This is a genomic window from Arthrobacter sp. KUASC02 (assembly GCF_059739395.1).
In genome coordinates this window covers 2,386,248-2,442,261 of the sequence record NZ_AP046053.1, presented here as the reverse complement: position 1 = coordinate 2,442,261, position 56,014 = coordinate 2,386,248, and the positions used below count along the sequence as shown (strand labels likewise).

Annotated in this window: 59 protein-coding genes (2 of these 59 only partly in view); 35 read left to right on the top strand and 24 right to left on the bottom strand. The window is 64.7% G+C overall.

Annotated features, from left to right (window positions below):
- From dop to AC6JAC_RS11205, 14 genes are all read left to right on the top strand, one after another.
- Positions 1-541, top strand: partial view of a depupylase/deamidase Dop gene (gene dop, locus AC6JAC_RS11270; RefSeq protein WP_028269215.1) — the final stretch only. The gene continues 1,133 nt to the left of window position 1, outside the view; 541 of the gene's 1,674 nt are visible here — the last part of the coding sequence; its start codon lies beyond the left edge, outside the window; the stop codon is at positions 539-541.
- An 84-nt stretch (positions 542-625) separates the two neighbouring features.
- Complete coding sequence (locus AC6JAC_RS11265; RefSeq protein ID WP_028269214.1) at positions 626-829, top strand: ubiquitin-like protein Pup; 204 nt, start codon at positions 626-628, stop codon at positions 827-829.
- Between the two features lie 87 nt (positions 830-916).
- Positions 917-1,744 carry a proteasome subunit beta gene (prcB, locus tag AC6JAC_RS11260; protein WP_347894449.1) on the top strand — a complete coding sequence of 276 codons (828 nt, stop codon included), beginning with the start codon at positions 917-919 and terminating at the stop codon, positions 1,742-1,744.
- 1 nt (position 1,745) lies between these two features.
- Positions 1,746-2,453, top strand: coding sequence for a proteasome subunit alpha (gene prcA / locus AC6JAC_RS11255; RefSeq protein WP_028269212.1), 708 nt, complete (start codon positions 1,746-1,748; stop codon positions 2,451-2,453).
- 1 nt (position 2,454) lies between these two features.
- Positions 2,455-3,819 carry a Pup--protein ligase gene (gene pafA / locus AC6JAC_RS11250; RefSeq protein WP_028269211.1) on the top strand — a complete coding sequence of 455 codons (1,365 nt, stop codon included), beginning with the start codon at positions 2,455-2,457 and terminating at the stop codon, positions 3,817-3,819.
- 111 nt (positions 3,820-3,930) lie between these two features.
- Positions 3,931-4,860, top strand: a complete 930-nt coding sequence (locus tag AC6JAC_RS11245; protein ID WP_028269210.1) for an FKBP-type peptidyl-prolyl cis-trans isomerase — start codon at positions 3,931-3,933, stop codon at positions 4,858-4,860.
- 43 nt (positions 4,861-4,903) lie between these two features.
- Positions 4,904-5,299, top strand: a complete 396-nt coding sequence (locus AC6JAC_RS11240; protein WP_028269209.1) for an FKBP-type peptidyl-prolyl cis-trans isomerase — start codon at positions 4,904-4,906, stop codon at positions 5,297-5,299.
- 122 nt (positions 5,300-5,421) lie between these two features.
- Positions 5,422-7,422, top strand: coding sequence for a helix-turn-helix transcriptional regulator (locus tag AC6JAC_RS11235; protein ID WP_497964712.1), 2,001 nt, complete (start codon positions 5,422-5,424; stop codon positions 7,420-7,422).
- A gap of 10 nt (positions 7,423-7,432) precedes the next feature.
- Positions 7,433-7,810, top strand: a complete 378-nt coding sequence (locus AC6JAC_RS11230) for a hypothetical protein (protein ID WP_454698658.1) — start codon at positions 7,433-7,435, stop codon at positions 7,808-7,810.
- Positions 7,811-7,842: 32 nt separating this feature from the next.
- The gene (gene tatA, locus AC6JAC_RS11225; RefSeq protein ID WP_497964710.1) at positions 7,843-8,127 is read left to right on the top strand and encodes a Sec-independent protein translocase subunit TatA; all 285 of its coding nucleotides are present in this window, start codon (positions 7,843-7,845) and stop codon (positions 8,125-8,127) included.
- Between the two features lie 48 nt (positions 8,128-8,175).
- Positions 8,176-8,970 (top strand): twin-arginine translocase subunit TatC, encoded by a 795-nt coding sequence (gene tatC / locus AC6JAC_RS11220; protein WP_028269205.1) that lies wholly within the window; start codon positions 8,176-8,178, stop codon positions 8,968-8,970.
- A 24-nt stretch (positions 8,971-8,994) separates the two neighbouring features.
- Entirely contained in the window at positions 8,995-11,883 is a 2,889-nt protein-coding gene (locus tag AC6JAC_RS11215; protein WP_497964708.1) for a DEAD/DEAH box helicase, read from the top strand.
- A 63-nt stretch (positions 11,884-11,946) separates the two neighbouring features.
- Positions 11,947-13,623, top strand: coding sequence for an amidohydrolase (locus tag AC6JAC_RS11210; protein WP_497964706.1), 1,677 nt, complete (start codon positions 11,947-11,949; stop codon positions 13,621-13,623).
- Between the two features lie 421 nt (positions 13,624-14,044).
- Complete coding sequence (locus AC6JAC_RS11205; protein WP_454698661.1) at positions 14,045-14,785, top strand: polyprenol monophosphomannose synthase; 741 nt, start codon at positions 14,045-14,047, stop codon at positions 14,783-14,785.
- 116 nt (positions 14,786-14,901) lie between these two features.
- Here the strand turns inward: AC6JAC_RS11205 and AC6JAC_RS11200 are convergent, their stop codons facing one another.
- The 4 genes from AC6JAC_RS11200 to AC6JAC_RS11185 form a co-directional block, all read right to left on the bottom strand.
- On the bottom strand, positions 14,902-15,249 hold the full coding sequence (locus AC6JAC_RS11200; RefSeq protein WP_026266329.1) for an RNA polymerase-binding protein RbpA: 348 nt from the start codon (positions 15,247-15,249) through the stop codon (positions 14,902-14,904).
- Between the two features lie 265 nt (positions 15,250-15,514).
- Entirely contained in the window at positions 15,515-16,513 is a 999-nt protein-coding gene (locus AC6JAC_RS11195) for an SPFH domain-containing protein (RefSeq protein ID WP_347894466.1), read from the bottom strand.
- Positions 16,514-16,628: 115 nt separating this feature from the next.
- On the bottom strand, positions 16,629-17,090 hold the full coding sequence (locus AC6JAC_RS11190) for an NfeD family protein (RefSeq protein WP_028269200.1): 462 nt from the start codon (positions 17,088-17,090) through the stop codon (positions 16,629-16,631).
- A gap of 134 nt (positions 17,091-17,224) precedes the next feature.
- Positions 17,225-18,064, bottom strand: coding sequence for a putative RNA methyltransferase (locus AC6JAC_RS11185; RefSeq protein WP_497964703.1), 840 nt, complete (start codon positions 18,062-18,064; stop codon positions 17,225-17,227).
- 160 nt (positions 18,065-18,224) lie between these two features.
- Here AC6JAC_RS11185 and AC6JAC_RS11180 point away from each other — a divergent pair, with 160 nt between their 5' ends.
- The gene (locus tag AC6JAC_RS11180) at positions 18,225-20,303 is read left to right on the top strand and encodes a S9 family peptidase (RefSeq protein ID WP_497964702.1); all 2,079 of its coding nucleotides are present in this window, start codon (positions 18,225-18,227) and stop codon (positions 20,301-20,303) included.
- Here the strand turns inward: AC6JAC_RS11180 and AC6JAC_RS11175 are convergent.
- Both AC6JAC_RS11175 and AC6JAC_RS11170 read right to left on the bottom strand, forming a co-directional pair.
- Positions 20,300-20,971, bottom strand: coding sequence for a peptide deformylase (locus AC6JAC_RS11175; RefSeq protein ID WP_497964700.1), 672 nt, complete (start codon positions 20,969-20,971; stop codon positions 20,300-20,302). The genes AC6JAC_RS11180 and AC6JAC_RS11175 overlap by 4 nt on opposite strands.
- Before the next feature lie 9 nt (positions 20,972-20,980).
- Positions 20,981-21,892: a hypothetical protein gene (locus AC6JAC_RS11170; RefSeq protein ID WP_497964698.1), complete on the bottom strand. Its 912-nt coding sequence runs from the start codon at positions 21,890-21,892 to the stop codon at positions 20,981-20,983.
- A 59-nt stretch (positions 21,893-21,951) separates the two neighbouring features.
- Between AC6JAC_RS11170 and AC6JAC_RS11165 the strand changes: the two genes are divergently transcribed.
- Positions 21,952-22,362, top strand: a complete 411-nt coding sequence (locus AC6JAC_RS11165; protein WP_454698667.1) for a nuclear transport factor 2 family protein — start codon at positions 21,952-21,954, stop codon at positions 22,360-22,362.
- Here AC6JAC_RS11165 and AC6JAC_RS11160 read toward each other — a convergent pair.
- Genes AC6JAC_RS11160 through AC6JAC_RS11150 form a run of 3 tightly spaced genes read right to left on the bottom strand, consistent with a single transcriptional unit; the run spans position 22,359 to position 25,445 of the window.
- Entirely contained in the window at positions 22,359-23,513 is a 1,155-nt protein-coding gene (locus tag AC6JAC_RS11160) for an FAD-dependent oxidoreductase (protein ID WP_497964696.1), read from the bottom strand. The genes AC6JAC_RS11165 and AC6JAC_RS11160 overlap by 4 nt on opposite strands.
- Positions 23,506-24,216, bottom strand: coding sequence for a class I SAM-dependent methyltransferase (locus AC6JAC_RS11155; RefSeq protein ID WP_028269193.1), 711 nt, complete (start codon positions 24,214-24,216; stop codon positions 23,506-23,508). The genes AC6JAC_RS11160 and AC6JAC_RS11155 overlap by 8 nt, the downstream gene beginning before the upstream one ends.
- 14 nt (positions 24,217-24,230) lie before the next feature.
- Positions 24,231-25,445, bottom strand: a complete 1,215-nt coding sequence (locus AC6JAC_RS11150; protein ID WP_028269192.1) for a type III polyketide synthase — start codon at positions 25,443-25,445, stop codon at positions 24,231-24,233.
- A 149-nt stretch (positions 25,446-25,594) separates the two neighbouring features.
- Here AC6JAC_RS11150 and AC6JAC_RS11145 point away from each other — a divergent pair, with 149 nt between their 5' ends.
- From AC6JAC_RS11145 to AC6JAC_RS11115, 7 genes are all read left to right on the top strand, one after another.
- Positions 25,595-27,985, top strand: coding sequence for an ATP-binding cassette domain-containing protein (locus AC6JAC_RS11145; RefSeq protein WP_028269191.1), 2,391 nt, complete (start codon positions 25,595-25,597; stop codon positions 27,983-27,985).
- A 44-nt stretch (positions 27,986-28,029) separates the two neighbouring features.
- Positions 28,030-28,536, top strand: coding sequence for an HIT family protein (locus AC6JAC_RS11140; protein WP_028269190.1), 507 nt, complete (start codon positions 28,030-28,032; stop codon positions 28,534-28,536).
- Positions 28,537-28,783: 247 nt separating this feature from the next.
- Positions 28,784-29,338, top strand: a complete 555-nt coding sequence (locus AC6JAC_RS11135) for a site-specific integrase (protein ID WP_231510982.1) — start codon at positions 28,784-28,786, stop codon at positions 29,336-29,338.
- Positions 29,281-29,697: a DUF2750 domain-containing protein gene (locus AC6JAC_RS11130; RefSeq protein ID WP_231510981.1), complete on the top strand. Its 417-nt coding sequence runs from the start codon at positions 29,281-29,283 to the stop codon at positions 29,695-29,697. Before AC6JAC_RS11135 ends, AC6JAC_RS11130 begins: the two co-directional genes overlap by 58 nt.
- Before the next feature lie 385 nt (positions 29,698-30,082).
- Positions 30,083-30,544 (top strand): hypothetical protein, encoded by a 462-nt coding sequence (locus tag AC6JAC_RS11125; RefSeq protein ID WP_156037035.1) that lies wholly within the window; start codon positions 30,083-30,085, stop codon positions 30,542-30,544.
- A 138-nt stretch (positions 30,545-30,682) separates the two neighbouring features.
- Complete coding sequence (locus AC6JAC_RS11120) at positions 30,683-31,240, top strand: cutinase family protein (RefSeq protein ID WP_197024870.1); 558 nt, start codon at positions 30,683-30,685, stop codon at positions 31,238-31,240.
- 49 nt (positions 31,241-31,289) lie between these two features.
- Entirely contained in the window at positions 31,290-31,847 is a 558-nt protein-coding gene (locus AC6JAC_RS11115; RefSeq protein WP_028269187.1) for a PxKF domain-containing protein, read from the top strand.
- 179 nt (positions 31,848-32,026) lie between these two features.
- Here AC6JAC_RS11115 and AC6JAC_RS11110 read toward each other — a convergent pair whose 3' ends face one another.
- From AC6JAC_RS11110 to AC6JAC_RS11100, 3 genes are all read right to left on the bottom strand, one after another.
- Complete coding sequence (locus AC6JAC_RS11110) at positions 32,027-32,365, bottom strand: hypothetical protein (RefSeq protein ID WP_028269186.1); 339 nt, start codon at positions 32,363-32,365, stop codon at positions 32,027-32,029.
- Positions 32,366-32,409: 44 nt separating this feature from the next.
- Positions 32,410-32,721, bottom strand: coding sequence for an antibiotic biosynthesis monooxygenase family protein (locus AC6JAC_RS11105; RefSeq protein WP_231510980.1), 312 nt, complete (start codon positions 32,719-32,721; stop codon positions 32,410-32,412).
- Positions 32,722-32,827: 106 nt separating this feature from the next.
- Positions 32,828-33,304, bottom strand: a complete 477-nt coding sequence (locus tag AC6JAC_RS11100) for a VOC family protein (protein WP_028269184.1) — start codon at positions 33,302-33,304, stop codon at positions 32,828-32,830.
- 136 nt (positions 33,305-33,440) lie between these two features.
- Here AC6JAC_RS11100 and AC6JAC_RS11095 point away from each other — a divergent pair, with 136 nt between their 5' ends.
- Complete coding sequence (locus AC6JAC_RS11095) at positions 33,441-34,073, top strand: LysE family translocator (protein ID WP_028269183.1); 633 nt, start codon at positions 33,441-33,443, stop codon at positions 34,071-34,073.
- Positions 34,074-34,094: 21 nt separating this feature from the next.
- Here AC6JAC_RS11095 and AC6JAC_RS11090 read toward each other — a convergent pair whose 3' ends face one another.
- Positions 34,095-34,463 carry a VOC family protein gene (locus AC6JAC_RS11090; protein ID WP_028269182.1) on the bottom strand — a complete coding sequence of 123 codons (369 nt, stop codon included), beginning with the start codon at positions 34,461-34,463 and terminating at the stop codon, positions 34,095-34,097.
- Between the two features lie 128 nt (positions 34,464-34,591).
- Here AC6JAC_RS11090 and AC6JAC_RS11085 point away from each other — a divergent pair, with 128 nt between their 5' ends.
- Positions 34,592-35,008 (top strand): DUF3054 domain-containing protein, encoded by a 417-nt coding sequence (locus tag AC6JAC_RS11085; RefSeq protein ID WP_028269181.1) that lies wholly within the window; start codon positions 34,592-34,594, stop codon positions 35,006-35,008.
- 80 nt (positions 35,009-35,088) lie between these two features.
- Entirely contained in the window at positions 35,089-35,370 is a 282-nt protein-coding gene (locus tag AC6JAC_RS11080) for an Lrp/AsnC family transcriptional regulator (RefSeq protein ID WP_028269180.1), read from the top strand.
- Between the two features lie 13 nt (positions 35,371-35,383).
- Here AC6JAC_RS11080 and trpD read toward each other — a convergent pair whose 3' ends face one another.
- Positions 35,384-36,442: an anthranilate phosphoribosyltransferase gene (gene trpD, locus AC6JAC_RS11075; protein WP_028269179.1), complete on the bottom strand. Its 1,059-nt coding sequence runs from the start codon at positions 36,440-36,442 to the stop codon at positions 35,384-35,386.
- A gap of 148 nt (positions 36,443-36,590) precedes the next feature.
- Between trpD and ctaE the strand changes: the two genes are divergently transcribed.
- The 4 genes from ctaE (at position 36,591) to qcrB (ending at position 40,929) form a co-directional block, all read left to right on the top strand.
- Entirely contained in the window at positions 36,591-37,229 is a 639-nt protein-coding gene (gene ctaE / locus AC6JAC_RS11070; RefSeq protein ID WP_011692053.1) for an aa3-type cytochrome oxidase subunit III, read from the top strand.
- 87 nt (positions 37,230-37,316) lie between these two features.
- A complete protein-coding gene (gene qcrC, locus AC6JAC_RS11065) occupies positions 37,317-38,105 on the top strand; it encodes a cytochrome bc1 complex diheme cytochrome c subunit (protein ID WP_028269177.1) in 789 nt (262 codons plus the stop codon).
- A gap of 99 nt (positions 38,106-38,204) precedes the next feature.
- A complete protein-coding gene (gene qcrA, locus AC6JAC_RS11060) occupies positions 38,205-39,275 on the top strand; it encodes a cytochrome bc1 complex Rieske iron-sulfur subunit (protein ID WP_028269176.1) in 1,071 nt (356 codons plus the stop codon).
- Positions 39,253-40,929, top strand: a complete 1,677-nt coding sequence (gene qcrB, locus AC6JAC_RS11055) for a cytochrome bc1 complex cytochrome b subunit (protein ID WP_028269175.1) — start codon at positions 39,253-39,255, stop codon at positions 40,927-40,929. Before qcrA ends, qcrB begins: the two co-directional genes overlap by 23 nt.
- 122 nt (positions 40,930-41,051) lie before the next feature.
- On the opposite strand, the gene AC6JAC_RS11050 is transcribed toward qcrB, so the two are convergent.
- Positions 41,052-41,846 carry a GntR family transcriptional regulator gene (locus AC6JAC_RS11050; protein WP_028269174.1) on the bottom strand — a complete coding sequence of 265 codons (795 nt, stop codon included), beginning with the start codon at positions 41,844-41,846 and terminating at the stop codon, positions 41,052-41,054.
- 124 nt (positions 41,847-41,970) lie between these two features.
- Here AC6JAC_RS11050 and AC6JAC_RS11045 point away from each other — a divergent pair, with 124 nt between their 5' ends.
- The gene (locus AC6JAC_RS11045) at positions 41,971-42,300 is read left to right on the top strand and encodes an HPr family phosphocarrier protein (RefSeq protein ID WP_231510978.1); all 330 of its coding nucleotides are present in this window, start codon (positions 41,971-41,973) and stop codon (positions 42,298-42,300) included.
- A gap of 133 nt (positions 42,301-42,433) precedes the next feature.
- Here the strand turns inward: AC6JAC_RS11045 and AC6JAC_RS11040 are convergent, their stop codons facing one another.
- The 5 genes from AC6JAC_RS11040 to AC6JAC_RS11020 form a co-directional block, all read right to left on the bottom strand.
- Positions 42,434-42,835 carry a cytochrome c oxidase subunit 4 gene (locus AC6JAC_RS11040; RefSeq protein ID WP_028269172.1) on the bottom strand — a complete coding sequence of 134 codons (402 nt, stop codon included), beginning with the start codon at positions 42,833-42,835 and terminating at the stop codon, positions 42,434-42,436.
- Positions 42,832-44,559 carry an aa3-type cytochrome oxidase subunit I gene (gene ctaD, locus AC6JAC_RS11035; protein ID WP_028269171.1) on the bottom strand — a complete coding sequence of 576 codons (1,728 nt, stop codon included), beginning with the start codon at positions 44,557-44,559 and terminating at the stop codon, positions 42,832-42,834. The genes AC6JAC_RS11040 and ctaD overlap by 4 nt, the downstream gene beginning before the upstream one ends.
- Positions 44,560-44,569: 10 nt before the next feature.
- On the bottom strand, positions 44,570-45,442 hold the full coding sequence (gene ctaC, locus AC6JAC_RS11030) for an aa3-type cytochrome oxidase subunit II (RefSeq protein ID WP_028269170.1): 873 nt from the start codon (positions 45,440-45,442) through the stop codon (positions 44,570-44,572).
- A 186-nt stretch (positions 45,443-45,628) separates the two neighbouring features.
- A complete protein-coding gene (locus AC6JAC_RS11025; protein WP_011692062.1) occupies positions 45,629-46,018 on the bottom strand; it encodes a HesB/IscA family protein in 390 nt (129 codons plus the stop codon).
- A 198-nt stretch (positions 46,019-46,216) separates the two neighbouring features.
- The gene (locus AC6JAC_RS11020; protein ID WP_028269169.1) at positions 46,217-47,647 is read right to left on the bottom strand and encodes a dipeptidase; all 1,431 of its coding nucleotides are present in this window, start codon (positions 47,645-47,647) and stop codon (positions 46,217-46,219) included.
- A gap of 132 nt (positions 47,648-47,779) precedes the next feature.
- Here AC6JAC_RS11020 and AC6JAC_RS11015 point away from each other — a divergent pair, with 132 nt between their 5' ends.
- The gene (locus AC6JAC_RS11015; RefSeq protein WP_028269168.1) at positions 47,780-48,379 is read left to right on the top strand and encodes a DUF3043 domain-containing protein; all 600 of its coding nucleotides are present in this window, start codon (positions 47,780-47,782) and stop codon (positions 48,377-48,379) included.
- 81 nt (positions 48,380-48,460) lie between these two features.
- Here the strand turns inward: AC6JAC_RS11015 and AC6JAC_RS11010 are convergent, their stop codons facing one another.
- Complete coding sequence (locus AC6JAC_RS11010) at positions 48,461-49,546, bottom strand: quinone-dependent dihydroorotate dehydrogenase (RefSeq protein WP_028269167.1); 1,086 nt, start codon at positions 49,544-49,546, stop codon at positions 48,461-48,463.
- A gap of 126 nt (positions 49,547-49,672) precedes the next feature.
- Between AC6JAC_RS11010 and AC6JAC_RS11005 the strand changes: the two genes are divergently transcribed.
- Together AC6JAC_RS11005 and AC6JAC_RS11000 are read left to right on the top strand one after the other, a co-directional pair.
- The gene (locus tag AC6JAC_RS11005; RefSeq protein WP_028269166.1) at positions 49,673-50,683 is read left to right on the top strand and encodes an alpha/beta hydrolase; all 1,011 of its coding nucleotides are present in this window, start codon (positions 49,673-49,675) and stop codon (positions 50,681-50,683) included.
- Positions 50,680-51,765, top strand: a complete 1,086-nt coding sequence (locus tag AC6JAC_RS11000; protein ID WP_028269165.1) for an alpha/beta hydrolase — start codon at positions 50,680-50,682, stop codon at positions 51,763-51,765. Before AC6JAC_RS11005 ends, AC6JAC_RS11000 begins: the two co-directional genes overlap by 4 nt.
- On the opposite strand, the gene AC6JAC_RS10995 is transcribed toward AC6JAC_RS11000, so the two are convergent.
- From AC6JAC_RS10995 to leuA, 3 genes are all read right to left on the bottom strand, one after another.
- Entirely contained in the window at positions 51,762-52,586 is an 825-nt protein-coding gene (locus tag AC6JAC_RS10995; RefSeq protein WP_028269164.1) for an isoprenyl transferase, read from the bottom strand. The two genes, AC6JAC_RS11000 and AC6JAC_RS10995, sit on opposite strands and share 4 nt — an antisense overlap.
- 2 nt (positions 52,587-52,588) lie before the next feature.
- Positions 52,589-53,344 (bottom strand): DNA repair protein RecO, encoded by a 756-nt coding sequence (recO, locus tag AC6JAC_RS10990; RefSeq protein ID WP_043437341.1) that lies wholly within the window; start codon positions 53,342-53,344, stop codon positions 52,589-52,591.
- A gap of 92 nt (positions 53,345-53,436) precedes the next feature.
- Positions 53,437-55,176, bottom strand: coding sequence for a 2-isopropylmalate synthase (gene leuA / locus AC6JAC_RS10985; RefSeq protein ID WP_028269162.1), 1,740 nt, complete (start codon positions 55,174-55,176; stop codon positions 53,437-53,439).
- Positions 55,177-55,430: 254 nt separating this feature from the next.
- Between leuA and AC6JAC_RS10980 the strand changes: the two genes are divergently transcribed.
- Positions 55,431-56,014, top strand: partial view of a M13 family metallopeptidase gene (locus tag AC6JAC_RS10980; RefSeq protein WP_347894526.1) — the beginning only. Its footprint extends 1,369 nt past the window's final position; only the first 584 of its 1,953 coding nucleotides appear in the window; it begins with the start codon at positions 55,431-55,433; the stop codon falls past the right edge of the window.

The following is a 56,014-nucleotide window of genomic DNA, read 5'->3' as shown; positions in this document are numbered from 1 at the left end:
GGACGGAGACGGACATACCCACGCCCTCCTGGAACGCTGGGCGGCTACACTGACTGATCTCGACAGCAACCGGCCGGCCGCCGCCTCCTCCGTGGAGTGGCTGGCCAAGCTTTCCCTGCTGGACGGATACCGGCAGCGGGACGGACTGGAGTGGAACGACGCCCGGCTGGGGCTGGTGGACCTGCAGTGGGCAGACGTCCGGCCGGAAAAGGGGCTCTACCACCGGATGCTTGCCAGGGGCCGCATGGACAGGATCGTCGACGACGAAACGATCGCGCGTGCGGTGACGGAACCGCCGTCGGACACGCGCGCGTTCTTCCGGGGGCGCTGCGTCAGCAGCTTCAGCAAAGACGTTGTGGGCGCCAGCTGGGACTCGGTGATCTTCGATGTCCCCGGCCACGGACGCCTCCAGCGCGTGCCCACCCGCGAGCCGCTGAGGGGAACGGAGGCCCTCACCGGAGGCCTGTTCGCGAGGCACAGGGACGCCGGATCGTTCCTGGCCGAATTGCTCGGACAAACTCCGCCTCCGCCACCGGCATAAAGCACCCCACCACGGCAAAAGGCGTGGCAATATGGGGCTTACAGGATGTCCCCTCTCATCGGGGACGGATAGAAGGAGAAGGAAATGGCAGGCCAGGAGCAGCAGCAGCCGCAGTCACGCGATGACGAATTCGAAGACGACGCCCCCGCCACGCCGCCCGCATCCGGGGATGCCCAGGCATCGGCAGCCACCCAGGGTGTGGACGATCTTCTGGATGAAATCGACGGCGTACTCGAATCCAATGCCGAAGAATTCGTCCGGGCCTTCGTCCAAAAAGGCGGCCAGTAGGGCCCAGGCTGCCCTCGCCTGAACCGGAGGGACGGCAGCCCGGACGGCCGAAGAGACGTTGACCCACCACGTTGAAGGAGTGCATCAGTGCAGGACACCACAGCCAACCAGGTAGCTGCCAACGCGACGTCATCATTCACTGAACACCTCCAACGCAACAGGCCCGGCTTACTTCCCTTCAATCAGCCGTTGCCTGCCGTTTCGGCCGGCGCCGGTTCACAGCCGCTGCAGGTGCCGCACGCCACCACCATCGTCTCGCTGACATACGGCGGCGGCGTCCTGATGGCCGGCGACCGCCGCGCCACGATGGGGAACATCATCGCGAGCAGGCACATTGAAAAGGTCTTCCCGGCCGACCGGTACTCGGTGCTGGGAATTGCCGGCACCGCAGGCATCGCCATCGACCTGACGCGGTTGTTCCAGGTGGAGCTGGAACACTACGAAAAGATCGAAGGAACGTTGCTGAGCCTGGAGGGCAAAGCCAACCGGCTCGGCGCGATGATCCGCGGAAACCTGCCCATGGCCATGCAGGGCCTGGCCGTGGTGCCGCTCTTCGCCGGCTTCGACCTGCCGGCGGGCACCGGCCGCCTGTTTTCCTACGACGTCACCGGCGGACGATATGAGGAGCAGGAACACCACGCCGTGGGTTCCGGTTCCATGTTTGCCCGCGGAGCCCTGAAGAAACTCTGGCGGCCTGGACTTACCGAAGCCGAAGCGGTCGCTGTGGCCGTTGAAGCCCTGTACGACGCGGCCGATGACGACTCGGCAACCGGCGGGCCGGACCCCGTCCGGCAATTGTGGCCGGTTGTCTACACCGTGGGCCGGACAGGCGCCAGGCGCATCCCCGAACATGATCTGGCGGCCGTGGCCGGCACCATCATCGAGGCCAGAACTGCTGCACGGCGGGAGGCCTGATATGACTCAACAGTTTTATGTGTCGCCCGAACAGCTGATGAAGGACCGTGCGGATTTCGCACGGAAGGGAATTGCCCGGGGCCGCTCCGTCGTGGTGATCAGCTGCGAAGAGGGGATTGCACTCGTTGCGGAGAATCCGTCGCCGTCGCTGCACAAAATCGGGGAGATCTACGACAAAATCGCTTTCGCCGCCGTCGGGAAGTACAACGAGTTCGAGAGCCTGCGCCAGGCGGGTGTCCGGTACGCGGACGTCCGCGGCTACTCCTATGACCGGGAAGACGTCACCGCCAGGGGACTGGCCAGCGTCTACGCGCAAAGCCTCGGCGCCGTGTTTACGGCCGAGCAGAAGCCGTTCGAAGTTGAGCTCGCTGTGGTGGAAGTCGGCGGCAACTCGGCGGACGACCACCTGTACCGGCTGACGTTCGACGGGTCGATCGCCGACGAAAAGCGCTTTATTGTGATGGGCGGCCAGGCCGACAAAGTCGCCGAAACCGTCGAGGGCGGGTGGCAGCGGGAATTGAACTTCGCCGGTGCCATCAGGCTCGCTATGAAGGGGCTCGTCACCGACAAGGAGGCCGGCGAATTGCCGGCGTCAGCCTTGGAAGTGGCGGTACTGGACCGCGCCTCAGAGAGCACCCGGGGATCCCGGCGGGCTTTCCGGCGCCTCGACGACGACGAAATCGCCGCCCTGTTGTCTGAGGAGAACTGAAATGGACAAGCGAATTTTCGGCATTGAAACCGAGTTCGGGATCTCATACTCGAGCCCCGACTCGCGTCCGCTCGCACCTGAGGAGGTGGCACGCTACCTCTTCCGCAAGGTGGTCAGCTGGGGACGATCATCCAATGTCTTCTTGACCAACGGTTCCCGGCTGTACCTCGATGTGGGGTCCCACCCCGAGTACGCAACCGCCGAATGTGATGACCTGGCGCAGTTGATCGCCCATGACCGCGCAGGCGAACTGATCCTGGACGACCTCGTGGACGAGGCACAGGAACGACTTGCCGCCGAAGGGTTCAATGGCACGGTCTACCTCTTCAAGAACAACACCGACTCCGCAGGCAATTCCTACGGCAGCCATGAGAACTACCTCATACCCCGCCGCGGAGAATTCTCGAGGCTGGCGGAGATCCTGATTCCCTTCCTGGTGACACGCCAGCTGATCGCCGGTGCCGGAAAGATCCTCAAGACCCCGCACGGTGCCACCTTCGCTTTTTCACAGCGCGCGGACCACATCTGGGAAGGCGTTTCGTCGGCCACCACCCGGTCGCGTCCCATCATCAACACCCGGGACGAGCCTCACGCAGACGCGGAATTCTACCGCCGCCTCCACGTGATCGTGGGTGACTCCAATATGTCCGAAACCACGGCCCTGATGAAAGTCGGCACCGTGGACCTGATCCTTCGGATGATCGAGGCGGGCGTGATCATGCGGGACATGCGGATGGAGAATCCGATCCGCAGCATCCGCGAGATCTCCCACGACCTCAGCGGCAGGGCGCTCATCCGGCTTGCCAACGGACGGCAGTTGACGGCGCTGGAGATCCAGCGCGAGTACCTGAACAAAGTGACGTCGTTCGTCGCCGAAAACGGCGCACACAACCAGCACGTGCCCCTCATCCTGGACCTGTGGGAACGGACGCTCACTGCCATCGAGAGCGGGGACACCAGCACGATCGACACCGAGATCGACTGGGCCATCAAGAAGAAGCTGATGGACAGCTACCGCAACCGGCACGGACTCGGCCTGGACGCGCCGAGGATCGCCCAGCTGGACCTCACCTACCACGACATTTCGCGCACGCGCGGGCTCTACTACCTGCTGCAGTCCAGGGGAGCCGTCCGCCGGGTGGTGGACGACACAGCCGTCAAAGACGCCGTCGATGCGCCGCCGCAGACCACCCGCGCCAAGCTCCGGGGCGACTTTGTCCGCCGCGCCCAGGAACTGGGCCGCGACTACACCGTTGACTGGGTGCATCTGAAGCTGAACGACCGGGCCCACCAGACCATCCTGTGCAAGGATCCGTTCCGCAACGTGGACGAGCGGGTGGACGCCCTGCTGGACTCTATGGGCTGATACCCAGCTTCAGGGGCTATTCTGGATGGGGCCGTTTATCCGGCCCCGACTGCGTTGCCGCGCGCACCACTCGCGGCAACGCATCCATCTTGCCCCGACGAAAGTTCTTACGTGCGCCGACTACTAGCAATTCTCATTCCCGGACTGCTGCTGATCACCGCCTGCGGCGGATCGCCTGCAGCCCCGGAACCCACCAGCCAGTCTGCTGGCGAGACCGCCAAGCTCGACTCCCTGAAGCTTACGGACAACGGGGACAAGAAGGCACCTGGCGTCGAATTCGACAAGCCCCTGGACGTGAAGGAACCCACCGTGAAGGTGGTCACCGAGGGTACCGGAGAGCGCCTGAAGGCCAACCAGATCGCCGACATCTCCATCCTCGCCGTCAGCGGCAAGGACGGCAGCACGCTCGAGGACACCTTTGCCAAGGACCCCGAGCCGCTTGAGCTGAACGACGCCCTCAAGACCGGCAACGCCGTGATCTACAACGCCTTTGTTGGCGCCAAAATCGGTTCGCAGCTTGCCCTCGCCGTGCCGGGCCAGGCCGCCCAGGGAGGCACCGAGGCCGGCCCCACGCAGCTGCTTGTTGTGAAGGTGCTCGCCGCCAAGGATGCCCCGAAGGTGCTGGACAAGCCGGAGGGTGAGACGGTCACGCCGCCCGCCGGACTGCCGACCGTCAAGGAAAACGACAAGGGAATCCCGGAGATCTCGGTCGACGGTGTCAAGGCACCGACAGCCCTCGTCTCGCAGGACCTAATCAAGGGCACCGGTCCGGCCGTCAAGGAAACCGACACGCTGACCGTCAACTACGTGGGCGTCACCCTCAACGGCGGAACCAAGTTTGATTCCAGCTTCGACCGCGGCGAAAAAGCCAGCTTCCCGCTGACCGGCGTTATCAAGGGCTGGACCCAGGGCCTCGCCGGCAAGACCGTGGGTTCCCGTGTCCTCCTGGTCATCCCGAAGGACCTCGCCTACGGTGACGCCGGACAGGGTGAAGCCAAGGGCGATCTGGTGTTCGTCGTCGATATCCTCGGCGTCAAGTAAGCCACCCAACTTCCAAGCCAACCCAAACCAAGAAGGAGCAAACATGTCATTTGGACAGCGCAATTTCGACCGCCAGAAGCCGGAAATTGACTTCCCCGAGGGGGATGTCCCCACCGAACTGGTGATCACCGACCTCATTGAGGGCGACGGAGCCGAGGCCAAGCCGGGCGACACCGTCTCCACCCACTATGTCGGAGTCGCCTGGTCCACCGGCGAAGAATTCGACGCGTCGTGGGGCCGCGGTGCGCCGCTGGACTTCCGCGTTGGCGTTGGCCAGGTCATCCAGGGCTGGGACCAGGGCCTGCTGGGCATGAAGGTCGGCGGCCGCCGCCGCCTGGAAATCCCCTCCGAGCTCGCCTACGGTTCCCGCGGTGCCGGCGGAGCGATCGGACCCAACGAAGCACTGATCTTCGTTGTGGACCTCGTCGGAGTCCGCTAAACGGACGACGGCCCGGCACCAGCCGGACACGCCTAGCAAGCGCGGTAACAATCGGAAGGAAATTTCCGTTTGTTGCCGCGCTTTCGGCGTTAAGGCGCAACGGCTTTAGTAACGTAGCCAAGGTGTCCGCCTCACGTACAGAACGCCTCCTGAACCTGCTCATCGCGCTCCTCAACACCCGCTACGGCCTGCGGCGCAGTGAACTGCGCGACAAGGTGTACCACGACACGAGCAGCAGCGAGGTTGCCTTCGGCCGCATGTTCGAGCGGGACAAGAGCGACCTCCGCCAGTTCGGCTTCGACGTCGAAACAGTGATGGACCAGGGCTGGGGCTCCGACGATCCCGCCACGACGCGCTACCGCATCGGCAAGGAGTCCAACCGGCTCCCCGACGTCAGCCTCACCTCCGCCGAATGCACAGTGCTCATCCTGGCGGCCCAGCTCTGGGAGCAGGCCGCACTCGGATCGGCGGCGCAGGACGCCATGCGCAAGCTGCAGGCGGCCGGCGGCCTCACGGAGGCCGAACTCCCGGCCGGCGTTCAGCCAAGGATCAAACCCGCCGGCCAGGCCTTTGAGGACCTGATCAGGGCGATGCACGCCCAGCATCCCGTCAGCTTCACCTACCTGGCCGGCAGCACGGGCCGTGAAGAGGCCCGGACCGTTGAGCCCTGGGGCCTGGGCAGCCGCTTCGGGCAGTGGTACCTGGTGGGCTTTGACCGGGCCCGTCACGCGAAGCGTTTCTTCCGGCTCTCCCGTTTTACGTCCGCCGTAGCCGTCCTGGACAAGGACCACTACATGCGGCCCCAAGGCTTCAACGTCCGGCTGGAACTGGACTCCCTGGCCGAACTGCCGGTGCAGTCCGCGGTCGTGGACGTGGCCGAAGGCAGGGTGCTCGGCCTGCGCAAGCGCGTCACCGCAGCCGCCGCACACACCCCGCCGGACATGCCGCTGGACGCGCCCGACGCCGGGTGGGACCGGCTCAGCGTCCCTTTCCGGGATGCTGAGGTGCTGGGCGAGGAACTCGCCTCCTACGGGCCCAACGTGGTGGTCCGTGCGCCGAACGAACTGGTATCGGCAGTCCGGAGGAGGCTGCAGGCTGCAGCGGACTTCGCGGCGTCTCCGGCGCCCACGGTCGCCTTCTCGGAAGCTGCCCCGGCGAAGCGCCCGCGGAAGCGAACGTCCGAGGACCAGCTCAAGCGGATGCTTCAGCTGGTCCCGTTCCTGGTCCACAACCAGGGCCTGCACATCACTGAGGTTGCTTCCAGTTTCGGCGTGACCAGGAGGGAACTGGAAGACGACCTGCGGATCCTGATCTGCTCCGGCCTGCCCGAGGGGTACCCGGACGATCTCCTGGACATTCAGTGGGAGGACGACCACGTCTACATCACCCAGGACCTTGACCTCAATCGACCGGTCCGGTTCACGGTGGACGAGGCATGCGCACTCCTGACCGGCCTGGAGACCCTCAACGGCCTGCCTGAGCTCGCAGAGGGGAGCGCCCTGGAGTCCGTCACGGTGAAACTGATGGCGGCCGCGGGGGAGGAGGGCCTGAAGGCAGCATCCATCGCCGGACCGCAGGTGGGTCCGGCGAATTCCGCGGACCTTGCCACGATCCGGCAGGCCATTGCGGACGGCCGGCAGTTGCACCTCACCTACTTCTCCGCGCAACGCGACTCCATGTCCGAACGGGACGTCGACCCGCTGCGGCTCTATTCTCTGGACAACACCTGGTACTTCGAGGCCTACTGCCACAGCGCACACGGGCTCCGGAACTTCCGTCTGGACCGCATCGAGAGCCTGGAACCGAACGGCCGGCCCGTGACCGAAGCGGCGAAGCCCGCAGAGGGCTTCCCGGTGAAACTCTTCACCCCGAACGACGACGACACTCTGGTCACCGTGGAACTGGCGCCACAAGGCATCGGACTCGCCGACGACTACTACTCGGAGCGGACGGCTCCGCTCCCCACCGGCGGTCTCCTGGCCGAAATCAGGTTCGGCAGCACCGGGTGGCTACCGACGTTCGTCGCCCAGCACGGCGGAGCCGTCCGTATCCTTGCGCCGGCCAGCCTGGCTGAGGCTGCCAGTGACTGGATCGGCGCGGCTTTGGCCCGCTACGGCGGCTAGACTACTCAGCATGCCTTGGTGGTCTTGGATCCTGATCTGGATAGCGCTCGTAGCCGTTTCCCTTCTTTTCTATGTGCTGTTGGGAATAAGGCTGTTCAGGCAATTCATGGCCACGGCCAGGGACCTGGGCGCTGCCGGTGAACGCTTCGGCGCACCGCTCGCCAACCTCACCGACCCTGCATCGTTGCCGGGCCAGGCGCCCGACGGGGAGCACGGCCCGGGACGCCACCCGGTGGCCGGTTCAGCGGTTTTTGCCTCGCCGATGCAGATGAGACATGATTACCTCACGTCCAAATCCTCCCGCAGGGATGAACGCCGCCGCCGGCGCGTTCAGCGCAAAGCGGACCGTGGCCAGCTCCAGGCGCTGCGCGACATCGATTTCGGTTAGACGTAGGATGTATTTCGAGGAAAGGACTTCCAGTGGGACGACTCTTTGATGGCCCTTGGCCCATCGTCATTATTATCATCGTGGCTCTGCTTCTCTTTGCTGCACCCAAGCTTCCGGCCATGGCCCGCAGCCTCGGCCAGTCAATGCGGATCATCAAGTCCGAGGTCAAGGAAATGAAGAACGACGGCAAGCCCGAGGCCAAGGACGGCACGGACCCGGTTGAAGGCAAAATCGTCAACCACCCGCAGTCCCGGCCGCAAAACGGTGACTCCGGCAGCGCCGACGGAACCGACGTTCCGCCGTCGAACCGCGTTTGACCTGAAGTGGCACTGACGAAGGGCCGTAAATCCAACCCTGAGGGCCGCATGGCCCTGATGGACCACCTTAAGGAGCTCAAGAACCGGCTCATTAAGTCGGCCATTGGACTCGTCATCGGCGGCATCGGGGGCTGGATCCTTTACGACCCGGTATTGAGCGCCCTGAAGGAACCCGTCGATCGGATTGCCGAGACAACCGGCGGCACCTCTTCGGTGAACTTCTCGAGCATTGCGTCGCCGTTTGACTTCAAACTGCAGCTTTCGCTGCTGATCGGCGCCGTCATCTCGAGCCCCATCTGGATCTACCAGCTGTGGGCCTTCATCACACCCGGCCTCACCAAGAAGGAACGGCACTACACGCTCGGCTATATGGCCGCAGCCGTGCCGCTCTTCCTTGCCGGCGTCTGGGTTGGCTGGATGGTGACGCCGCAGGTGGTGCGCGCGCTGACCCAGTTCACGCCTGCCGGGTTCTCCAACCTCATCGATGCCCGCGACTATGTCGACTTCGTCACCCGCATGGTCCTGTTCCTTGGGCTCGCGTTCCTGGTCCCCGTGGTCCTGGTCGGCGTCAACATGGCCGGCATCATCAGGGGCGAGACCATCCTGAAAGCATGGCGCATCACAGTCTTCCTGGTGTTCGTGCTGGCCGCCGTCGCGGCGCCGGGAGCGGACGCACTGTCCATGTTCCTGCTCGCAGGCCCGCTGCTTGCACTGTTTTTCGCCGCCATCGGACTCTGTATCTTCAACGACCGGCGCCGGGACCGTAAGGCTGCGAAGATCGCCGCCGAAACTGACGCGACGGCCGACGTCGCGACGCCCGGCTCGGAACTGGGGAAACTGTAGCCCCTCGCCCACTAGGCTGGAAGTATGTCCTCCACAACCGGGCCACAGTCGCCATCCGAACTCTATCGGGCCAGTGCCGAACGGACCGCAGAAGCCAACACCTACCTCGGCGCGTTCGTCCGCACGCTGGATTTCGAACTCGACGATTTCCAGCGCCAGGCCTGCAAATCCCTGCAACAGGGCAGGGGAGTGCTGGTCGCGGCCCCCACCGGTGCCGGCAAGACCATCGTGGGGGAGTTCGCCATCTATCTGGCACTCCAGCGCGGCCTCAAGGCCTTCTACACCACCCCGATCAAGGCGCTGAGCAACCAGAAGTACTCGGAGCTGGCGGACAAATACGGCGCGGAGAACGTTGGACTCCTGACGGGCGATACCAGCATCAATGGCGACGCCCCGGTTGTTGTGATGACAACCGAAGTCCTGCGGAACATGCTCTACGCGGATTCAGACACCCTGGACGACCTCGGCTTCGTTGTCATGGACGAGGTCCACTACCTCGCTGACCGGTTCCGCGGCGCCGTCTGGGAAGAAGTCATCATCCACCTGCCGAGCGAAGTCCAGGTGGCTTCGCTGAGCGCCACAGTCTCCAACGCCGAGGAATTCGGTGCATGGCTTGACACTGTCCGCGGACACACCGACGTCATTGTTACCGAGCACCGGCCGGTGCCGCTCTGGCAGCACGTCATGGTGGGACGCGAGATCGTGGACCTCTTCGCGGGCGAAACCACCTTCGATGAAATTGCCCCCGAAGGGGAATCGAACCCCGGCGCAACGGCCATGACGGCCAACGTCGCCCTCGAACGGGGATTTGAAGTGAACCCGGACCTGCTGGCGATGGCACGCACCGAGAGCCAGATGAATTCACGGGCCCGCTTCGGCCATGGCGGCCGCAGCCAGCGTCGCCAGCAGAACCAGCGCGGCGACCGCTCCCAGGCGGGCCAGCAGAGTGCCGTCCGCAAGGCCAGCCGCCCCCAGGTCATCGCCAGCCTGGACCGGCAGGACCTGCTGCCCTCCATCACTTTCATCTTCTCCCGCGCCGGCTGCGACGCTGCAGTGGCCCAGTGCGTCGCGGCAGGTTTGTGGCTGACCACCGAGCGGGAACAACAGATCATCGCCAGCCGCGTTGACGAAGCAGCACAGGACATCCCCTCTGACGATCTGGACGTCCTCGGATTCTGGAGTTGGCGGGATGGACTCCTGCGTGGCCTGGCAGCCCACCATGCAGGAATGCTCCCGACGTTCAAGGAAGTCGTGGAGAAACTCTTCGTCGAAGGCCTGGTCAAGGCGGTCTTCGCCACCGAAACCCTTGCGCTGGGTGTCAACATGCCGGCACGTTCGGTGGTGCTCGAAAAGCTGGACAAGTTCAACGGAGAAGCCCACGTTGGCATCACCGCCGGCGAGTACACCCAGCTCACCGGCCGCGCCGGACGCCGCGGCATCGATGTCGAAGGCCACGCCGTGGTGCTCTGGCAGCCCGGGACGGACCCCACGGCAGTGGCAGGCCTCGCATCCCGCCGAACCTACCCCCTGAACTCGAGCTTCCGCCCCACGTACAACATGAGCATCAACCTCCTGGCGCAGTTCGGCCGGCCGCGCGCGCGGGAAATCCTGGAATCCTCGTTTGCCCAGTTCCAGGCGGACCGTTCCGTGGTTGGCCTGGCCAAGCAGGTCCGAAGCAGGGAGGAATCCCTGGCCGGCTTCCAGAAATCCATGACCTGCCATCTCGGGGACTTCACCGAGTACTCCCGGCTTCGGCGGGAACTTTCGGACACCGAAAACGCCGCCTCCCGCAGCACCTCGAAGGCCCGCAAGTCCATTACCGAGGACTCCCTGAGCAGGCTCCTCCCCGGCGACGTGGTGGACGTGCCGACAGGCAGGGCACCCGGCCTGGCCGTGGTGCTCGGCTCAGACCACAACTCCCGCGAGCCGCGCCCCGCCGTGCTGACGCTGGACAACCAGTTACGCAGGATTGGCATCCACGACCTTGAAGGACCCATCACCCCGGTGACCCGGGTCCGCATCCCCAAGTCGTTCAACGCGAAGGTGCCCAAGTCGCGCAAGGACCTGGCGTCGTCGGTGCGCAACGCCATCCGGGAAAACCGTCCCCCTGCGCCCGGCAACACCCGCAACACTGATTTCGGCAGGGCGGCGGCCCTGCCGGACCAGGAGAAGCGGATTACCGAACTGCGGCTGGCCCTGCGGTCCCATCCCTGCCACGGGTGCAGTGAACGCGAGGATCACGCGCGCTGGTCGGAGCGCTGGTTGAAGCTTCGCCGCGAAACGGACGGACTGATCCGCGAAATCCAGGGCCGGACCAACACCATCGCCAAGACGTTTGACCGCGTCTGCGACCTTCTCTCCAGCTACGGCTACCTCGAAACGTCCGATTCGGGAAGGGTGTCCATCAACGCCGACGGCCAGAAGCTGCGCCGGATCTACGGCGAAAAGGACCTCCTTATTTCCCAGTCCCTGCGGCAAGATGCGTTCAGCGACCTCGACGCCACCGAAGTGGCGGCCCTGGCGAGCGTGCTGGTTTTCCAGGCCAAGCGGGAAGAACGCGGACTGCGGCCCCGGATGCCCAGCGTGTCGCTGGAGACCGCCGTCGACATCGTCGTCCGGGAATGGTCCATGCTGGAGGACGCCGAGGAGGAGAACAAGCTTCCGTTGACCGGTGAACCGGAGCTTGGCCTCGTGTGGCCCATCTTCAAGTGGGCCAAGGGCAGGCACCTCCAGGAAGTCCTCAGCGGCACGGACCTGGCAGCCGGCGACTTTGTCCGGTGGGTCAAGCAGGTCATCGACCTCCTGGACCAGCTGGCAAAGATCCCCGGCCTGGATCCGAGGCTCTCACGGCTCTGTTCGGAGGCCATCATCCTGGTGCGCCGCGGCGTGGTCGCCTACTCCACCGTGGTGTGACCCCCACCGGACCCGTCCGCAGATTTTCCACTACTTCAAGGCTGCTTAGGAGCACCACACAACATGACTGACGCACGGGCGGACCAGCCGGCCGGAGAACGCAAAGTGACGCTGTACCGCAATGGTTCCGTCTATACCGCTGCAGACCCGTTTGCCACCGCCATGATGGTGGACGGCGACACCGTGGCGTGGGTCGGTTCAGAGCAGGCAGCCACGTCCATCGCCGATTCGTCGATGGACATCGTCGACCTCCACGGCGCACTCCTGGCGCCCGGATTTGTTGACTCACACGTCCACCTGACTGAAACGGGCATTGCCCTGGACTCACTGCAGCTGGGCGGAGTGCGCTCGGCCGCCGAACTCCTGGACGCTGTGGCTGCCTCCGTTGCGGGGTCGTCAGCCGATGCCGGCGCCACCGTCCTGGGCCATGGGTGGGACGAGAGCAATTGGTCCGACCCGGCCCTGCCCAGCCGCGAGGAACTGGAACGCGCGGCGGGGGGCCGGCGGGTCTATCTTTCGCGCGTCGACGCCCATTCCGCACTGGTCTCTTCCGCCTTGGCCGAAGCAGCAGGCCTCGCCGGGCTGGACGGATACTCGGCCGGCAGCCAGGTGAAGCGGCATGCCCACACGTCGGCCAGGCTTGCAGCGCGGCAGCTGCCGGACGGGGACCTGCGGAACTACCAGTCCCGCGCCTTGGCCGAAGCCGCCGCAAACGGCTACGTGGCAGTGGCGGAAATGGCCGCGCCGCATATCGGCAGCGCCGCAGACCTGCGGATTGCAGCCGGTTGGAACGGCCCGGATGCCCTCGGGAAGCCGACGCCTGAGGTCCTCCCGTACTGGGGCCAGCTGGCCGGGTCCGAGGAGGACGCCCGCGCTATCCTGGACGGCCTCGGCGCCGCCGTGCGCGGGCTCGCCGGGGACCTGAACATTGACGGTTCCATCGGGTCCCGGACTGCCGCGCTCAGGGATGACTACAGCGATGCTTCGGGAGAGCGCGGCAGCCTCTACCTGTCCGTTGACCAGGCAGCCGCGCACTTGGCCGCCTGCTCCCTGCTGGGCATCCAAGGGGGCTTCCACGTCATCGGCGACGCAGGACTCGACGCAGCCCTGGACGCTCTGGACCGGGCGGCCGCGGAAGTGGGGGAGCAGCGGGTCAGGGCCGCCGGCCACCGGTTCGAACATGTGGAAATGGCCGACGCCGACGCAATCGAGCGGCTGGCCAAATACTCAGTGACGGTCAGTGTGCAGCCGGGATTCGACGCCGCATGGGGCGGGGCCGGCCGTCTCTATCAGGAACGGCTGGGGCACCGGGAACGCGGGATGAACGCCTTCGCATCGTTCTATGCCGCAGGAGTTCCCATCAGCTTCGGCAGCGACAGTCCTGTCACTCCGCTCAACCCTTGGGCCAGCGTCCGCGCCTGCCTCGAACACAGCAATCCGGAGCAGCGCATCTCAGCGCGGGCCGCGTTCCTTGGCCACACCAGGGCCGGCTGGCGGGCAGCCAAATACCGCAACCCGATGGCCGGCCAGCTGGTACCGGGCGCGCCGGCCAGTTTCGCCGTCTGGGAAGTGGAGGAACTCATGGTGCAGGTTGCGGACGGCCGGGTTCAGTCCTGGAGTACGGACCCCCGGGCGCGCACACCGTTGCTCCCGGCACTGGACACCGGTACCGATCCTGTGTGCCTGCAGACCGTCCGGGACGGACGGGAGCTGTTCACAAACGGCTCCCTGCGGTCATAGACCGTAAAGCTTACCGGCGCGCCGTATGCTCCTGACCTGCAGGTATGCCTAAACCTGCAGGTCAAACCCGGGTTGACACTGCCGGGGCTGTCCGTAGCATTGAGTCGCAACGGACGGAACCAATAGTCAAGGGGCTCCGTCTGGCCGCGTGACCCGCCAGCAGGATGCCCAGCCGGACCTGCCGTCGGGCCAGACCGTGGCAGTCCCGGGGGCAGGTCCACTTCGCAGCAGAAAACAGTTCCGCCGAGGCACATCGCATCCGGACGCAACTGGCCCGAGGCATGTGGACCTGCCCGCGGCCCGCCCGCGTGACGCGCCCCATCAGCGCAAACTCCCTATAATGGTGACTTGCGCCTTAAAGCCCTCACTTCTATCTGGCTTCCTGGCGCGTGACCGCTCCCATCAAGGAAAGGGCCCCGCTGTGCGTGTCCTCACCATCATCCCCACCTATAACGAGCTGGAATCGTTGCCCAAGACACTCGCACGCCTGCGTGCAGCCGTCCCGGCTTCCGATGTGCTGGTGGTGGACGACAACAGCCCGGACGGCACCGGGCAGCTTGCGGACGGCATCGCCGCGGAGGATAACCAGGTCCACGTTCTCCACCGCCAAGGCAAGGCCGGCCTGGGGGCGGCCTACATTGCCGGCTTCAAGTGGGGGCTGGAAGCCGGGTACGACATCCTGGTGGAAATGGACGCCGACGGATCCCACCAGCCCGAGCAGCTGCAGCAGCTCCTGGACGCCGTGGAAGAGGGCGCAGACCTCGCCATGGGCTCCCGCTGGGTGCCGGGCGGCAGCGTGGTCAACTGGCCGCTGTACCGCCAAGCCATCTCACGGATCGGCAGCACCTACGCCCGGCTTATGCTGGGCATCAAAATCAAGGACGTCACAGGCGGCTTCCGCGCCTTCCGGCGGACGACGCTTGAGAAGCTCAACCTCGACCAGGTGGACTCCGTGGGCTACGGATTCCAGGTTGACCTGGCCTGGCGGGTGGCCAAAATGGGCCTGAAGATCGTTGAACGCCCCATCACGTTCGTGGAGCGGGAACTCGGAGCTTCCAAGATGAGCGGCAATATCGTGGTGGAAGCCATGATCAACGTCACCAAGTGGGGACTCACCGCCCGTTGGCGGAAGCTCACCGGCCGCGGTTCGGCTGCGTCCTAGGCCACCGGTGCTGAACGTCCGGCACTAGCCGGACACAAGAAAAGGGCCGGGCCCGTAACCTCTCTGATGAGGTACGGGCCCGGCCCTTTGCGTTCTCGACTTCGCGGGACGCTTGGCTAGGCCGAGCGGCGTTCGCCGCGGCGTTCGCGAAGGATCGTCAGACGGTCCTCGAGGATCTGCTCGAGCTCAGGCAGTGAGCGGCGTTCCAGGAGCATGTCCCAGTGCGTGCGCACGGCCTTCTCGTTGCTGTTGACGGGGCGTTCGCCGTCAACGAGCAAGGCTTCCTTGCCCGTCTTCGAAACCCACACCGGGGGAATCTCGGCTTCGGAAGAGAAGGTAACGAAGACCTGCTCGCCGTCCTCGCAACGATACTCAACCCGCTGGCGCGGAGCCGGCTCAACACCGGATTCGGTCTCCATGCTCTGTGCGCCAAGACGCATGCCCCGAAGGCTGCGATCGCTCATGATTTCTCCCTTTGGTCGGTTCGCGGAGCGAGGCTCCGCGCTAGCCGGGGCAGCTCACGCCTCGGACTACTGTTTGCACTGCCCTGCATCAATAGACACAACGCTTTGCCAAGCTTGATTGTTCCAGCAGGTCTGAACCAGCCGGACAAATATCCTATTATACGGGCTTATTTCCCGGCGCGTAAAGCCGGACCCTGCCGCAGGCAAAAGCGGGGGAGGCGCCCGCAACGCGGACGCCTCCCTGGCCAATGCCGGACGCGGCTGCCTAAAGAGGCTGCCGCGGGTCCCCGGGCTGCGTGCCCCCGTGCTTGGCGGCGGTTCCGGCACCAGTGCCGTCGTCCGCGTTGGTGCCACTTCCGCCGTCGAAGAGACCGCCGGTGCGGGAGTCAGCATTGTTGCCTCCGAGGACATTGCCGATGCCCTTCAGGGCTTCTCCGACTTCGCTGGGGATGATCCAGAGCTTATTGGAGGAACCTTCGGCCAGCTTGGGCAGTGTCTGCAGGTACTGATACGCCAGGAGCTTGTTGTCCGGGTTGCCCTTGTGGATTGCGTCGAATACTTTCTGGATGGCCTGGGCTTCGCCGTCGGCACGGAGGATGGCAGCCTTGGCATCACCTTCGGCTTTCAGGATGGAAGACTGGCGCTGCCCTTCCGCCGTGAGGATGGCCGACTGCTTGGTGCCCTCAGCCGTCAGGATGGCTGCGCGGCGGTCGCGCTCGGCACGCATCTGCTTTTCCATCGAGTCCTGGATGGAGTGGGGCGGATCAATGGCCTTCAGCTCCACACGGGAAACCCGGATGCCCCAGCGTCCGGTAGCTTCATCCAGGACACCGCGGAGCTGGCCGTTGATCTGGTCGCGTGAGGTCAGCGCCTCTTCGAGGTTCAGGCCGCCAACAACATTTCGGAGCGTGGTGGTGGTCAGCTGTTCCACCGCCTGGATGTAGTTCGCAATCTCGTACGTGGCCGCCCTCGCGTCAGTGACCTGGAAATAGACCACGGTGTCAATGGAGACGACGAGGTTGTCCTCGGTGATCACCGGCTGCGGGGGAAATGACACAACCTGCTCGCGAAGGTCCAGGAGCGGCAGGAGCCTGTCCACGAAGGGAATCAGGATGGTGAGGCCCGGGAGCAGGGTGCGCTGGTACTTACCGAGCCGTTCCACGACGCCGGCGCGGGCCTGCGGGACGATTCGCACCGACCGGACCAGCACTATTATTACGAACGCAACGAGAACCAGCAGCACGATTGCGACTGCGATATCCATACATCACCTATTCCCCAGTTATGTGCCTTGCTATGTTCGCGGCGGCGGTTCGCCGCGTGCCCGGCGCCGGTGGCGGCTGCCGGAAAAATGTTCCTGCCTGCTGGTGCTGCTGGTCCTACTGGACGGCCGTCTCCGGCTGTGGCGCCACCACCGCGGTGGCTCCTTCGATGGCCGAAACCACCACCCGCTGCCCGGCGTTCAGGACACCGTTCTCCGAGCGTGCGCTCCAGACGTCGCCGCCGATCTTGACCAGCCCGGAGGAGGTGCTGACGGTTTCCATAACGAGGGCGGACTCGCCGATCAGCCGGTCGATGTTGGTCCGCTGATCCGCGGGCCCCTTCTTCAGGTGCTTCAATGCAACCGGACGAACGAAGACCACCATCAACAGGGAAACAACGCAGAAGACCACGATCTGCAGCCAGAAGTCGGCACCGGCGAAATCAGCCAGCAGGCCGGCCAGCGCTCCGCCTCCAAGCATGATGAAGAACAAGTCCAGGGTGAGCATTTCCACCACAGCAAACGCCAGGAAGACGGTGAGCCACAGTGCCCACCAGTTCTCGCCAAGCCATTCAAACATGCGTTCCCCCTTCGTCCCCGGGGCTGCGGACGCAGGCCCTCAGTAACTGTGCTTCCATCCTAGACCGAAGCTGCGGGGCGCAGGAGGGGACCGTCAGGCACGGTCGGAAAGTAGTCAACTCGTTATGAGGCCGCCTACTTCCGGGGTTCAAACACGCTGATTCGGAACCGGGCCGAGACCTGAGTGAGGGGCGGCAGCCCGGCGATGATGGCGTCCAGCGCTGCCGGGTCCAGATGGTGGCCGGCCGGCCCCATCAGGGCCAGGTTGCCGACGTCGGCCGGTTCAAGCCCCAGATCCAGGTCCAGCTCCCGGGTGGAGCGCTGGGCAAAATGTCCTCCGAGGGAGGCGGCAAGCCGTTCCTCCTTGGCCGGCTCGATCCCGAGCATGCCGGTCTGACCCGCTATTTCGGCAAGGTGGCCGGACCGCGGGGTCACCACAATCAGCCGCCCGCCGGGGCGGAGCACACGGGCGAATTCCGCGGCGTTCCTCGGCGCGAAAACCACCGTGACGACGTCGACGGCGGCGTCCGCGACGGGAAGCGGCTGCCAGACGTCGCTGACCAGGTTGACGGCGTCTGGATTCATCCGGGCCGCACGCCGCAGCGCGAATTTGGAAATATCGAGGCCGATGGCGGACGCAGGGGCGGCCGCCAGCAGGGCATTCAGGTAATGTCCGGTTCCTGTTCCGGCATCCAGCACCGCAGCGTCCGCCCCGCCCAGCGCGGGGGCGGCTAGTTCCGCGACCGCGTCGGCCAGTGGCCGGTAATGCCCGTTGGACAGGAAGTCGAAGCGGGCGGCCACCATGGCCGCCGTATCGGCTTCGAAAACAGTGCCCTTGCCCACCAGCAAGTTGAAGTAGCCCTGCCTGGCAGCGTCAAAACTGTGGCCTTCCGGGCACGCCAGCCGGTTGCCCCGGAGGCCCAGGCTGGTTCGGCAGACGGGGCACAGGAGCAAACGGGCGGCGTCGGGAAGCATGCACCCCATCCTAGGGCCGCGGCGGCAGCACCCTTCCCGGCGCCCAGCTGCCGGAAACTCCCCGACCCGGTGCAGCATCCCCGGCGCAGCATCCCGGTGCGGCATCGCCGGCGGCGTGAGGTATTTCACAGGTCATGCGTGAGCCGTTAGGCTCACAGGCGTGAAGCCTGAACATCTGCCCCTGCTGAAGTCCGTTTCCGCCCCCGCCGTCCACCCTGACGGCAGCCGGGCCGTGGTTTCGGTGGTCCGCCCTGATTTCGACGCCGACACCTACGTGGGCCAGCTCTGGACTGTGCCGCTGGATCCGGAGAAGCTGCCCCGCCGGCTGACCCGCGGTTTCCGCGACACCTCCCCGGCCTTTTCTCCGGACGGGCTGGTACTGGCCTTCCTGCGCGCAACGGCGGGCGGGAGTCCGCAGCTTTATGTCGTGGAGGCGGCCGGCGGCGAACCGCAGGTCCTCACCAACGCCAAGCTCGGCGTCTCATCCTTTGCCTGGTCTCCCGATTCGCACAGCATCGTCTTCGGTGCCAGAACGCCCGACGACGGCCGGTACGGCACCCTGGACGGCGTATCCGCAGGTGCTGAGGATGCAAGGCTGATCACGGACTACCAATACAGGATGAACGGCGTCGGGTATACGGCGGACAAGCCCCTTCAGCTCTTCATCGTGGACGTCCCGGAACTGGACGACGAGCCCCGGGTGCCGCCCGTTGGGCGGGCCCTGAAGAACCGCAAACCGGCAGCGAAAGATCCGGCGGGCTCCGGTCCGGCAGCAGACGCCGAAGCCCACGAAGCCGCCGATGCGGCGGCGGGCGACCTGCTCCCGGCCCCGCGGCAACTGACCTTCGCCGCGGCAGACCACTGCGGTGAATCGTTCAGCGCCGACGGACAATCCGTGTACTTCATTGCTGCCCTTCACGAAGGCAGTGACCGGGACCTGGAAGCCGGCGTGTACCGGGTGGCAGCCTCGGGCGGTGAGCCGGAATCCGTCAAGGCCGCCAACAGCGGGCGCCAGACGGTCGGTACCGCGCGCCAGTCCAAAAACGGGAAGTGGCTGTTCTACACCGCCCAGGAACTCGGCGAGTCCGGGCAGGACTTCGTGGCACGGAATACGGCCCTCTACGTCATGCCGGCCGAAGGCGGCGAAGCCACCGTCCTCAGCGACGTGGAAACGATGGACCTCACCGAAGGCGCCGGGGGATTGGAGCTCCGCGGCCCGGATTCGGTACTCCTCCTGAACAACGCGCAGGGAACCGTGGAGCTGCTGGAGTTCGGAGCAACAGGCAACCACTCGCTGCTGGTCCACGGAGACCGGGTCGTCACCGGCGCTGCGTCCGCTGGCGGCTCGCTGTTCGTAAGTTTTTGCGACGCCGCCACAGCAGGCGATGTCGCGGCGCTGGAGGACGGCCAGTTGAGGCTGTTGACGGATTTTTCAGCCGAACTGCGGCTTCGGGCCGAGATTATTGAGCCCCGGGAGCTGACCTTCGATGCGGCGGACGGCTACCAGGTCCACGGCTGGCTGGTGCTGCCGCCCGGAAAGGGTCCGCACCCCGTCCTGCTGAACATCCATGGTGGCCCGTTCTCGCAGTACACCGTGGCACTGTTCGACGAAGCCCAGGTCTACGCCGCGGCCGGCTACGCGGTGCTCATGTGCAACCCCCGCGGCTCTGCCGGTTACGGCCAGGCACACGGGCGTGCCATCAAGGAAAAGATGGGAACCGTGGACATGCAGGACGTCCTGTCCTTTCTCGACGGCGCCCTGGCAAAGTTCCAGGAGCTCGACGGCGGTGCGCTCGGGATCATGGGAGGTTCCTACGGTGGCTACCTCACGGCGTGGACCATCAGCCAGGACCACCGCTTCAAAGCAGCCATCGTGGAGCGCGGATTCCTCGATCCGGTGAGCTTTGTGGGCTCCTCGGATATCGGCTGGTTCTTCGGTGGCGAGTACACCGGCACCTCAGCTGAACAGATGGCCGCCCAAAGCCCCATGGCCACCATCCGCACCGTCCGCACGCCGTCGCTGGTCATCCACAGCGAAGACGACCTCCGCTGCCCGGTGGAACAGGGCCAGCGGTACTTCACGGCGCTGAAGCAGCAGGGCGTGGACGCTGCGTTCCTCGTCTTCCCGGGCGAAAACCACGAGCTTTCCCGGTCAGGTACCCCGCACCACCGGAAGCAGCGCTTCGAGGAAATCCTTCGCTGGTGGGCCCGCTACCTGCCCACCAAGGCCAACCCCTAGTCCGCGGCTTCGTCCGGCAGGAAACCCAACTCCTGCCGGGCACGGTCAATGTCCGGGTGGGCCCACCGCGCACCGTATTCAGCGTTGTTGCTGAGGGAGCGCAGCTCAGCCTTGTCGATGTAGAGCACTCCCTGCAGGTGGTCAGTCTCGTGCTGGACGATACGCGCCTGCCAGCCGGAGAAAACCCGCTGCAGCGTGGTGCCGGTTGCGTCGGTGAAGTCGAGGCGCACTGATTCGTGCCGCGACACCACGGCCTGCAGGCCCTGCAGCGACAGGCAACCTTCGTAGAAAGCCGCTGCGCCGGTCCCCACCGGTGCATAGCTCGGGTTGATGACCGCAAAGAACTCCAGCGGTGTCCGGTTTCTGACGGCGGCAATATCGGCGTCGACGTCGTATTCGTCCTCGAGGACAGCGAGCTGCAGGGGAATGCCCAGCTGGGGCGCCGCCAGTCCGACACCGGGCGCGTCATGCATCACCTCGCGCATCAGCGCGACGAGCGCCGCGAGTTCGGCGCTGTCCAGCTGGCCGTCGTACGGTGCAGCTTGCTGCCGGAGCACCGGATGGCCGGCCTGCACAATGGACGGAAGCACCCCGGCTGCGAGGATCTCCTGGACTGTTTCCCTGATCCGGGCGTTGCTGAACGGGGTGGGGTTTGCGACATGAAGCATGGGAAAAGCCTAGTGCGCCGGGCAGGCCGCCGTGACGAACGCGTGGATCCGGCCCGTCAGGTCGGCACCGGCGGGAACCTTGAACACACCGCGCCGTCCGCCCACATCGAGGCGCAGTGGCAGCAGGGTTCCCACCTTGTCTTCAGCGACGGCATGCGGATCGCAGCGGGCGGGGCGGAACCGGAGACGGAACTCACCGGGGCTCCCGCCGGCAACAACCGTGATTCCGCGCGGCCACGGAGCGTCCGGGGCTTCGGCCAGAAGGGTGGTGCCCTCGATGCTTTCGATGACCAGGGAACGCGGTGTTCCGGCTTCGGCCGCGCGGGGCGTCACCTGAAGGCGTACGACGGCGGTCCGGCCGTCCGCCGCGACCTCCAGTTCCGGGGCGAGATTTATCCGGGCGATGCGCCCGGCGTCCTGCGCGAGGCAGAGTTCAGAGCGGTTCCGTGCCAGGACTCCGAAAGGGTCCGCTGCCGGCATTTGCACGTCACTGGTTGTGGAGCCCTGGCGGTAGGAGACCTTCACCTGCGCCGGTGCCGCGCCGGCCGAGGGGGCTGCGTCAGCATCCGCCCCGGGGCTGCCGCAGGAGGGCGCCGGCAGGGTGGCCGGCAGGCTCTTTGTCTGACCCGGCGGCACCTCCGTGCCCTCCGGCTTTGCCCGCCAGGATGTGCCCGCCGGGAACAGGGAACTGGACATGTCAGCGCTGAAGACCGTCAGGGACACGGACGAGGTGTTGCTGACCTGGATCTCGATGATCTGGCTGCCGTAGTTGTCCCTGAACTGGTTGAGTTCCGCAGTCAGCGGAGCGGCCCCTTCCGCGTCCGGGCTGCAGCCCCGCAGTGCCGTAACTGCCACCGCAGCAGCCAGTACGACGGCGGCTGTTGCCGGCCACCGTCGCCTCGCTTGCGCTGCGCCGTCCATGCCAGCAGTCTAAAGGCCCCGTTGAATCCGGGCGGCGGGCTATGGGCTAGCCTCGTTCCATGAACGAACAGACCCCGCTCGACTGTGTCCTTGGATTTGTCCGCGCCATTGAGGCCGGCGGCGGCGCGGCTGAAGTGGACAGCTTCCTGGCCGAGGACTTCACGCTGGTTGAGGCGCCGCACGTGCTCGCGCCGGAAGGGTCCGTGCGCAGCCGTGCGCAGGTGCTGGCGGGGGCGGACCAGAGCCGTCAGGTGGTGTCCGGTCAGCGGTTCGACGTCCGGCGGACCACGTGTGAAGGAAGCCGCGTGGTGCTCGAGGCGGACTGGTCGGCCACGCTGCTGATGAACCTTCGATACTGGGACGCCGGCGATACTATCCGGGCCCGGACCACATCTGTGTTCGAGGTCCGCGACGGACGAATCACCAGTCAGGACAGTTACGACTGCTATTACACCGCTGAACTGCGCTAGTGCATGGTGAAACGGGCGGCCACGCGTGCATTGACCGCCGGCACGCCCGCGGCACAGCCGATGAGCCTGTTCCGGACTGTCCACCACGGACGCTGCAGCGGCCTGCCAAGCGCCATGTTGATTTCGGCCTGGCGGGCAGCCGTCGCGGCCGCCCGCAGCCTGTGACCTTCAAACGACCGGAAATCCCTCTCCCGTCCGGTCCGGGCCAGCTGGCGGAGGATGAACGGCACCAGGTCAGCAGCATCCAGCCAGCCCAGGTTCATGCCCTGGCCGCCGATAGGGCTGATTTCGTGGGCGGCGTCTCCGATGAGCGTGACCCTGCCGTGGACCATGCGCTCCACCATCCGGGTACGGGCGCCGAAGCTGCTCAGCATCGAATTCGTGCCGGCGTCGACCGCGACGCCGGTCCGCTCCAGCACGATCCGCGCCAGGCCGCCGGGAGTCGACGCCTCCGGATCAGCTCCAGCAACGGCCGGTGCGCCCGGCAACCTGGCCACCCAACGCCGCTCTCCGCCCGGCAGCGGAAAGGACTCCACGATGCCGGCGGCTTCCAGGAACAGGGCTGCGTCCGGGCCGAACGCGGTGCTGTCGGCGAAGTCTCCCATCAGGTACCTGTCGCGGTACACCTTCAGCCGGGCGGGGGCCTCCAGCAGCTGGCGGACAGTGGAATGGACCCCGTCCGCGGCCACCGCCAGGGAAGCATGAATCCTGGATTCCCCGCCTGCGGTGAGGACGTCCACCGCAACGGAGGAACCGTCGTCGTGCATTCCCGTCACGGTTGCGCCGCGGAGAAGCGCCCCGCCGTCCAGCTCCCGGACGCGCCGCTCCAGGGCGGCTTCCGTTCTGGCCTGCGGCACGGATAACACGAACGGGTAGCGCCGGGACACGGAGTCGAAGGACATTCCCGCCAGCTCCACGCCGCCCCCGATGGCAACACCGCGGCGGATCCGGACGCCCTCGGCTATTAGGCCGGATGCTACGCCGACGCCATCGAGGGCCTCCAGCGACGGGGGATGGATGCCGATGGCGCGGGAGTGGGTGTTGGGCTCCGAGCGCTGTTCCAGGATCCGGACCGACATCCCGTGCTGCAGCAGAAGGGCTGCCAGGAACATCCCCACCGGGCCGCCGCCCACCACGACGACGTCAAGCACCGCTATCGGTCCGGTCCAGGGTGAGCAGATTGCGGAAGGGGAAACGGGGCGCAACGGCCCAGCCCGGGGGAGCGGACGCCTTCAGTTCCGCCGCCGTGTAGCTGCGGCGGATGGACGTCAAACCGTCGTCCCTGATGAAGGAACCGGGAAACGGCCATGACACGGCGTAGAACAGCGCGTACGCGGCGGTGCTGCGGCGGATGTCGTTGTGGAGGACCGGGCCGCGGGACAACATGGCCGATTCGGCGAGGAACTGCGGAAGTTCAGCCGTGTCCAGGTGGTGCAGGACGTGATTGGACACCACGGCATCGTAGCGCCGCCCCTCGGCTACCAGTTCGGCAGTTGACGCCTGCCGGAACGTCACGCCGTCGACGCGCCTGCGGCGCAGGGCGAACTCGAAGGCCCGCCGGTCCGGATCAATGGCAGTGATCTCCACTCTTCGCCGGTCCCGGGCCGCCCACGCCGCCAACATCAGGGGCACGTCCCCGCCGCCGCAGCCGATGTCCAGCAGGGTGGTCACACCGGTGGGTGACAGGACGGGCCGGAGATGGGTCCGGTAGATTCCGCGCCACCCGGCAATGGCCCGGTTCACTACGGGAAACTGCGCGTACGTGCGGTCCAGCCGCGCCGGATCACAGCCGGGACGGTCCATTTGCTCCACAGCGTGGACGTCCCGCTCGCGCAGCCATCCCGGGCCGGTCATCAGGCGGGCCGCCATCAGAGGAGCGACGGCTCAGTCCGTGCTGCAGCCTGCTGCGTTGCCGTGGACTCCTCGGCTGCCCCGGGTGAAGATCCTGCCAGCGGTGCACGCACCTTGGTGAACATCGCCGTTTCCACAGTGAGGCCCGGCCCGAACGCCATTGAACAGATGCGTTCGTCGCCGTCCTGCGGCGGGAGTCCGGCAATGTGTTTGAGGACAAAAAGCACCGTGGCACTGCTCATATTGCCGAATTTGCGGAGGGTTTCCCGCGCAGGAACCAGCTGCTCGTCCGTGAGCTCAAGCCGGGACTGCACCTTGTCCAGGATGCTCCTGCCGCCGGGGTGGATGGCCCAGTGGGTGATGTCCCGGTAGGGGAGTCCCCGCAGGGATTCATCGCGCGCAAGCAGTGGCTCCAGTGCCCCGATGATGTGGTCGTCGATGATGTGGGGGACGTAGTTGCCCAGCACCATCTCGAACCCTTCGTCGCCGATGTTCCATGCCATGGATTCCTCGCCCACCGGCGTGAGCACGGTTTCGAAGTGGTCCAGCTGCAACAGGGGCTCTCCGTCGGTGATGTCCCTGGCCGAGACGACCGCGGCGGCGGCCCCGTCCGCAAACAGCGCCGAGCCCATGATGGTGTCGGGGTCGTTGGACGTGCGGACGTGGAGCGAACAGAGCTCGGCGCAGACCACCAGGACAACGGCGTCGGGGTCTGCCTCGCAGAAGGATTTAGCTGCACGCAAGGCCGGAAAAGCCGCATAACAGCCCATGAAGCCGAGGTGGTAGCGCTGCACGGCCGGGTTCAGGCCCAGCGCACGGACGATTTTGTAGTCGGGACCGGGGTTGAAGAAACCGGTGCACGAGACCGTCACCAGATGGGTGATGTCGGCTGCCTCGACGCCGGCGCAGGCAGCAAGTGCTGCTTTGGCAGCCTCCACGAAGAGCTTGGTGGCTTCGCGGCCGAAGATGTCGTTCCTGACCTTCGTACTGGGGCTCAGGACCAGGCCGGTATCGGGGTCAAAAAACTGCGGATCGTCGGCACGGCTGTCCTTGGTCAGCTCCGTGACGGCGGTATGGCGGGTGTCGATGGCGGCGGAATCAAAACAGGTGTTCACGAGCCGCGACCCCAGCCTGGTCAGCCCCGGCTGGGCGGCAAACACATCACGGGCCTCGGACTGAATGAGTACGGTGGGCGGGACAGCAGTTTCCAGGGATCTCAGGTAGACCGTCATGGTTCATTCTCAGTGAGCTTTCGCCTTAAGACAATGGTGGTTACCATACGGTAGGAAGCCCGGCGGGCTCCTCGGAGCTGGTTAGATTGAGCCAGGTGACCGCCCGGCGAATGCCCCGCAGGCGGCCCCGATGAGCAGATGGAGACACGATGACCATGGCCACCACGTCGGACCCGCAGTTGTCCGCGCTGCATGTAGCCGACACCCATGACCTGATCCGTGTGCAGGGCGCACGGGAGAACAACCTCAAGGACATCAGCCTGGAGCTCCCGAAGCGCCGCCTGACGGTTTTCACGGGCGTCTCAGGATCGGGCAAGAGCTCACTGGTCTTCGCCACAATCGCCGCCGAGTCGCAGCGGATGATCAATGAAACCTACAGCGCGTTCGTGCAGGGCTTCATGCCCAACCTGGCGCGGCCCGACGTCGACTTCCTCGAGGGCCTGACCACCGCCATCATCGTGGACCAGGAGCGGATGGGCGCGAACCCGAGGTCCACAGTCGGAACGGCCACCGACGCCAACGCAATGCTGCGGATCCTCTTCAGCCGCCTGGGCAGCCCGTACGTTGGCCCGCCCACGGCTTACTCCTTCAACGTGCCCACCCGCAAGGCAAGCGGCGTTATGTCCACCGACCGGGGCGGCCGCGTCGAGAAGAGCGTCGTCAGCCAGGCCGTGTACCTGGGCGGCATGTGCCCGCGTTGCGAAGGCATGGGCAACGTCAGCGACATCGACCTCACTGCTTTGTACGACGAAAACAAGACCCTCAGCGACGGCGCCCTCACGGTTCCCGGCTACTCGATGGACGGCTGGTACGGCCGGCTGTTCGAGGGAGTCGGCCTGCCCATGGACAAGCCGATCTCCAAGTTCACCAAGAAGCAGCTCGACACGATGCTGTACGCCGAGCCCACCAAGATCAAGGTCGAGGGCATCAACCTCACCTACGAGGGGATCATCCCCAAGATGCAGAAGTCGATGCTGTCCAAGGACCCCGAGGCGATGCAGCCGCATGTGCGCCGGTTCGTCGAGCGGGCGGTGACGTTCCAGACGTGCCCCGACTGCAACGGCACGCGGCTGACCAGGGACGTCCTGACCTCGAAGATCCAGGGCAAGAACATCGCCGAACTCTGCGAGATGCAGATCACCGACCTTGCCGACTGGATCCGTGACCTCAACGAGCCCTCGGTGGCACCCCTGCTCAAGGGGCTGCAGCACCTGCTCGATTCCTTCGCTGAAATCGGCCTCGGCTACCTCTCACTCAACCGGCCGGCCGGAACGCTGTCCGGGGGAGAGGCCCAGCGGACCAAGATGATCCGCCACCTGGGCTCGTCGCTGACCGACGTCACCTATGTCTTCGACGAACCGACGATCGGCCTGCATCCGCACGACATCCAGCGCATGAACCGGCTCCTGCTGCAGCTGCGCGACAAGGGCAACACCGTGCTGGTAGTCGAGCACAAGCCGGAGACGATCGCCATCGCGGACCACGTCGTCGACCTGGGGCCGGGCGCAGGCACGGCCGGCGGAACGCTTTGTTTCGAAGGAACCGTCGAGGGGCTGCGGGGGAGCGACACGATCACCGGACGCCACTTGGACGACCGGGCGGTCCTGAAGGACACCCTGCGTGCGTCTGCCGGCAAACTCGAGGTCCGCGGCGCATCGAAGCACAACCTCCAGGACGTGGACGTCGATGTCCCGCTTGGCGTGCTCTGTGTCGTCACGGGCGTTGCCGGCTCCGGGAAGAGCTCACTGATCCACGGCTCTGTTGCCGGCCGCGACGGCGTGGTGGTCATAGACCAGGCAGCCATCAAGGGCTCGCGCCGCAGCAACCCCGCTACCTACACAGGCCTGCTCGAGCCGGTCCGGAAGGCGTTCGCCAAGGCCAACGGCGTCAAGCCGGCCCTGTTTAGCTCGAATTCTGAGGGGGCCTGTCCCGCCTGCAACGGCGCGGGTGTCATCTTCACCGAACTCGGCGTCATGGCCACGGTCGAGTCGCCCTGCGAGGACTGCGAAGGCCGGCGGTTCCAGGCATCCGTCCTGGAATACACCCTGGGCGGCCGGAACATCGCGGAGGTGCTGGAGATGCCGGTGACCGAGGCGACGGCGTTCTTCGATTCCGACGACGCGAAGGTCCCGGCTGCCCATAAGATCCTCGCGCGGCTTTCCGACGTCGGGCTCGGTTACCTCAGCCTGGGACAGCCGCTCACCACGCTGTCCGGCGGCGAGCGGCAGCGGCTGAAGCTGGCCGTCCAGATGGCCGAGCAGGGCGACGTGTACGTCCTCGACGAACCGACCACCGGCCTCCACCTGGCCGATGTCCAGCAGCTGCTGGGTTTGCTGGACAGGCTTGTCGACTCCGGCAAGTCGGTCATCGTGATCGAACACCATCAGGCAGTCATGGCGCACGCTGACTGGATTATCGACATCGGCCCGGGCGCCGGGCACGACGGCGGCAGGATCGTTTTCGAGGGAACGCCGGCGGAACTCGTCGCGGGCCGTTCGACGCTGACCGGTGAGCACCTCGCGGCCTACGTGGGAAGGTGAGCGGCCCGCATGGGCTGGCTCTGAATTCATCCCCAGGGTCAGCCATGGAGTCATGGAAGAACGACCGGGTGGGGTCGGCGATCGCAGGGGAGAATCCCACCGTTATGGCACACCTTAGTGGCGGCTTTGCGGTAATAGGTGACGTCCAGTGGCTCCCTGGTTACTCGGTGCTGATCACAGACCGGGTCTGCGTAGACCGCCTCACTGATCTGCCTCGTGCCGAACGCACAGCATATTTGAGCAGCGTCGACATTTTGGCCGAAGCCGTTGAGATCGCGTGCGCGAAATTGGACTCGGCGTTCCTTCGCGTCAATATCGAGATCCTCGGGAACACCGATCCATTCCTGCACGCGCATATCTGGCCGCGGTACCAATGGGAACCACCTCAATTGCGGACCAAACCGGTGTGGCTATACCCGGGCAGCAACTGGTCAGACCCGGCTGCCGCGCTCAGCTCCGCACACGATCCCTACAGGTCCGCAATCACAAGGAAAATCCGGGAACTCGCCTCCAAGATGCGCCCGGCAAATGTCCGGAAAACCCCACCATGAGCCAGCCACTTCCAGCCTTAGGTAAACGCCGATAATCTACATTATGTAAAGTAAAGCAATGATTATTGCATCTGATGCACGATCACCCCTCCTCCGCCCATTGCCACCCTGTACCGCATCTCTTGTAGTAGAAATAAGCCCGTGACCTGCGGAAACGCCGTGCGAATGGCCAGCCGGAGGTACTGCCGCTGGCCGACGGCCCCACCAGTGCACCAACATCACCATCGGATTCCGACAGGCCAAGACCGTGCCAGTTCTCACCCAGGGTCAGCGGCTCGCCATGCTCAAAGCCTGCCTCACAGAGGACGTCGACACCCTGCCCTATAGGGTCGCCGCCACTCTCCTACTGCTCTACGCCCAGCCAGTCGTGAAGATCGCCGCCATGAAAAGCACCGACGTGATCCTCACGTCAGATGGCCTGCGTCTGTCACTCGGCGACGGAGATCCAGCGCCCGTGCCCGAACCTTTCGCCTCACTGCTCGCAGAACACCTGGCAGCACGCCCCAACATGCGCACAGGCATCAGCTCAGGCAGCGAATGGCTGTTCCCCGGATACCGGCCCGGGCAGCACATCCACCCCAACACGCTCATGATTCGTCTCAGAGAAGTCGGCATCGATCTCCTGGGTGCACGCAACGCATCCCTTCGCGCGCTCGTGAAGGAAGTGCCCGCCCCGCTCGTGGCCGAAATGCTCGGCTACAGCTACCAAGTCACTCAGAAGCACGCCGCAGCAGCGGCGAGTCCGTGGGCGAACTATGCGCCGGAACGGCCAGCGCCAGATTCTGGAAAGATGTCTTCGTGAGCACCAGCGCCGCGCACGCAAGCGCGTTCTATAGCGAGATTCTCCACCATCAAGAAGTGTGGACTGTTCGTGACGCAAATGGCTTCCCGGCACCCGCTGGACCCGACGGTCAGAGAAGCATGCCTTTTTGGTCCCGTCCTAGCCGTGTCGAGCGAATCGTGGCTTCGGTTCCTGACTACCGCGACTTCGACGTAGTATCACTGCCGCTACAGCAATGGAGGTCGAACTGGCTCCCGGGCCTCCAGGGCGATGGCATTTTGGTTGGATTGAATTGGTCTGGCACCCGTGCCACCGGGTTTGACGTATCCCCTGACGCCGTCCTGGAAGCTCTTGCTTTTCTGGAGAGAGCTGAGGATTGAGTCTGATTAGTTCGAAAACGAATAATCACCGAACCCGATTGCAGAATATGCAGATTAGGACCCCGTGATTCGCCCCTCCCCATCCAACCGATAAGTGCAGTTCCCGCGTATGAGAAAGCCGATGTTGCATCTGATGCATCCAATGGGGCCTCGCCAAATGCGCGGACTCCGAGGCCTTCATCTCCTAACGTGCCCAAACTTTCAAGACCTGCTCCTTCCGGGCGGCCCTTCGAGAGACATCCCCTATCACTATCTGAGCGTCCTCCTGTATCCCGATGCGGAAGAATGTACCCCCCTTTGTGTCGCTGACACGGCGGGCGGATGCAGGTACGATGCGTTCAGCACTGACGGCAGTTGATCAGGGATCAGTGCATGCACTGATGGCTTGGGGAACACAGTGAAGCGGATTGTCGCAATTGTCCTGGCGGCGGTACTGGTCGTGGGGCCTGTTGCGTTCTTCGTAATCCGGTCCGCAGAGGACAAGGTCACCGACGATATGCTTTCCCGCGCCGGACGCTTCGCCATCCCGTCGGACTGGAAGCTGACCGACGAGACTGTCCGCCCGGAGCGGTTCATGTGCATCAGTACGAACCCATGCCCCAGCCTCTCCCGTCGCTGGGATACCGGGAAAGAGCTCACCGATGACGACATCAAGGCAGTGTTCTCCGGGCTTGGTTTCGAGATGAAGTCGGAAGGACCGTGCAGGCGACAGTCCAACGTCATCGGCAGCAGCCCTATCTGCATTTTGAGTGGAAGCGATGGCGAGTTCGAGTACTCCTTCAACGTCTTTAGCCCTGCCCCAGGGGCACCTCAGCGTGTAGCCCTGGCCGCTGAGCAAGCGCCCTGAAGCTTGGGAAATCTTTAGGATTCTTTATCTAGTCACTGGATAAACTAGCCGGCACTCTGAGACCATTCAGGCCGCGTCGGTTGCCTTGAGCCGCCGAACAAGGCGGCAATTCCGTTCAGTAACCGTGGGGGTAATACTGTGCGCTCAAAAACTCCTTTCCACCTGACCGTTCCAGGTCTGGCTGCTGCCATCGCCGCAGTCACGCTGACGGTTCCGCCAGCTTCCGCCGCGGATCCTGTCGCTGATGCCTGCGCAACGGTCGAAACAGTGTTCGCTAGGGGATCAGGACAGGATCCAGGCGACCCTGAAGCCAACAACTTCCAGTTAGAGATCAAGGAGCGACTTACCCCTACAGCGACTATCCACCAGTACGAACTCGGCGATGGAGGCATCGACGGGTACTCCTACCCTGCTGTTCCCGTCGGCATGGACAAGGGCCTGGAATCCCTGTGGAACACTGTCGGGGCAGGGATTACCGGCGGTGGCGGGTCCACCTACGGCGACAGCGTCACCGAAGGTGTTGACGAGTTGAATGCCTATCTTGGCAAGCGCGCAGCCGCCTGCCCGGACGCCCTTTTCGTGCTCGGCGGTTGCTCCCAAGGTGCCCAGGTCGTGGGCGAGGCTGGTCGCCAACGCCTCGGCGCTTCTTCACATCGGCAAGTCCCCCGCTTGACGGCTATCCCACAGCTCCGCTGAACGTCACTGCCACACCGTCGCTGACGCCGGCGATGTCAGCAGCGTCCAAGTGACGTGGGAATCCTCCGACCCGCTGGTGAACCGGAGGGTCCTCACCGTCGACGGCATCCCTGGCAGACTGGTGGACGCCAGCGTGCGGACGGCAACAATCACCGACGTGCGCCGGACCGAAGATGTTGAGATCGGAGTGATCGGTTTCACCGAGGGCGGCGGAATGGGGCTGCCGACAAGGGTGATTCTTCCCGCCAGGAGCGGCTTTGCCATCAGCGGGTTCCTGGCGCCGGTCGATCCAGCACCGGCAGTGAACGTCATAACGGCAGGGCGGTCGGTGCCGATGAAGTTCAGCCTGGGCGGAGATTTCGGGCTGAACATCCTTCAGGCAGGCTCGCCAACCTCCGTTCCGGTCACCTGTGACACGGGCGCACCCGTTGCGGAGGTTGAGACGATAACAACTGCCGGTTCGAGCAGCCTCTCCTACGACGCTGCCAGCGGGACGTACAGCTACGTCTGGAAAACAGATAAGGCGTGGGCCGACTCCTGCCGGATGTTCCAGCTGGTCCTGACGGACGGAACCAAGCACACAGCCGTCTGCAAATACCGCAGCTGACCCTAGCTAAATCGGGCGCCCCGTACCTCTCCGGCGCGGGGCGCCTTTGTGCCTATACCTCTGCGCGGCAAGAGCCTCGCGCCCCAGCCCAGCGGAGTCACGACACGGTTCTGTCAGCGCCGGGATCAGTACTAGAACGAATATGCACGGTTACCAGTAAGAGAAAATCGCCGGACCCCTCAGACTGTGCGTTCGTCGACGATCCGGTCTATTTCGTCGTCGTCAGGGCACGGCTGATCATCGATGGGACATGGCCCCGGTCCCAGTGGCCGCCCAAAGACTTCCATGCACATCGAGCACAGGATCTGCGGATCACGGGCAATCGTCATCTCCGGTTCCTCATAGCCGCACATTGCCCGCCGCCAGTCCAGATCCCGGCAGCAGACAATGTGGACCACTTCGTCGGGATCCTCGCTCCAGTCGTACTTGACCTTCCAGGCCGGAGCGCGGCGCGTTTCAGTCGCCCCGCCCTCGGCCAGCGTCGCAGGCTTTGCAGCATCGCCCTTCGTTTCCGTCATCGCGGTCCCCCTCCGTTGATGTTGGGCAGGAATCCCTCCTGCGCTCAACCGATGCTTGCGGCCTCGTCCAGGGTGTGTGGTTGAAAGTGTTCCAGCAACCCGCGCATGGCTTCATATCCTTGCGTGAAGGCATCCGAGGCGCGCCATATTTCAACCTGCTCCAGCGATTCCCACGGGCCCGTGCTGATGAACCTGTTCGGAACGTCGCGGTCGTGCATCAGGACGGCTTTTGCCCCCGGGAAATCCTCCTGTGTCTTCCTGGCAAGATCCCGCCAGGCCTGCACAAAGTCATTTTCCCTGCCGGGCTTCACCAGCCAGATTCCGAGAGTGTAAACAGACATCGCGAATGCCTCCATTCAGGTCAGGGTAGGTATTCCCGATTATCGTCCGGCAGTCCCGGGCCGGGTAGGGCCGGATGGCACGTGGCCCACTCCCCTGCCCGCTCCCCTGTGCCGGGCCCGCTCAGGTTCCGTCGTAAGCGGCCTGGAGTTCGGCGATCTCAAGCTTCCGCATGCCCAGCATCGCCTGCATGGCCCGCTGCGAACCGTCAGGATCAGGGCCGCCCAGCAGCTGGCCCAGGACGGACGGCACCACCTGCCAGGACACTCCGAATTTGTCCTTCAGCCAGCCGCACTGGCTTTCGGTGCCGCCCGCCGTCAGCGCGGACCAGTAGCGGTCCACTTCTTCCTGCGAGGAGCAGTCGATCACGAAGGAAACAGCTTCGTTGAACGTGAAGGCCGGTCCCCCGTTGAGCGCCAGGAATTTCCGGCCCTCGATTTCGAACTCAACGGTCATGGCCTGGCCCGCGGGTCCGGGTCCGCCCTCGCCGTAACGCGCCACATTGAGGATTTTGGAGCCGTCGAAGACCGAGACGTAAAAGTCGGCGGCCTCCTCGGCCCGGGCATCAAACCACAGGCAGGTGGTGATCTTCTGGGTCACGGTGTTCCCTCATTTCGGTGGCAGCGCCGGAACGGATTCCCGACGGCGACGCGTCAGTCGCGTTGTGAGCCTAGCCGTGCGTGATGCCCGGCACAATGGCCCGTCAGCGCCTGGCCGTGCCCGGTTATCATCGAGTATGTCCGTCGCTGACGCCCTCCTCCAGTTCGCCCTCGTGGCTGCCCTGCTGACCATAATTCCCGGGCTGGACACCGTCCTGGTGCTGCGCACGGCAATCAGCAACGGCCGCGCTCCTGCATTTGCTACGGCGGCGGGGATCTGCACCGGCACCATCGCCTGGGGAGTGGCCGCGGCATTCGGGGCGTCCGCGTTGCTGGCGGCTTCGGAGGCGGCCTTCACGATGCTGAAGGTTGCCGGCGCCTGCTACATGGCGTGGCTGGGGGTTTCAATGTTCATCAGGACTTTCAGGGGCGGCCCGGCACTGCCATCGGCATCGTCGCAGGGCGGCCCGGGCGCCAGGAGCGCCTGGCTGGCGGGCGTCACCACCAGCCTGCTGAATCCCAAAGTCGGCGTCTTCTACATGGCCATGATCCCGCAGTTCCTGCCCCAGGACGTGCCGCCCCTGCTCATGGGGGTGCTCCTCCCCCTCGTCCATAACGTCGAGGGCATGCTTTGGTTCGCGGGCATCATTGTTGCCACGCAGTATGCCCGGCGCTGGCTGCAGTCCCCTACGGCGGGCAAAGCCACTGACCGCATCGCCGGCGTCGTACTTGTGGCATTTGCGGCGAAAATCGCGGCCAGCAAGGCCTGATTCTTCCATGGAAACCAAACGCTAGTGCGGCAGCTGGCTGACCAGTCCGACGGTATTGCCCTCACTGTCGCGGATGAAGGCCATCCACTCGTCGGTCCCGGCGGGGCCCAGCCGGTCATCCGTGTGGCTGAAGATCACACCGGGTTCAGAAACGATTTCCACTCCCCTGCTCCGGAGCCGCGCCACCGAGTCCCTGACATCGGGCACCGCCAGGTACACCAAAGCCGACGGCGCTCCGGACTCGAGCAGTAGCCGGACGCCGTCAAGGTCAAAGAACAGCAGACCGGGCGGGTCGAATACGGCACGAGCCTCCGCGCCGAGCAGCGCGGCATAGAATTCCGCGGCCCGGTGGAGGTCGCTGGCATGTTGCGCGATCTGGACAAGTCTCATGCTGCCGTCCGGGGTTAGCTGGCGGTGACGAAATACGGTGAAGGGAACGGATCCCCGGTCACAGTGTACGGCCGGCCCGGGAGCCCGTCAGGTCGAACCGGCCGGAAACCGGAACTACTGTTGGAGACATGCCTTCCCGCACCAATCCACGCCCCGTCCGCCCTGCCGCAAGAAATGCCGTGCTCCTCGCCGCCCTTGCCGATGCCGTCCTCATCCTGGCCTTTGCCGCCATTGGCAGGGACGCCCACCAGCGCGGAGACGTGATCATCGGGGTCTTCCTGACCGCCTGGCCGTTCCTGGCAGGCGCGGCCATCGCCTGGCTTGCGATGCGCCTGTGGCGTGCGCCGCTGCGCATCTGGCCCGCGGGCGTAACAGTGTGGCTCGGCGCCGTCGTTCTGGGCATGGCGCTGCGGGCAGTGACCGGGCAAACAGTGGTCCTGCCATTCATCGTCGTTGCACTGCTGAGCCTGGGCACATTCCTTGTTGGCTACCGCCTGATCGTGGCCGGATTCCGGCGGCTGGCGGGGCGCCGGCAGCACAGCTGAAGCACCCCGGATGTACTAGGCTGGCACCAACAGCAACGCCTGCCGTTACCGCAACGGCGCACCCATCCGAAAGGTCAAGAGTGATCACCGCATTCGTCCTGATCAAGACAGACGCCTCCCGCATTCCGGAGACGGCAGAGGAAATTTCGGCGATTCCGGGCATTAGCGAGGTCTACTCGGTAACCGGGGAATGGGACCTGATCGCCGTCGCCCGGGTGGCGAAGCACGACGAACTGGCGGACGTTATCGCGGACAAGCTCTCGAAGGTTCCCGCGGTGGTGCACACCACAACGCACATCGCATTCCGCGCCTACTCCCAGCACGACCTGGACGCCGCCTTCGCGCTGGGCTTCGAGCAGTAGGCCCGGCGCCTTCCTAGCCCTGGGTAAGGGCAACCCACTTTTCCAGCACGGCTGCTGCGGCACCTGAGTCAATCGACTCTTCCGCACGCTTCAGTGCAGCCGCCATCCGGTCGGCCAGCGGACCTTCGGCATGGACGTCGAACGCCACCAGCCCGGCCGCGGCATTCAGCAGGACGGCGTCACGTGCCGGACCTGCCTCCCCGCGCAAAACAGCACGGACGACGGCGGCATTTGCCGTGGCGTCGCCGCCACGAAGCTCCTCCACCGTTGCGGGACGGATTCCCAGAACCTGCGGATCGAACGTCTGCTCGATCACTTCACCGTGCCTGATCTCCCAGACAGTCGACGGCCCGGTCGTTGTCATCTCATCCAGGCCGTCGCTTCCCCGGAAGACCAGTCCGCGGCTGCCGCGCTTGGCCAGCACGCCGGCAACCAGCGGCGCCATCCGGGCGTTGGCCACGCCAACCGCCGAGGCCTGAACCCTTGCCGGGTTGGTCAGCGGGCCCAGGAAGTTGAACGCCGTGGGGATGGCAAGTTCGCGCCGGGGTACCGCTGTGTGCCGAAACGACGGATGGAACACCTGGGCGAAGCAGAAAGTGATGCCCGCCTCTTCGGCGTTTCGGGCCACGCGATCAATGGGAAGGTCCAATCGGACGCCGAGCGCCTCCAGCACATCCGCTGAACCCGATGACGACGACGACGCACGGTTGCCGTGTTTGACCACCTTCGCGCCGGCTCCCGCGCAGACGAGGGCGGCCATGGTGGATATGTTCACTGTGTTCAGCTGGTCACCGCCGGTGCCCACAATGTCGAGCTTCTCGCCCCCGATATCGATGGGGTTTGCGTGGTCCAGCATGGCTTCGACCAGTCCGGCGATCTCATCCACCGTCTCGCCTTTAGCCCGCAGCGCCACCAGGAATCCGGCGATCTGCGCCGGGCTGGCCTCACCGGACATGATGGTGTCCATGGCCCATTCCGTGTTCCCGGCCGTCAGGTCCGTACCGTTGATCAGTGCCGAAATGAGCCGGGGCCAGGTGTTGCCGGCCGCCTGTGCAGATGCCTGTGAAGTCACCTCCTGATGCTATCGAGGCACCTGCCCCGATGACCAATGTGAACCGGTCCGGGAACTTTTCCGCGCGAATTCGCGTCTTTGTAGAAAAAGTCCGCGCAAAAGGCGGTTTGCGTTGGGCAGGAGGAACTTTTACAGACATAATGTCTATGTGACATCTGCGACCCATGCCCCCAGTACCCCGGCGCACCCGACGCTGAACCGCCCGAATATGGTTTCCGTAGGAACCGTTGTCTGGCTGTCCAGTGAGTTGATGTTCTTCGCCGGTCTCTTCGCCATGTACTTCACACTCCGTTCGACGTCCGGACAGATGTGGGCTGAAGAGACAGCCAAGCTCAACTTCCCCTTTGCGCTCGTAAACACGATCGTCCTCGTGGCAAGTTCTTTCACTTGCCAGATGGGCGTCTTCGCCGCTGAGCGGCTCCAGCCGCGCCGCGCCGGCGGCCCCCTTGCATTCACGCGTTGGGGGATGAACGAATGGTTCACCCTCACGTTCATCATGGGTGCCTTCTTCGTTGCCGGCCAGGCGACCGAATACGCCATGCTCGTCTCGGAGCATGTGTCGCTCTCGTCGAATGCATACGGCTCGGCCTTCTACATGACCACCGGCTTCCACGGCCTGCACGTCATCGGCGGCCTCATCGCCTTCCTCTTTATCATTGGCCGTTCGTTCGCCGCCAAGAAGTTTGGTCACTTCGAAGCCACGTCCGCGATCGTCACCTCGTACTATTGGCACTTTGTCGACGTCGTGTGGATCGGCCTCTTCCTGGTCATCTACGTCCTCAGGTAGCCCCGACTTGACTCTTTTTCTACAAGAGGCAGAATTTCAAGAAGCGGCTCCCGGAGCCGACGCACGATCGAAAAAAGGAACCACCACGTGAAGGCACTCTCGCAGAAGCGACGTCACCCACTGGCAGCCATTGCGCTGCTGCTGATGGGCCTCCTCCTCACTGGTGGGCTGTACGCCGTTGCCACCACCGTCAACGAGGCCAAGGCTTCCACCACCAGCTTCAGTGCCAATGACACTGAAGAAGGCGGGAAGCTTTTTGCCGCTAACTGCGCCACCTGCCACGGCATGGGTGCGAGCGGAACCAAGGACGGACCCTCACTTGTAGGCGTCGGTGCTGCCGCCGTTGACTTCCAGGTAGGCACCGGGCGCATGCCCATGCAGATGAATGGCCCGCAGGCTTACAAGAAGCCCGCACAGTTCAACGACGAACAGACCCACCAGCTGTCCGCTTACGTCGCTTCGCTCGGACCCGGTCCGTCCATCCCCGAAGAGGGCCTTCTCGATGCCCAGGGCAACGCTGCCGAAGGTGGCGAGCTGTTCCGGGTGAACTGCGCGATGTGCCACAACGCAGCGGCCGCCGGCGGCGCGCTCACGCGGGGCAAGTTCGCTCCTGCCCTCGCAGATGTATCCGAAAAGCACATCTACGAGGCCATGGTTACCGGTCCGCAGAACATGCCGGTCTTCAACGACGCAAACGTCACCCCTGAAGGCAAGCGCGACATCATTACCTTCCTGAAGCAGATCGAAGCCAACGGTTCACCCGGCGGAGCCGATCTCGGCGCCCTGGGCCCGGTTTCTGAAGGCCTGTTTGTCTGGATCGCCGGCCTGGGCGTCATTATCGCCTTCACCATCTGGCTGACCTCCCGGACGTCCTAGCAACGTCCGCAACTGTAAGAACTCCTGCTGACGAGTCAGCAGTATGGAATTGAAAACTAACCCGGCACCTGCCGGGACGAGAGAAGGATGAGGCGAATTATGGGCAACCATAGTGACGGCAGTCCGAACCACTCGGGCACCGTAGCTACGGCTGGTCAGAATGAGGTGGAGAAGTTCCAGGATCCTGGAATTCCCCCGCATCGTTTGCGCCTGGCTGACACGGACCCGAAGGCCGCAAAGCGTGCAGAACGGCAGGTTGCCGTCCTCTTCGGCAGCTCAGTCGTGGGCACCGTGATCTTCCTGGTGGCGTACTTCGCCATCGATCTTGGACCCGACTCCACGATCGCCACCATCCGGCTGCAGAATGCCCTGCTGGGCATTGGCACCGCCTTTGCCATGCTTGGCATCGGCACCGGCATCGTCCACTGGGCCAAGGCCCTTATGCCGGACCATGAAGTATCCGAAGAGCGCCATGCCATCCGCACCGAGGACGACCGCCAGGCGGCTGTCCGCATCGTTGATGACATCGTCGAAGAAACCGGAATCAAGCGCCGGCCGCTGATCCGCAACACACTCCTCGGCGCCGTGGCGCTGGCTCCGCTGCCCGCACTGGCCATCTTCGGCGACCTCGGTCCCCGCCCTGACGACAAGCTTGCACACACCATGTGGGCCCCGCAGGAAGGCAAGCTCAAGCGCCTCACCCGCGACCCGGACGGCACGCCCATCAAGGCCTCTGACGTCACGATCGGCTCTGCTTTCCACGTGATTCCGGAAGGCCTGAACGAACTCCACGAGGGCAAGCTGAACGAAAAGGCCAAGGCCGTCGTCCTGCTCATGCGCCTGAACCCCGAGTCCCTCAAGCCCTCCGCGGGCCGCGAGGACTGGAGCTACAACGGCATCGTTGCCTACTCGAAGATCTGCACCCATGTTGGTTGCCCTGTTGCCCTTTACGAGCAGCAGACCCACCACCTGCTGTGCCCGTGCCACCAGTCAACCTTCGACCTGACTCAGGAATGCAAGGTTATCTTTGGCCCGGCAAGCCGGCCTCTCCCCCAGCTGCCCATCGCAGTTGACGCCGAGGGCTACCTGGTCGCTACGAGCGACTTCAAAGAACCCGTAGGACCGAGTTACTGGGAGCGTGATGAGCATGAGCGCAACATCAACAGCTAATGCCCCCGCCTTCGTCGCCAAAACCAAAGGCGGCCGCATTACCGACTTCGTTGACCAGCGCGTTGGCGGTTCGGGAATTCTCCGTGAGTTCGGCCGCAAGGTCTTTCCGGACCACTGGTCGTTCATGTTTGGCGAAGTTGCCCTGTACTCCTTCGTCATCCTGCTGCTCTCCGGCACCTTCCTGACATTTTTCTTCGATCCGTCCATGGCGGAGACGCACTACGACGGTTCGTACACTCCGCTGAAGAACGTCGAAATGTCCGTTGCCTACAGCTCTTCGCTGGATATCTCCTTTGATGTTCGCGGCGGTCTGTTCATGCGCCAGGTGCACCACTGGGCAGCACTGCTGTTCGTGGCCTCCGTATCCGTGCACATGCTGCGCGTCTTCTTCACCGGAGCGTTCCGGAAGCCCCGCGAACTGAACTGGGTGGTGGGCGGTGTCCTGCTCATCCTCTCCATGGCAGCAGGCTTCACCGGCTACTCACTCCCCGATGACCTGCTCTCCGGCAACGGCCTGCGGATTATCGACGGCGTCATCAAGTCGATCCCCGTCATCGGTACCTACATCTCGTTCTTCCTCTTTGGCGGCGAGTTCCCCGGTACTGTCATCATCAGCCGGCTCTACATGCTGCACATCCTCCTGGTTCCGGCCCTGATCCTGCTGATGATCGTCATCCACCTGTTCATGGTGGTTGTTCACAAGCACACCCAGTACCCCGGCCCGGGCCGCAACGACGGCAACGTCGTCGGCTACCCCCTCGGCCCCGTTTACGCGGCCAAGGCCGGCGGCTTCTTCTTCATCGTGTTCGGTGTCGTCGCGCTCATGGCAGCGTTCTTCACCATCAACCCGATCTGGAACTACGGCCCGTACGACCCCTCACCGGTTTCGGCAGGCACGCAGCCTGACTGGTACATCGGCTGGGTGGACGGTGCGCTCCGCCTCATGCCGGGCGTCATTGGAGACTTCCACTTCGAGTACGTCATCTTCGGCCAGGTCCTGACCTTGAACGTACTGCTCCCGGCACTGGTTCCCGCCGGTCTGGTCTTCACGGCACTGTTCATGTACCCGTGGATCGAACGCTGGATCACCAAGGACGACCGCGAGCACCACGTCCTGGACCGCCCGCGCAACGCTCCCACCCGCACCGCCATCGGCATGGCCGGCTTCACGTTCTACTGCGTGATGTGGGCCGCAGCCAGCTCCGACCTCATCGCCACGCACTTCCATGTGGCACTGAACGACGTCACGTACTGGCTGCGGGCGCTGTTCTTCATCGGCCCGGTCATCGCTTTCATTGTGACCAAGCGTGTGGCACTCGCCCTCCAGCGCAAGGACCGCGAAATCGCCCTGCACGGCCGTGAAACCGGACGTATCGTGCGCCTGCCGCACGGTGAGTTCATTGAGGTCCACGCACCGCTGGACGACTACAAGCGCTACAAGCTGGTTGGCTTCGAGTCACCGGTACCGCTGCCCGCGGTTCCGAACGAACACGGCGTAGTAACCCGCAAGGAAAAACGCCGCGCAGCGCTCTCCCGCTTCTTCTTCGAAGACAGGGTTGCTCCGGCCTCCCCGGCTGAGCTCGAGGCGGCCCATGGCCACCACGGCCAGCACGAAGTCGAATCGGCCGAGGCACAGAAGACTCTGAGCCACTAGGGCGAAATTGCAACAGAAGAGGCCCGGTCCGCAAGGACCGGGCCTCTTCTGTGTTCCCGGGCCTCTCCTTTGTTCCCTGGGGCTGTGTTCCCTAGGGGTGTGTTCCCTGGGGGGTGTGTTCCCTAGGGGTTCCGGTAGCCGGAGGCGTAGTTGCGGGTAGGCCGCACGCCCGGACGCTGCAGCGGGACCCACAGCTTGTAGCGGTCTGCCCGGTAGTACGACACGGAGTAGTCCACCATCGAACGGGCAACAAAGGCGTGCCGCTGTATTTTGAGCAGCGGGGATCCCACCTCGACATTAAGCAGCCTTGCCGTGGACGGTGACGCTGCCGTGGCCTCAATCATGTCCTCGCCCCACTCCATGACCAGCCCGAAGCGTTCGCTCAGCACGTTGTACAGCGACGTCGGCGGTTCACCGTCAAGCAGCCCCGGCACGCGATGCGCGGGAATGAAGTTCTCATCCACGCTCATGGGCTCACTGTCGGCCAGGAGGAGGCGCCGGAACCGCACCAGGGGTGTTCCCTCATCCAGCTGGAGTTCACGGGCAAGGAAGGCACTCGCGCTGATCTGTTCGAAGCTCAGCACCTTCGCTGCGGGCACCATGCCGCGGCGCTGCATTTCCTCACTGTAGGACGTGAGCTTGACCTGGAGGTCCAGCTTTGGTTTCCGGACGAACGTCCCGAGACCCACGACCCGTTCGATGACTTCCTCGCCGACAAGGGCGTCAATGGCCTGGCGAACCGTCATCCGGGCCAAGCCGAAGCGTTCGGCAAGGTCGCGTTCCGAAGGCAGCGAGGACCCGGGCGGGCACGACGCCGCGATGTGGGCCCTCAGGAGCTCCCGCAGCTGGACGTAGATGGGTGTCCCGCTGGTGCGGTCGATCTCCCCCACCATCCTGCTCGCATCAGAGGCCGGCATGGCAGCGTTTCACATCAACATTCATGCTTTAAGGGTAGGGCACCGGCAGGGCAGGTCTAGACCACCGCTTCAACGGTTTCAGTGACTCCGTCCGCCGCGGCTACGCTTGTCCAGGAATGAAATCATGACGGACGAAGCCCGTCGGAACAAAGGAGTCCTGTTGCCAGTGCGCAAGGCGATCGTTCAATCACCAATAGGCCTGCACGCACGGCCGGCCGCCGTCTTCGTCCGGGCCGTCACCGATTCCGGGCTGCCGGTCCGCATCGGAAAAAAGGGCATCGTGCCCGTGGACGCCCGGTCCCTGCTCGAGGTGATGACAGCCGACTTCTACTGCGGCTGTGAAGTGGAACTGTCGGTTGACCCTGATGCGCTCCCCGCCCGCTACAGCGTCGAATCCGCCGAGGCTGCACTGGAAGGCCTGACACTCCTGCTGGAGGCTGACGCGGCCGCCTAAGGGCTTTACAGGACCTCTCGACCGGGCAGTCCGCGGACGGCTATCCCGAGACCGCTGCCCGGCAAGACGACAAAACGACGACGGCCCCACCAAATGGTGGGGCCGCCGTCGTTGTCAGTACAGGCTGTAGGACCTAGTGCGCGTGGTCTCCGCGGCTGTATTCGTAAACCCAGCCAACGAGGGCGACGACTGCCAGGCCACCGGCAATGAAGGTGACCCAGAAACCGATCGCCAGGCCGAGGAAACCGCCCGCGCAGGAGAGGCCCAGGACCAGCGGCCACCAGCTCCAGGGGCTGAAGTGGCCCTGCTCGCCGGCACCTTCGTGGATCTCTGCGTCGTTACGGTCTTCCGGACGCATTCCCACGCGCCTGCCGGTGAACCCGAGGTACGCACCGATCATGCCGGCCAGGCCGCCCACAAGCAGGACGCCGAGGATGCCGACCCATTCAGTCCAGTTGGTCAGGAATCCGTACACCACGGAGACCGGCACGAAGAAGAAGACTCCGGCTCCAAAAATCCATGATTCGATCTTCACTTGGCGGTGTCCTTCTGATCTGCGTTGCCGAGCACGGCTGCTGCCGGTGCCGGTGACTCAACGGTGTGCGACTGTGCGAGCTCCGGGTGATGGAGGTCCAAGGCCGGACGCTCCGAGCGGATGCGGGGCAGCGAGGTGAAGTTGTGCCGCGGCGGCGGGCACGAGGTGGCCCACTCGAGGGAAGCACCGAAGCCCCAGGGGTCATCCACCTCTACCCGTTCGTTGCTGCGCCAGGTGATGTACACGTTCCAGAAGAACGGGATCAGCGAGGCGCCCAGCACGAACGAGGAAATGGTGGAGAACTGGTTCATCCAGGTGAAGTTGTCCTGCGGCATGTAGTCCGCGTAACGGCGCGGCATGCCTTCAACGCCCAGCCAGTGCTGGATCAGGAAGGTGCCGTGGAAGCCGAGGAACAGGAGCCAGAAGTGGATCTTGCCCAGGCGCTCGTTGAGCATCTTGCCGGTCCATTTCGGCCACCAGAAGTAGAAGCCGGCGAACATGGCGAACACCACGGTGCCGAACACGACGTAGTGGAAGTGCGCCACCACGAAGTAGGAATCCGAGACGTGGAAGTCAAGCGGCGGTGAAGCCAGGATGATGCCGGTCAGGCCACCGAACAGGAAGGTGGCCAGGAAGCCGATGCTCCAGAGCATGGGGGTTTCGAACGTGATCGACCCCCGCCACATGGTGCCGATCCAGTTGAAGAATTTCACGCCGGTGGGCACTGCGATCAGCATGGTCATGAAGGAGAAGAACGGCAGGAGCACCGAGCCGGTCACGTACATGTGGTGGGCCCACACGGTGACGGACAGCGCCGCGATGGCAATCGTTGCGTAGACAAGGCCCTTGTAGCCGAAGATCGGCTTGCGGCTGAAGACCGGGAAGATCTCGGAGACGATGCCGAAGAACGGCAGCGCGATGATGTACACCTCGGGGTGGCCGAAGAACCAGAACAGGTGCTGCCAGAGGACGGCACCGCCGTTTTCGGGGTCGAAGATGTGTGCTCCGAAGCGGCGGTCGGCACCGAGTGCGAACAGGGCAGCTGCCAGCGGCGGGAACGCCATCAGCACCAGGATGGCCGTCACCAGGGTGTTCCAGGTGAAGATCGGCATGCGCCACATGGTCATGCCGGGGGCACGCATGCAGATGATGGTGGTGATGAAGTTGACCGCACCCAGGATGGTGCCGAAGCCGGAGAGCGCGAGGCCGAAGACCCAGAGGTCACCGCCGACGCCGGGGCTGAAGGTCGTGTTGGACAGCGGCGCGTAGGCGAACCAGCCGAACGACGCGGCACCCTGCGGCGTGATGAAGCCGGAAACGGCGATCGTGGAGCCGAAGAGGAAGAACCAGAAGGCCAGTGCGTTCAGCCGCGGGAAGGCGACGTCGGGTGCACCGATCTGGAGCGGCATGATCACGTTGGCGAAGCCCGCGAACAGCGGAGTCGCGAACATCAGCAGCATGACCGTTCCGTGCATGGTGAACAGCTGGTTGTACTGCTCTTTGGTCTGCAGGATCTGCATGCCGGGCTCGAACAGCTCGGCACGGATCAGCAGGGCCATAACGCCGCCGAAGCAGAAGAACACGAAGGACGCGATCAGGTACATGTACCCGATGGTCTTGTGGTCGGTCGAAGTGATCCAGTTGACGACGATGCGTCCCTTGGACTTCGGAACAACGGGCGCCCCAAGGCTCCCGACAGGTGCGGATTGAGTGTAAGTAGCCACGTCGCTCCCCTTACTTAATTTCGTTCAGGTTCGGGTTGCGGTCGTACTCTTCGCCGAGCAGGCCGGTGTTGCCGTCCTGGCGCAACTGGTCCATGTGGGCCTGGAACTCCGATTCGGAGACAACCTTCACGCGGAACAGCATTTCGGAGTGGTATTCGCCGCAGAGTTCGGCACACTTGCCGTCATAGGTCCCCTCTTTGGTGGGGGTAAACCTGATGTAGTTGGTCTTGCCGGGGATCATGTCGCGCTTCTGCAGGAAGGCGGGCACCCAGAAAGAGTGGATAACATCGCGGGAGTTCAGCTCCAGGTCAACAGACTTGTTGACGGGGAGGTACAGGGTGGGCAGCTTTTCCTTGTCCACTTCAGCGCCGGTCAGGTGCGCCTGGACGCCGGCTTCGTGCACGTCTTCGGTGACGACGTCGCCCTGCTTGTAGTTGAAGTCCCAGGCCCACTGCTTGCCGCGGACGTCCACAACGACGTCGGCGGGCTTTGAGCGGTCATCAATCGCCTGCTGGTCGCGGTCGGTGAAGTAGAAGAACACCAGCACCATGAAGAGCGGGATGGTCAGGTAGAAGACCTCAAGGGGGAGGTTGAAGCTGGTCTGCCGCGGGAAACCGACGGTGCCCTTGCGGCGCCGGTAGGCGACGATGCACCAGACCATGAGTCCCCAGGTAATGATGCCGACGACCAAGGCGGCAATCCATGAGTTGACCCAGAGGTCCATGATGCGGTCAGTGTGATTGGTGGTGCCACGCTCGGTGGGCAACCAGCCTCTCTGTACCTCTGGTGAACATCCAGTCAATGCCAACGCGCCGGCTAGTGCCAAGCCAGTGATCGTAGTGATCTGTTTGCGTCGGCTGCCGGTTCGGTTCTGCGAACTCACAGACGGCCCTTCCTACTTGTTGCTGTTGCCCGGGCCGTAGATGGCTCCCCGGGCACACTAAAAGTTTTACTACTCGATGTAGAGCTTACCGCTCCCCGGGGGTTTTCGCTCACATGTCGGCACCGTGCGTCGGCACCGGTTTCCACCGGTGCCGAGAGCAAGCTGTCATGGGGCAAAAGAGCCGGGTTAGTGGAAAGAATCACCGCAGGCGCAGGAGCCGCCGGCATTGGGGTTATCGATGGTGAAGCCCTGCTTCGAGATGGTGTCCTCGAAGTCGATGCTGGCGCCGCTCAGGTACGGGACGCTCATCTTGTCCACAACGACTTCGACGCCGTCGTAGTCGCGCACAGCGTCTCCGTCCAGCAGCCGCTCGTCAAAGTAGAGCTGGTAAATCAGGCCGGAGCAACCGCCCGGCTGGACTGCAACCCGCAGGCGCAGGTCGGTGCGGCCTTCCTGCTCCAGGAGGCTGCGGACCTTGCCGGCAGCGACGTCGGTCAGCTTGACCTCGTGCGTGGGCAACTCTTCGCTTGCGGTGCCTGTGGCTGCGGCGCTGTTTTCATTGGTTGTAGTGCTCATTGGCCTACCTTCTTACGACGGTGGTGGCGACTCGGCTTGCGCGTTGCCCGCCCCTACGGAAACGGTATGGGCTATAGCTACATGCTACGTCGATCCTGCGTGTAGCTCTAACTCCTGACGTAACCGTGGCCATACCCTGAATGTTCCCTGACGGCTCCGTAACCGCCAGGGAACATCAGCGCTGCGCAGCGGCCGGCGTCAGGCAAGACCCTCACGGTTGAGACGTGCCAGCAGGAGCGCTTCGGCCACAACGGCATTGCGGAAGTCCTCCAGGTGCAGCGACTCGTTGGCACTGTGCGCCCTGGAATCGGGATCCTCGACGCCGGTAACCAGGATCTGAACGTCCGGGTACACCTCCGTCAGGTCGGCAATAAAGGGAATCGAACCCCCGATGCCCATCTCCACTGCCGGAACGCCCCAGGCTTCACCGAGGGCCCACATCGCCATTCCTGCGGCGGCGGAATCCGTGTCGGTCAGGAAGGAGTTGCCGCTCTCCCCCGGCGTGAACACCACCTTTGCGCCGAACGGCGCATTGGCTTCAACATGGTTGCGCACGGCCTCCATGGCATCGGCCGGATCCTGGCCCGGCGCCAGCCGCATGCTGAACTTAGCGCGCGCCCGCGGGAGGAGCGTGTTGGACGCCACATCCACGGCGGGAGCGTCGAAGCCAATGATGGACAGGGCAGGCTTGGTCCACAGCCGGGAGGCGATGGTTCCGCTGCCGGCGAGGCGGACGCCGTCCAGCACGGACGCGTCGGCCCGGTATTCCGCTTCCGTGAGGTCGACGGAAACGTCGTCCCTGCTGACCAGGCCCTTCACGGCAACGTTACCTTCGTCGTCGTGCAGTGTGGCGATCAGCCGGGAGAGCAGCGTCGGCGCATCCAGGACCGCACCGCCGAACATTCCGGAATGGACGGCGTGCTCCAGCACCTGCACCTCGATGGTCCCGTCGACCAGGCCGCGCAGGCTGGTGGTGAGCGCGGGAATGCCTACCTTCCAGTTGCTGGAGTCCGCCACTACGATGACGTCGGCGCGCAGCAGTTCGCGGTGGGTTTCCAGGAACGTGCGGAAGGTGGGCGAGCCGGCTTCTTCCTCGCCCTCGAAGAAGAACGTCACGCCAAGGCCCAGTTCGTCGGCCAGCACTTCGGTGACAGCGGCGTAGGCGGCAATATGGGCCATGATGCCGGCCTTGTCATCGGCGGCACCCCGGCCGTACAGGCGTCCGTCGCGCTCGACGGCGGTAAACGGTTCGGTCTCCCACAATGCCAGGTCCCCGGTCGGCTGAACGTCGTGGTGGGCGTAGAGCAGGATCGTCGGCTTACCTTCGGCAGCAGCCCGCCGGGCTACTACAGCCGGTCCGCCCGGAGTGCCGTCCTCTTTATTGCAGCGCAGGATCCGGACGTCCTCGATCCCCGCGGCGCGCACCAGCTCCGCAACAGCCTCCGCACTGCGGTCCAGCGGGGCGGGATCGAAGCTCGGCCAGGCGATACCCGGGAGCCTCACAAGGTCCTTCAGCTGTTCAACAGTGGTATCGAAAGACTCGTGTACGGTCCGGCGCAGGGCATCGACGTCGATCCCGTCGAATCCTGCGCTGATTTTTTGCGGGGTCCCCGCCGGTGATGAAGTCATGGCCAAAACCCTACCTGTGTCCGTGACCACAGGAAACACTCCCGGACCGGCCACCGGTCCGCCCCCTTCCGCCGGTGCCGGGACGGTGTGACATATGACTTTTCGCCTGCGCGTGCAAGGTATTCTGTAGGGGTGTTTGGACGTAAAAAGGAAGCGCCGACGGCGCAGGACGTAGTTGACCAGCAGGCAGCCGAGGCCTTGGCCCGGGATACTGCCCTCGGCAAGGGCGCGCCCACGCCCAAGCGCAAGGCACAGGAAGCGGCGCGGAAGCGTCCCCTGGTGCCGGAGGACCGAAAGGCCTCAAAGGCCGCAGAACGGGCGGCCGTGCAGGAGCAGCGGATCAAGATGCGCCAGGCGCTGGATACGGGCGACGAAAAGTTCCTGCCCCTTCGGGACAAGGGCCCGCAGAAGCGCTACGCGCGTGATTATGTGGATGCCCGCTTCAGCCTGGGCGAGTACCTGATGTTCGGCGCACTGGTGTTCGTCATTGTTTCCCTGCTGGTGCCGTCCACCAGCGAGGCGATGATTTATGTCCTGGGCGGTTTCTGGGTCATGTTCCTGGCTGTTTTCGTTGACGTCTTCATCCTGTCCCGCAAGCTGCGCAAGCGCCTCACCGAAAAGTTTGGCGAGGTGGAACGCGGCACTGTCTGGTATGGCTCCATGCGCTCGCTCCAGTTCCGCAAGCTCCGCCTTCCCAAGCCGCTCGTCAAGCGCGGAGAATTCCCCGCCTGATTCAGGCCACAAAAGAAACCCCCGGCAGCCTGGGCTGCCGGGGGTTTCGTCGTTTCCGGGGGCTTGCAGCCCGGGCGGCTGCTACGCGCGGGTCTGGCGGCGGGCGGGGTGCTTGGCGAGCTGCCGGTTGATGCCGGCGGCCCAGAACGGCCCCTCATACAGGAAGGCCGTGTAGCCCTGGACCAGGGTGGCGCCGGCGTCGAGCCGTTCCTGGACGTCCTTCGCGGTCTCCACGCCGCCGACCGACACAAGGGTGAGCGCACCGCCGGTTGCTTCCTTGAGGCGTCTGAGAACTTCAAGGGACCTGGCCTTCAGGGGCGCGCCGGAGAGGCCGCCGGGCCCGCAGTCCTGAATTTTTGCAGGGTCGGAGGTGAGCCCGTCCCGGCTGATGGTGGTGTTGGTGGCGATGATCCCGTCCAGCTTGAGGTCGAGGGCCAGCCTCGCGACGTCGTCGATGTCCTCATCCGTCAGGTCGGGGGCGATCTTCACCAGTAGCGGGACGTGCCTGCCGGCGGCACTGTCCGCTTCTTCGCCGACGGCTTTGAGCAGCGGGCGGAGGGTTTCCACGTTCTGGAGTAGCCGGAGCCCAGGCGTGTTGGGGGAACTGACGTTGACCACGAGGTAATCAGCGGCGGGCGCAAGGCTCCGGGCGCTGGTGAGGTAGTCACTGACTGCGTCGTCGAGCTCCACCACCTTGCTCTTGCCGATGTTGACGCCGATCACCGGACGCACCCCGGGGTGGCTGCGCTGCAAGGCAGCCCTGGCGGACTTGAGCCGGGGGGCGACGGCTGCGGCGCCGTCGTTGTTGAATCCCATCCGATTGATGACGGCTCTGTCCTCGATGAGCCGGAAGAGCCGGGGCTTTTCGTTGCCGGGCTGGGCCTGCCCGGTGATGGTTCCGACTTCCACGTGGCCGAACCCGAGTTCGGTCAGCGCTTCTATGCCGTGGCCCTCCTTATCAAAGCCGGCAGCGAGGCCGAACGGCGACGGGAAGGTGATGCCGAAGGCCTCGGTCTGGAGCGACGGCGCGGGGGCCGTGAACTTGGCGAGCACCTTGCCCGCCCCGGAGCTGTGGGCCAGCCGGATGGCACGGAAGCCGATCTTGTGGGCGCGTTCGGCGTCCATCCATGAAAAGGCCAGGCGAAAGAAGGTGGGATATACGCGCATGACACCAGTTTTCCGGTTCAGGCTCCGCAGACCAAACCGGCGCGCTCGTGCGGCGTGCGGTGTGACGGATTCTGCAGGCACCCCGGCCCGCTCGCTGCTGTGGCCTGCGTTGTTTAGGCTAATGAAATGAGGTGGCACACAGATATCCTGGGGGACGATTTCGAAGCCTGTTCCTACCAGGCCACGGGCGACGACGGGGTGGAGCGCACCGCTACCCTGGTCCGGCACGCGCCCAAGGGCGAAGGACCAGGGGGCGTCCGCCCCGGAGGCCGGCCGCTCCCCCGCCGGGCAGTCCTGTTCCTGCACGGCTGGAGCGATTATTTCTTCAACGTGGAGCTAGCCCGGTTCTGGACAGGCAAGGGCTTTGAGTTTTTTGCCCTCGACATGCACAACCACGGGCGGAGCCTGCAGCCGGATACCCACGGCGGCTATGTGGCCAACCTCGACGACTACGACGCCGAAATCAGCAAGGCAATCGGGATCATGGGTTCCCTCTGGCCGGAACAGGCCGGCGGGCTGCCGGTGACCCTGATGGGCCATTCGACCGGCGGCCTCATCGCCGCCCTGTGGGTCAGCCGGCATCCGGGGGTTGTTGCCCAGCTGGTGCTGAACAGCCCTTGGCTGGAAATGCACGGCAATTCCCTGGTTCGGCGCGCCACCCGGTCCATGGTGGGGCCGCTGGCCCGATACCGGCCGGAGGCTGTCCTGCGGCTCCCGGAGCGCGGTTTCTATTGGCGCAGCATCAGCAGCGAGGCCGAGGGTGAGTGGACACTGGACAACAAGTACAGGCCGCCCCTGGCTTTTCCCGTCCGGGCGGGCTGGCTCAGTGCTGTCCTGGCCGGGCATTCCCGGGTGGCCCGTGGACTGCGGATCGACATTCCCATCCTGGTGCTTCTTTCCGAAACCAGCGAGAACGGGATGTTCTGGACCGAAGCCATGCGAAGGGCGGACGCGGTGCTGGACGTGAACACAATCGCGATCAGGGCCATGGCCCTGGGCCGGACAGTCACCCTGGAACGGATTGACGGCGCCCTCCACGATGTCTTCCTGTCTCCGCCGCACGTCCGGGCCGACGCGTATGCCCGGCTGGGCCGCTGGATCCGGGGCTACGTGCTGGACGACGGCGGCCCGGAGTGAAGGCTGCTGCCCCGGTGGCGCCGCGCTGGCTGCCCGACCAGCTCGGTTCAGCTTTCGAGTCCCTGGCACTGCCGCTGCCCGACGACGACGAAGGCGAGGTTTGTGCCACGCTGGTGCGCCATGTGCCGGCCGCGCCGGCGGGTCCGCCCGGCTTTCTTGCGGCGCTGCGGAACAAGGGCTTCCGAACGTTGGCCTGGCCGGTCCCGGACTCGGCGGCACGCAACACTCCCGGGCATCCCGCGGCCGTCATCTACCTGCACGGCTGGGCGGACTACTTCCTGCAGTCCGAACTGGCTGAATACGTCGGTGCCCACGGACTGTACTTCTATGCGCTGGACCTGCGGAAATTCGGGCGCAGCCTGCGGAACTGGCAGACGCCGGGCTACACCACGGACCTGGCCGTGTATGACGAAGACATCGCCGCCGCCATGGATGCGATCCGGACGGATGTGGCGGAGCGCACCGGCCAGGCCGGGGACCCTTCCATCCACATGCTGGCGCATTCACTTGGCGGGCTGATTGGTGCGCTGTGGGCCGACCGCAATCCGGGCGCGCTGGGGAGCCTTGTCCTGAATGCGCCGTGGCTGGAGCTCCAGGGCAGCAGCCTGATCCGAAACATCGCCATGCACCTGGTGGAGCCGATCGCGCGGACGGATCCGCAGCGGCCCTTCCGTTTTCCGGAGATGCCCGGCTACTGGGAGAGCGTCAGCGACCAGGCCCACGGCGAGTGGTTCCTGGATCCGCAGTGGCGCCCGACGGCGTCGTTCCCCATTCGCGCGGGCTGGACCCGGGCGGTCCTGGCCGGTCATGCCGCCGTCGAACGGCGCCTGGACATTGCGGCGCCGGTCCTGGTGATGCTTTCTGACCGCACCAAAATCCAGGCCGAATGGTCTGAGGAGCTCATGTCCGCAGACGCCGTGATTGATGTGGAACAGACAGCCCGCCGCGCCCTCGGCCTGGGACGCCGGACTGCTGTATTCCGGTATCCGGGAGCCATCCACGACGTCTTCCTGTCACGCCGTGAACTGCGCCAGGAGGCGTACCGGGACCTGGTGGCCTGGCTGCATTCCCATTCCGGCTAAGCGCCGGCCGGGGCCGCATCCACAGCGCCGCCGTACCGGCGGTCCCGCCGGGCGTAGACTTCGACGGCGTCCCAAAGCGTGCGGCGGTCGACGTCGGGCCAGAGCGTGTCCATGAAGACGAACTCGGCATAGGCGGACTGCCACAGCATGAAGTTGGAGAGACGCTGCTCGCCGGAGCTTCGGAGGAAGAGGTCGACGTCCGGCAGGTCCGGCTCGTCCAGGTACTTCTGGATGGTCCGCTCGGTGATGGCGCCCGGTTTGAGCCTGCCGGCCGCCACGTCTTCGGCGATGGCCGTCACCGCATCGGCGATCTCGGCGCGGCCGCCGTAATTAACACACATGGTCAACGTACACGTGCTGTTGCCCCGCGTGTAGTCCTCCGCCTCTTCCAGCTCGCGGATCACCGAGCCCCAAAGCCGGGGCCGGCGACCCGACCAGCGGATGCGGACGCCCCATTCATCCAGCTGGTTCCGCTGGCGCCGTAGCACATCCTTGTTAAAACCCATCAGGAAGCGGACTTCCTCCGGGGAACGCCGCCAGTTCTCCGTGGAGAACGCATACACCGTGACGTACTTGATGCCCAGTTCAATGGCACCCGCCACAACGTCCAGCAGTGCCGGTTCGCCGGCCTTGTGCCCTTCGATCCGCGGCAGCCCGCGCTGGTTGGCCCAGCGGCCGTTGCCGTCCATCACGATCGCCACGTGCTGCGGGATGAATTCCTCGGGAATCGACGGCGGCACGGCCCCGGAGCTGTGCGGATACGGTGCTGTCACCGGTGCGGTCCGCTGCCGGACGGGAGTTTTCTTCTTTCCAAGGGCCACAGTCAGCTACGCTCCACATGTTTAAGTGATTTCAGCACACGTTCAAGATGCCATTGCAGATAGCTGGCCACCAAACCGGCAGCCTCCCGCCGGTGGACAGCAAGGGAAGCATCCGCCGTCGTCCAGTCCCCGGTCAGCAGTGCCCCGAGCAGGAAGACCGTCTCGGCTGCAGGCGCCGGTGATCCGGGCGGACGGCAGTTGGCGCACACCATGCCGCCCAGCGGGGCTGAAAAGGCGGTGTGCGGCCCCGGCGCACCGCAGCGGGCGCACACCGTGAAGCTGGGCGCCCATCCCCCCGTTGCCAGGGCGCGCAGGAGATACGAGTCGAGGATGAGTTCGGGGGTGTGCTCGCCGCGGCTCAGCGAGGCCAGCGCCCCGACCAGCAGGTTGTATTGCGCGGTTCCGGCTTCGCCGTCCACGTCTGTCAGCTTTTCGGCGGTCTCGGTCATGGCCGCCGCCACCGTATAGCGGCCATAGTCCGCCGCGATGTTGCCGCCGTAGGCGCCCTTGGCCACAGCCTGCGTGACGATGTCCAACGTCCGGCCGGAAATCAGCTGCAGGTCGGCCACCATGAACGGTTCCAGCCGGGCGCCGAAGCGGCTGCTGGTGCGCCGCACGCCCTTCGCCACCGCGCGGACCTGGCCGTGGTGCTTCGTCAGGAGCGTGATGATCCGGTCCGCTTCGCCCAGCTTGTGGGTACGCAGCACCACGGCATCATCGCGGTATGCGCGCGCAGAGAAGGAGGATTGTTGGGCCACGGTTAATCTTTGCACTGACTTTCTGGTTAACGCGGCTGCTGCGCCACCGGATTGCTCCGGGGCGCAGCAGCTCAGCGGATCGAACAGTCAGTCTAGGCCTGTGCGTCCCGGATCGCACGGTTGACGGCGGAGACAACTGCCTTCAGCGAGGACGTGGTGGTGTTGGAGTCAATGCCGACACCCCACAGCACCCGGTCGCCCACCGTGCATTCAACGTACGCGGCCGCACGGGCATTGCCGCCTTCGGAGAGTGCGTGCTCACTGTAGTCCAGCACGCGCACGTCCACGCCGTCCTGGCCCAGGATCCCCAGCAACGCCGCGATCGGGCCGTTGCCGGTGCCGGTGCGGCGAACCTGGACACCGTCCACCGTGACGGTCGCATGCAGCGTCATGGTGCCGTCGTCGTCCGTTTCCGTGCTGAACGAACCCAGCGAGTAGCGGCCCCACTGGCCGTCGCCCTTGCTGGAGGGCAGGTACTCGTCCTGGAAGATCTGCCACAGCTGGGATCCGCTGACTTCGCCGCCGACAGTGTCCGTCCGCTTCTGGATGACGCCGGAAAATTCGATCTGGGCGCGGCGCGGCAGGTCCAGGCTGTGCTCGTTCTTCAGCAGGTAGGCCACGCCGCCCTTGCCGGACTGCGAGTTGACGCGGATGACGGCTTCGTAGCTGCGTCCGAGGTCCTTGGGATCAACCGGCAGGTACGGAACCTGCCAGGTGTAGTCGGCCACATCCTTGCCGGCCGCCGCGGCGTCCTTTTCGAGCGCTTCAAAGCCCTTCTTGATGGCATCCTGGTGCGAACCGGAGAACGCGGTGAAGACCAGGTCCCCGCCGTATGGGGAGCGCTCCGCGACCGGCAGCTGGTTGCAGTACTCCACGGTCCGGCGGATGTCGTCGATGTCCGAGAAATCGATCATGGGGTCGATGCCCTGGACGAACATGTTCAGGCCCAGCGTGACGAGGTCCACGTTGCCGGTCCGCTCGCCGTTGCCGAACAGGCATCCTTCGATCCGGTCGGCGCCGGCCAGGTAGCCCAGTTCGGCGGCGGCAACACCGGTACCGCGGTCGTTGTGCGGGTGCAGGGAGAGAATGATGCCCTCGCGGGGGTGCAGGTTGCGGCTCATCCACTCGATGGAATCGGCGTAGACGTTGGGGGTGGCCATTTCCACGGTTGCCGGCAGGTTGATGATGACCTGGCTGTCAGCCGAGGCTTCGAAGACATCGGCCACAGCGTTGCAGACGCGGACGGCGTATTCGAGTTCCGTGCCGGTAAAGGATTCGGGAGAGTACTCGTAGGTGATGTGCGTGTCCGCCAGCGTTTCCTCGTACTTCTTGCACAGGCGGGCGCCCTGGAGCGCGATGTCCAGGATGCCGTCCTCGTCCTGGTTGAACACCACGCGGCGCTGCAGGACCGAGGTGGAGTTGTACAGGTGGACGATGGCCTGCTTGGCGCCGACCAGGGATTCGTAGGTCCGCTCGATCAGGTGCTCGCGGGCCTGGGTCAGCACCTGGATGGTGACGTCATCCGGAATGTGGTTGCCTTCGATCAGCTGGCGGACGAAGTCGAAGTCAGTCTGCGAGGCTGACGGGAAGCCAACCTCGATCTCCTTGTAGCCCATGCGGACCAGCAGATCGAACATCTTCATCTTGCGGGCCGGGCTCATGGGATCGATCAGGGCCTGGTTGCCGTCCCTGAGGTCCACGGCGCACCAGCGCGGGGCCTTGGTGATGACCTTGTCCGGCCAGGTCCGGTCCGGCAGTTCAACACTGATCTGGTCCTGGAACGGGATGTAGCGGTGGACGGGCATTCCTGAGGGCTTTTGTGCGTTTCGCATTACTATCTGGGCCTTTTCTGTGGTTCCTATGTGAAAGGTGGCCGGGCAACACAAACTCCGCGACGAGGATTGGCCTTGCGCTAGATCGCGTCTGAGGCCTCGCCGCGGCAGCTAAGAAGAAGGAGTTCTGCGCGCACCATTTCACACTAACACGGGTGCGTAAGATGAAGGAGCAACACCTCCAGCAACGTCCACCATGCAGACGCTGCCCCCGGTGCCAGCGCCGGAGGCAGCCTTCACCTGAAGGAGCACTTGTGCCAAACTCGGGGATCGACCTGTCCAACATCGACCACACCGTCCGGCCGCAGGATGACCTGTACCGGCACATCAACGGTGCGTGGCTGAAGAGCACCACCATCCCGGACGACCGCCCCCTCGAAGGAACCTTCACGGCCTTGCGGGACGGCTCCGAACTGGCGGTCAGGGAAATCATCGAAGAAGCCGCCGCACGCGGCGAAGATGGCAGCGGCATCGAACGTAAGGTCGGGGACCTCTACAACAGCTTCATGGACGAAGCCACAGTGGAGGCCAAAGGCATGGACCCCATCCGGGAACGGCTTGCAGCCGTCTTCGCCACACAGTCAGCCAGGGACGTCATCGAACTGGCCGGAAGGCTCTTCCGTTCCGATGTTTCCGGGCTTTTCTACATTTATCCGGCCCCCGATGCTGGCAACCCGGACCGGATCCTGCTGTACACCGGCCAGGGCGGCCTCGGTTTGCCGGATGAATCGTACTACCGCGAAGAGAAGTTCGCCCCGATGGTGTCGGCCTACCGGGAGCACGTCCGGACCATGCTTGGCCTCGCGGGAACCGCGGACCCGGAAGGTGCCGCGGACCG

What these genes read in the sequence shown, in the direction of transcription:
- AC6JAC_RS11085 (WP_028269181.1), top strand. Translation starts at nt 34,592, where the DNA reads ATGCCTTCCCGCACCAATCCACGCCCCGTCCGCCCTGCCGCAAGAAAT.
- AC6JAC_RS11195 (WP_347894466.1), bottom strand. Translation starts at nt 16,513, where the DNA reads ATGGATATCGCAGTCGCAATCGTGCTGCTGGTTCTCGTTGCGTTCGTA.
- AC6JAC_RS11165 (WP_454698667.1), top strand. Translation starts at nt 21,952, where the DNA reads ATGAACGAACAGACCCCGCTCGACTGTGTCCTTGGATTTGTCCGCGCC.
- AC6JAC_RS11090 (WP_028269182.1), bottom strand. Translation starts at nt 34,463, where the DNA reads ATGAGACTTGTCCAGATCGCGCAACATGCCAGCGACCTCCACCGGGCC.
- AC6JAC_RS11215 (WP_497964708.1), top strand. Translation starts at nt 8,995, where the DNA reads ATGTCCTCCACAACCGGGCCACAGTCGCCATCCGAACTCTATCGGGCC.
- AC6JAC_RS11020 (WP_028269169.1), bottom strand. Translation starts at nt 47,647, where the DNA reads ATGACTTCATCACCGGCGGGGACCCCGCAAAAAATCAGCGCAGGATTC.
- AC6JAC_RS11175 (WP_497964700.1), bottom strand. Translation starts at nt 20,971, where the DNA reads ATGCTTCATGTCGCAAACCCCACCCCGTTCAGCAACGCCCGGATCAGG.
- AC6JAC_RS11170 (WP_497964698.1), bottom strand. Translation starts at nt 21,892, where the DNA reads ATGGACGGCGCAGCGCAAGCGAGGCGACGGTGGCCGGCAACAGCCGCC.
- AC6JAC_RS11110 (WP_028269186.1), bottom strand. Translation starts at nt 32,365, where the DNA reads ATGACGGAAACGAAGGGCGATGCTGCAAAGCCTGCGACGCTGGCCGAG.
- leuA (WP_028269162.1), bottom strand. Translation starts at nt 55,176, where the DNA reads ATGCGAAACGCACAAAAGCCCTCAGGAATGCCCGTCCACCGCTACATC.
- AC6JAC_RS11155 (WP_028269193.1), bottom strand. Translation starts at nt 24,216, where the DNA reads ATGACCGGCCCGGGATGGCTGCGCGAGCGGGACGTCCACGCTGTGGAG.
- AC6JAC_RS11045 (WP_231510978.1), top strand. Translation starts at nt 41,971, where the DNA reads ATGACGGACGAAGCCCGTCGGAACAAAGGAGTCCTGTTGCCAGTGCGC.
- AC6JAC_RS11025 (WP_011692062.1), bottom strand. Translation starts at nt 46,018, where the DNA reads ATGAGCACTACAACCAATGAAAACAGCGCCGCAGCCACAGGCACCGCA.
- AC6JAC_RS11140 (WP_028269190.1), top strand. Translation starts at nt 28,030, where the DNA reads ATGGAGTCATGGAAGAACGACCGGGTGGGGTCGGCGATCGCAGGGGAG.
- AC6JAC_RS11150 (WP_028269192.1), bottom strand. Translation starts at nt 25,445, where the DNA reads ATGACGGTCTACCTGAGATCCCTGGAAACTGCTGTCCCGCCCACCGTA.
- AC6JAC_RS11210 (WP_497964706.1), top strand. Translation starts at nt 11,947, where the DNA reads ATGACTGACGCACGGGCGGACCAGCCGGCCGGAGAACGCAAAGTGACG.
- AC6JAC_RS11200 (WP_026266329.1), bottom strand. Translation starts at nt 15,249, where the DNA reads ATGAGCGATCGCAGCCTTCGGGGCATGCGTCTTGGCGCACAGAGCATG.
- prcA (WP_028269212.1), top strand. Translation starts at nt 1,746, where the DNA reads ATGACTCAACAGTTTTATGTGTCGCCCGAACAGCTGATGAAGGACCGT.
- AC6JAC_RS11230 (WP_454698658.1), top strand. Translation starts at nt 7,433, where the DNA reads ATGCCTTGGTGGTCTTGGATCCTGATCTGGATAGCGCTCGTAGCCGTT.
- AC6JAC_RS11185 (WP_497964703.1), bottom strand. Translation starts at nt 18,064, where the DNA reads ATGCTTCCCGACGCCGCCCGTTTGCTCCTGTGCCCCGTCTGCCGAACC.
- tatC (WP_028269205.1), top strand. Translation starts at nt 8,176, where the DNA reads ATGGCCCTGATGGACCACCTTAAGGAGCTCAAGAACCGGCTCATTAAG.
- AC6JAC_RS11095 (WP_028269183.1), top strand. Translation starts at nt 33,441, where the DNA reads ATGTCCGTCGCTGACGCCCTCCTCCAGTTCGCCCTCGTGGCTGCCCTG.
- AC6JAC_RS11190 (WP_028269200.1), bottom strand. Translation starts at nt 17,090, where the DNA reads ATGTTTGAATGGCTTGGCGAGAACTGGTGGGCACTGTGGCTCACCGTC.
- qcrA (WP_028269176.1), top strand. Translation starts at nt 38,205, where the DNA reads ATGGGCAACCATAGTGACGGCAGTCCGAACCACTCGGGCACCGTAGCT.
- qcrB (WP_028269175.1), top strand. Translation starts at nt 39,253, where the DNA reads ATGAGCGCAACATCAACAGCTAATGCCCCCGCCTTCGTCGCCAAAACC.
- AC6JAC_RS11105 (WP_231510980.1), bottom strand. Translation starts at nt 32,721, where the DNA reads ATGGAGGCATTCGCGATGTCTGTTTACACTCTCGGAATCTGGCTGGTG.
- AC6JAC_RS11050 (WP_028269174.1), bottom strand. Translation starts at nt 41,846, where the DNA reads ATGCCGGCCTCTGATGCGAGCAGGATGGTGGGGGAGATCGACCGCACC.
- AC6JAC_RS11240 (WP_028269209.1), top strand. Translation starts at nt 4,904, where the DNA reads ATGTCATTTGGACAGCGCAATTTCGACCGCCAGAAGCCGGAAATTGAC.
- AC6JAC_RS11005 (WP_028269166.1), top strand. Translation starts at nt 49,673, where the DNA reads ATGAGGTGGCACACAGATATCCTGGGGGACGATTTCGAAGCCTGTTCC.
- AC6JAC_RS11145 (WP_028269191.1), top strand. Translation starts at nt 25,595, where the DNA reads ATGACCATGGCCACCACGTCGGACCCGCAGTTGTCCGCGCTGCATGTA.
- AC6JAC_RS11265 (WP_028269214.1), top strand. Translation starts at nt 626, where the DNA reads ATGGCAGGCCAGGAGCAGCAGCAGCCGCAGTCACGCGATGACGAATTC.
- pafA (WP_028269211.1), top strand. Translation starts at nt 2,455, where the DNA reads ATGGACAAGCGAATTTTCGGCATTGAAACCGAGTTCGGGATCTCATAC.
- AC6JAC_RS11010 (WP_028269167.1), bottom strand. Translation starts at nt 49,546, where the DNA reads ATGCGCGTATATCCCACCTTCTTTCGCCTGGCCTTTTCATGGATGGAC.